Raw genomic sequence first — 57,671 nt, 5'->3', positions numbered from 1 at the left:
CGAATGGGCCGCGTTCATCGCGGGCGCCAACGCGCAGGAATTCGATCTGCGCGCCGCGTAGCGGCCCTCCCATAGCGGGGATCGGCCATCAATAGTCGCGGGTGATGGCGTACTCGACTTCGCCGTGCTCGGTTCCGGATATCGGATGCTTCCACCGGGGGTGGTAGACCCGGATATATTCCATGCCGACGCAGGCCAAAGTGGCGCGTGCCGCGGTGTTGACGGTCATCGTCTCCGAAAAGATCCGCTTCAGCCCGAGGTCTTCGAATCCGTGCCGGACGAGTTCACGGACACCCTCGGAGGCCAGGCCCTGCCCCCAGTAACGTGGAAGCAGCTGGAATCCGAGTTCCGCCTGACCGATGGAAGGACCTTGATCGGGTCTATCCGGCGCCCGCATCACCCACCGGCCGACACACTCGCCGGCGACGACGCCGACCCAGTAACCGATACCCGCCGTCCCGTCCGCAGCTGTAATGCGATGCTGGTGGCCAGCCTCGATTTCCGCTCGGGACAGCGGGTTTCCGTTACCCAGGTAGCGGCGGACGTCGGGGTCGGACTCCAGAAGCACCTCGAATTCAAGGTGGTCCCCGCCCAGCGGAACCAAGTCGATGCGGGGCGAGCACAGCCGGGCCTGGGTCATGGAATCAATCATTAGCCACCTCAGCGGTGAAGACAATATCCCGCTTGGTGCCCTTCGCCGTGTCTTCTCTCGCGCGAAATTCAGTGGTGCAGGGCAATCTTCGCGCGGCACGATCGTTCGATGGCCGAGTTCGAAGTCCCAGTGTCGCGGTTCGTGTGGAGCGGCATGCCGGTGGCGGTGCGCGCCGGGATCGAGGATCGCTTGGGTGCACGAGTGCGTTCGGCATCGACCCAACCGGGAGGCTTCAGCCGTGGAATGGCTTCCCGCCTGGAATTGGCAGACGGACGCACGGTGTTCGCCAAGGCCATCCCCACCGAGGAACAATTCGCCTACCGATATCGGATCGAAGCCGACACCGCAGCGTGCCTGTCACCGCAGGTTCCGGCTCCGGCATTGCAGTTCACTCTGGAGACCGATGGGTGGCTCGTCCTGGTCTTCGAGGACATCCAGGGCAGGCATCCCGAATTCGATCGCCCCACGGAACTGACCGCAGTCCTCGACGTGCTCGAGAACCTGGCACGGACACTGACTCCGAGCCCCCTGCCAGAGGTGCCGACCCTATCTGCCGAGTATGGCCCGAAACTCTCGAGCTGGCGCGCGCTCGCCACCGGCGGGCCGGCGGGCGATATGGATGGGTGGGTGCGCCGGAATCTGGACCGGCTGGCTGCCCTCGAATCACAATGGGAACCTGCTGCGGTCGGGGGCAGTTTGTTGCACACAGATCTGCGCGCGGACAATATGCTGCTGCGACCGGATGGCACGGTGATTGTGGTTGATTGGTCGTGGCCGTGTGTGGGCGCGTCCTGGGCGGATCTGGTGTTCCTGGCCCCCGCGCTGGCGCTGCAGGGGGTTGATCCCGAACCGATCCTGGCATCCCACCCCGTAACCCGAGACGTCGATCCTCACGCGATCACCGCCGTGGTGTGCGCGCTGGCCGGATACTGGACCCGAGAGAGCCGTAGGCCGGGCAATTCCCAATCGCCAGCCTTGCGCCGACACAGAGTCGAGTCCGGCCGCGCCACGATCGCGTGGTTACAACGGCGAGTCTGTTGGGAGTGATTGCTGGCCGCTAACACAGAATGCCAGGTCCGTCGTTGTTCTGGCCGAGTGAAGCTTCTGGGCGCCCAGGACCGGCGAACGATCTGGTCGATGTGGTTCTCAATGCGCTTGCGCCGGGAGCTCGGGGCCGTTATGGCAGGTCATTGGCGGCCGGTGTTTCGATGGGACGCATGCAGGAGACGAACGCTGACCGGCATTTCCTCGGGTGGTGAGAACCCGATCATGTAGAGGTCGGTCTAGGGTGGGTGGGATGGCTGGGAGCCTGGCGAGTGCAGGTCATACGCTGTTGGGCGTGAATGCTCGGGACTCTGCAGAGAAGATGCCGCTTCCGACCCAATTCGATCCTTCCGAGGTAGAAGGGCCGCTGTACGAGCGGTGGGTAGAACGCGGCTACTTCGACGCGGACACCTCCAGCGACCGGCCGCCGTTCGTGGTGGTCCTCCCTCCGCCGAACGTGACCGGCAGCCTGCACATCGGCCACGCCTTCGAGCACACCCTGATCGACGCGCTGACCCGCCGTAAGCGGATGCAGGGCTTTGAAGTGTTGTGGCAGCCGGGCCTGGATCACGCCGGCATCGCCACGCAGAACGTGGTCGAGCGCGAACTCGCCAAAGAAGGAAAGTCGCGCCATGACCTGGGCCGGGAAGCGTTTGTGCAGGCGGTGTGGGAGTGGAAGGCGCGGTCCGGGGGAGCGATCACCGGGCAGATGCGCCGTCTCGGTGATGGTGTGGCGTGGTCGCGGGAACGCTTCACCCTCGATGAGGGTTTGTCGCGGCGGTGCAGACCATATTCAAACGTTTGTTCGATGGTGGTCTGATTTATCGGGCTGAACGGATCATCAACTGGTGCCCGCGGTGTATGACCGCGATCTCCGATATCGAGGTCGACCACAAAGAGGTCGGCGGTGAGCTGGTGTCGATCCGGTACGGCGACGGCGACGATCAGATCGTGGTGGCCACGACCCGGGCAGAGACGATGCTCGGCGATACAGCAGTGGCTGTGCATCCCGGCGATGAGCGCTACGCCCACTTGGTCGGCCGCGAAATCGAGTTGCCGCTGACCGGCCGCCGTATCCCGGTGGTGGCCGACGAGCACGTCGACCCCGAGTTCGGGACCGGTGCGGTGAAGGTCACCCCTGCGCACGATCCTAACGACTTCGAGATCGGTCAGCGCCACGATCTCCCGGCGCTGACCATCATGGACGAGCGCGCCATCGTGACCGCGCACGGCCCATTCCAAGGGCTCGATCGGCTCGAGACACGGAGCGCGGTTGTGGCAGCGTTGCGCGCGGACGGCCGGATTGTCGCCGAGAAGCGGCCATATGCGCACGCGGTCGGGCATTGCTCCCGGTGCGGGACGGTGATCGAGCCGCGGCTGTCGATGCAGTGGTGGGTGAAGGTCGGCCCGCTGGCCAAGGCCGCTGGCGACGTGGTCCGTGATGGCCAGGTGGGAATCCACCCGCCGGAACTGGCGACGCGGTACTTCGACTGGGTCGACAACCTGCGGGACTGGAACATTTCGCGGCAGCTGTGGTGGGGACACCGGATCCCGATCTGGTACGGCCCGGACGGCGAAATGAAATGTGTCGGCCCGGACGAGTCCGCCCCGGAAGGCTGGGTCCAGGACTCCGATGTGCTCGATACGTGGTTCTCCTCGGCGTTGTGGCCGTTCTCCACGATGGGCTGGCCGGACAAGACCCCCGACCTGGCGAAGTTCTACCCGAACCAGGTGCTGTTCACCGGCTATGACCTGCTGTTCTTCTGGATCGCCCGGATGATGATGTTCGGCACCTACGCCATGGACGGCCAACCACCGTTCAAGACGATCGCGTTGCACGGCATGGTGCGGGACCAGCACGGCAAGAAAATGTCGAAGTCGTTCGGCAATGTGGTCGACCCGCTGGTGTGGATGGACAAGTACGGTTCGGACGCCGTGCGTGCGGCGTTGGCGGCGGGCGCGAACCCGGGCACCGACGTGCCGATCGGGGAAGACAACGTCACCGCCACCGGTCGCAACTTCATCACCAAGGTCTGGAACGCGACCCGGTTCGCGCTCATAAACGGCGCGACCACCGCGGGGCCGCTGCCTGCGGCGGATCGGCTCGGCTTGGCCGATCGGTGGGTGCTGTCGCGGCTGAACGCGACGGTCGCGGCGACCGACGCCTTGTTCGAGGACTATCAATTCGCCAAGCTCTCCGATGGGCTGTACCACTTCGCGTGGGACGAGGTATTCGACTGGTACATCGAGCTGTCGAAGGTGGCCTTCGCTGCCGGAGGCGAGCAGGCCGAGGTGTCGCAGCGGGTGCTGGGGGAGGTACTGGACGGATTGCTGCGGCTGCTGCACCCGATCGTGCCGTTCGTGACCGAGGTGTTGTGGACGGAGTTGACCGACGCCGCGTCGGTGGTCATCGCGCCGTGGCCGGTCGACAGCGGATTCCGCGACGAGAAGGCCGAGTCGGACTTCGCCGGCCTGCAGGCCACCATCACCGAGGTACGGCGGTTCCGGTCCGAACAAGGCGTGCAGCCGAACCAACGCGTCCCGGCGACGCTCGATTTCACCGCCGAGCCTGTACTCGCGGCGCATGAGCCGGTGATCCGCCACTTGCTGCGTCTGCAAGAACCCGGAGAAGGGTTCGCTGCGACGGCGTCGTTGGCAGTGAGTAAAGCAGTTGTAGCGGTAGATCTTTCGGGTACGCTCGATGTTTCCGCGGAGCGCAAGCGGCTGAACAAGGACCTTGCCGGCGCACTGAAGGAACTGGACAACGCAGCCCGCAAGCTGGGCAATGCCGAGTTCATGGCAAAGGCGCCAGCAAAGGTCATCGACGGCATCCGTGCCCGACAAGCCACCGCTGACGCAGACCGCGAGTGGCTGGAGAAACAACTGAACGCACTGCCGCCCGAGTAAGACGGGTTGCCCGGGGCCCAGGAGTGCACGACGCACAAGAGGGCCCCGCTGATGTCGCGTAACTGATTAAACGCACTGCTGTCTGAGCAATCGACCACAAAGAGTCGCCCGAACTGGTGGTTACCCAATGCTGAGGAGCACGAATGTGTCGTCCGATTGTCAGACCTGTAGACGGAGAAACTCATGGGAGTCTGCGTGGTCTCGGATTTCGCCTCGGTGCGGAGGGAATTGCATCGCAACGGAGGCGTGCGAGTGTCATCGTTCGTTCCCGAGTGGATGCGCCGTGCGGTCGCAGCAGAAGCCCTCGGCTTGGCGGACTCGTATACGGTTCGCAGGAACTTCACGATGGCAGCAACAGGGTTTACCCCCCGGCGGATGGGAAACGTCACGCGATCACTGATTGCGCAGAAGGGCTTCTGGATCCCGCAGATATACCAATCCGACGCGGTGCGCAGGATCGTGGAATTGGTGGCCGGTGAGCCGGTGAGTTGGTGTCCGTATCAGCCGGAGCAGTATGTGATCACACGGTTGGAACGCGGGGGTGATACCCATGGGTGGCATTGGGATGACTACCGATTCGCCCTGGTGTGGGTGGCCGAGTGCCCCGACCAGTGTGATGGGGGCTACGTCGAGTGTGTTCCCGCGACGTTCTGGAACAAGTGTGATCCTGGGGTGCATCGCATTCTGGCGAGCAGGGAAGTGCACCGTCTTGCTGTGGGAGCGGGGGAGGTGTATCTGATGCGGGCAGATTCCACCATGCACCGGGTGCATCCTATCCGGGCCGGCCGTCGAACGATCGTGAATATGGCCTTTGCCGGTCGTGATGAATTGTGCCGGACGACTTCTCACGAGACGATGGATGCCTTGTGGTCTATCCCCGAGATGTGACTGGACGGAGCTGTGTGGTGGAGAGCACGACCCTGACCGCGGCGGATGGTGTGGTTCTGGATGCGGCTGTGCACTTAGCGTCATCGGTGCCGTCTCGTGGGGTGGCGCTGCTGGTCCACGGGATCACAGTGGACAAGGACGAGGGCGGAAAGATGTTCGTCCGTTTGGCTGACCGCCTCGGGTCTGCGGGATTCGATGTCGTGCGGTTCTCCTTCCGCGGGCATGGCGCCAGCACCGGCTTGTCGCAGGGCATGACGATCGCTGGGGAGTGCCTGGACCTGCAGGCGGCAGTGAAATACACGCGAGACAGGTTCGCCGGGCCGCTGTCGGTAGTGGCAGCAAGTTTCGGTGCGGTGCCGACAGCTCTGCAGCTACCGTGGCTGGCTCAGGGCCTCGGTCGGTTGGTGCTGTGGAATCCCGTCCTCGACCTTCGGCGCACGTTTCTGGAGCCGGAGCTGGCCTGGGGTAAGGAGAACTTCGGTCCGGAACAGCAGCGCCGGCTTGACGAAACCGGAGTCCTCACCGTGGATGGCGAGTTCGAGCTCGGGCGGGTCCTGTTCAGCGAGTTCGAGCACTATCGGCCGCTCGACTGTTTTCTCGAGTCCGCCGTTCCGGCGCTGATTGTGCATGGTGATCGTGACACCGCCGTCTCATACGACATCGCCGTCGAGGCAGCAAGGGTGCGCCCTGGTACCGAACTGCGGACCATTGCAGGTTCGGATCACGGCTTCGATTCCCGGGAGCGCGAAGATGAAGCGATCGCTGTCACCGTCGACTGGCTTGAGCAGTCTGCACGGGCATCGTGAAGTTGAGTGATCTCTACGGCCCGGTCCGGTTGGGCGACTCGGTTGTTGTGGGTGAGCATTGCGTATTGGGCTATCCCAAGGAGGCTCGAATTCGAGAGGCGCAACGAGGCCAGATCACCGCTGGTGAGGCTGCGGTAATCGGCGATCAGTGCCTGCTGTTCAACCACATTGTTATCGGGGAGGGCACTGTACTCGGCGCCGAATGTTTGGTCGACGACCGCACGCGGATCGGGTACGGGTGCATGATCGGCGACCGAACCCGGTTGATCCATGGGGCATATGTCTGTGATCGGGTCAGCATTGGTGCGGATGCGTGCGTGGCGGGTTTTGTCTGTGACGCCACTGTCATCGGTGACCGGGCGACGGTGATGGGGAACCTGGTCCATGAGTACACCCGACCTGACCTGGGCTGGTGGGGTGCCGACGAGGCCCCTCCGGTGATCGAACCCGACACTGTGGTCGGGTTCGGTGCACATGTTGTGGGTGGCGTTCGAGTCGGTTCGCATAGTTACGTGGCCGCCGGTGCGATCGTTACTCGTGACGTGCCAGCGGAGCATGTCGTGACTGGTACCAATGTTCATACGCCGATCGAACGGTGGCCAGGTAAGCGACTAGCTGCCCTGATCGAGCACTGGACGACAAGCCGGCCCACGTGACGGACTAGCTCGAATTCCCACCTCTGGCGAAGGCGGAATCCTCCGTGTCGCTCCCCGCCTCTGTCTTTGGTCGCTGTGTGGCCAGGGGCGGGTCCAAGGCGAGAGCTGTGATTCTGGGAGGGAACTGGGCGCGCAGGTCTGGGCGTGGGTGGGGGGTGTAGAGCGCGGGCAGGAATTCATCGATCGGGACGATCGCTGACGGCAGGTTCGCGGACAGTGCTGCCTGGATGCCCTTTCGGGTGAGCACGTAGCCGTAGGTGCAGTGACTGTATCCGGGGCGGACTATGCCCGGCAGAGGGGTGGGAGTATCGGGGTTGAGGGGCTCGCGGCCGAGGTAGAGCAAGTCGAACGTCAATTCATGGTCGCGAATGCCGTTCAGGGCGGTGAGCAGTCCGCCGGAGAAGTCTGGTGTAAGAACTGCGTCGTCTTCGAGGATCAGGGTGTAGGGCGAATCGGTGTGCTGGGTGGCGTGCTGCCAGCAGGCGAGGTGTGCGAGCGAGCAGCCGATCTCACCGTGTTTCAAAGGTCTATTCCACCAGGGGTTGTCGGAGTCGATTTGCCAGTCGAATAGTCTGATTCCGAGCTCTTCTGACGTGTGTTGGGCGATCTCGCGGCCGTCGATTACTACATCGAGGTCGGAGGTGAACTGTACGGACAGGGCGGTCGGGAGGCGTGTGGTGATCCAGTCGCGTCGATCGCGCCGGCGGGGCAGGTTCACGACATAGGTCGAGAGGTAATCCAGGGAGATCATGACAGTGGTTCTCTGTGTAGGTGGCGGCGAGCGAAGCGTTTCGAGTTGTCTGCCACGACGTTCCAGTCTTCCCCTGCGGTGCGTGACATCAGCAGCAGTGGTTCGACGATTGTGAAGTCCGCGATATCGGTGATTCCACCGACACGGCGGGCTTCGGTGACCACAACAAAGTCGTCGCCGCCCACACGATCGTCGAGGTAAGCGGTGTTTCCGGGTCCGCGTCCAAGGTCGAGCAAGCAACGCGCTGCCCCGAGGACACCGAGGGTCAGGCATCCGCCGAGAAGGAGCACGGTCGTGGCCTGAACGGTGAGCCGGGTGAGAACGGCGACGTCCTCGACCAGCTCTCCCGTTGGTGTCCAGTGGGGTGAGAGTGTCAGGCCGTCGAGCGATGGTACGACCAGTGGATCGTCTTCGCCGAGCGGATGCGATTCGAAGTGGAAGGGTAGCTGAGGAAGGAACTCTCGATACTTGGCATTCCACGGCGGTCCGCCGATCACGACAAGTGCCTCGGAATGGGTGTCGAAGTACTCCGACGGTGCGAAATCGCGGACGGTTACGTCGGGGGCCAGTTGCGCCAGCCGGGTGCGCACGAAGAGGAGGGTGTCCAGGTCGGCGAACTTGGCGTACCGAAGGTAGTTCCGGTCGGACGGTGAGGCATAGTCCGGGCGCTCGTCGGGTGGGATCTCCGAGCACACGATATCGATACCGATGTCACGACGGAGTCCCCAGAACTGACGGACAATGTCAGTCGCGTCCGAAGCATCGGCATTTGTGTGCTGAGTTCGGCCGAGCACGCGTTCCGGTGGGCTGACTGGATTCGGTGGAGAGGTCACCAGGAGAAAGGCCAGGGTATCCAGGGCCTGATCGGACCGGCGGCGGACGGTCTTGACCGCACATTGCAGCTGTTGGGCCAACGACTCCTGGCGGTCGGTTAGAGTCGAAAAGCTGTGTTGCGGGGCGAGATTGAAATCGACCTCCACATAAATTCTTTCACCGGCGGTGAGTCGGTCGATCCGACGTCGAATAATCGCGACGAGCTGCTCGATCCGTGCCGCTGACCCGGGTTCGCTGTAGGTGCCGCGACACAGATATGCCTGTACCGGCTCGTCCAGTCCGGATAGTAGGACGGTCGGTCTGGCGAGGCCGGGCCCGCGCCGCAACCGCTTCAGGCTGTCCTTTACCTGGTCGACTGTGGGCTGCGCGAGCATCTGTCCACCTTATGTCCAGTGATCAGCATGCCGACATCGAGTTTCGGAGCCTTCCCCGCCATCGATGTCCAGAATATGTCCAGCTGGAGTGCTGGTGTCCATTAACAGGGACGGAATCTGGGCTGGTCCGAGACGCTTCCCGGGCCGACACTCGAGATGTGGCACGCGTTCGAAAATCTGTTCGGGGCAGTCTGTTTCGTAAGCCAATAGCAACGTCTCAGCGAGGTTCTCGGCGAAGCCGCAAAGAAACAACGCATCGCGGCCAATAGCCGGAGTGCGCAGGACATCGGGACGACGAAGAAAGGAACGATCGATGACATCGACATCCAGGAAGCCGAAGGCAACACAGGCGCGGGGTAGCTCCCGGTACACACCGCCGACCGTCCTGGCGGCCTTCAGTCGGCAGGAGCTCGCCGACCAGCTGCCCGAAAACATCGCGCCCCATATCCACTCCAGCCAGAGCAGCTGACCGGCACTTCTGAAATCGAGGACGTGATGCGTTACAACACCTTGGGCATTCATCTGACCAACGCCTGCAATCTCACCTGCGGCCACTGCATCACCGACTCGTCACCCCAGGCTCGGGGTGACCTGACGTGGCCGCAGATCGAGTCGGCTGTCCGCAGCGCCGCCGCGCACGTAGACGGCGTGTGCGTCACCGGTGGCGAAGCAATGCTGCGTCGCGACCTGGCGCTGCGGACAATCGGACTCACCCGGTCGCTGGGCCTGCGTTCCTCCATGGTGACCAACGGATTCTGGGCGCGATCACCACACGAGGCATCAGCAGTCATCGGTGACTTGGTCGCGGCCGGGCTGGACAAACTCGCGGTCAGCTTCGACCGCTATCACTTCACGCCCAAGCACCGCGCCATACGGGTCGAGATGCTCGACGCCTTGCTAGCCGCCGGTGCCCAAACCGCACTGGAGCTGGTCGTTCAGTATTGCGGGCCGGGCGACGATGATGCCTACGAGATCGCCGACTCGGCAGCCGCCCGCCACGGCGCCCGCTTCGAGACCGCCGCTGTGCTCCCGTTCGGCCGGGGGCGCAACCTCATTCTGCGTCGTAACGTGGACATCGCTGAGGTCCCGGATGGGGCATGCGGTGTAGTCGGCCGACCAATCCTCACTCCGGAAGGTGACTTCTATACCTGCTGCGGCCCGGCGCGCGGTGCGCCGCAACATTCACCACTGCGCCTTCGGATCGCGTCGGCTGGTGAGGTCGGTGATGCCTTGGCTGCTGCCGAAGTCGACCCGATCATCAACACCATCCACAACACGGGGCCGAAGTCGATGCTGGACGCGCTGTCCGAGCCGGTCCGAGCTCGGGTGACGCGCAACCTTCTCGACGGGTCGATGTGCTCACTGTGCCGGGCTATCACCGACGACGAAGAAGCAGTCGACGAAGTCCGCGCCCGGTTGCGCGGCGATGAGCTGCGCGTTGTAGCTGTGTCGGCGCTGCTGAAGTCCGTACAGATCGAGCAACAGGAGAGTGCTACATGTCGACGTTGACCGCGGCCCTGACATGGCCTGGTGGTGACGCGCACCGAGACGTAACCGACATGGCTACCGCAATGTCCGACCGAGCACCGGCCTGGGTGTCGGCCGACAGCGCCGCCCCGGCGGAAGCTGCGCTCGCTGTCGGTGCCGCCACAGCTCACGTAGCAAAGTCGAGTATCCGGCATCTGGAGAACGGGGTCCGGCTGGCGATCGCGGGCCCCGTGTGGGTATGCCGCCAGTTGGATGCTATCGGGCCGTTCCTCGAAACTGGCGCGGTCGACGCCGATGCCGTCGCGGAGGTGTTGGCCGGTGTGCACGGAGATGCACATGTCGCTGCACTGATCGGAACGCGATGCGCCGTGATCTACCGGTCGCCGGTGACGGCTCGGCCACTGTTCTACACGGTCAAAGGAGACGGGACCGTCCTCGTCGCCTCGCAGGTGAGGGGCGTTACAGCTGCCATGGTCGATGCGGGTGTCGATCTCGGTGGGCTGGCGCCGTTCCTCGTGCCGGCCATGTGCGATCCAGCGGGTAGTGCGTGGCAAGGAGTCCGGCGGCTGCCTCCAGGGCATGCTTTGATCATCGAATTCGGCCGGACCAGGGTCCGGAAAATGCAGGACTTGGCGCCTGTCGAACTGTCCGGTGGGACGCGGCAGGATTATGCGGCCGAGTTCCGCAGGCGCCTCTTGGTCGCTATCGAGCGTTGCAGCGGGCCTCCCGATGCGGTGCTTCTCAGCGGAGGAATCGATTCGGCAGCGCTGACCTGTGCCGCGACCGTCGCCGCGCTCACACCCGAAGCGTTTTCCCTGACCTACAGCACCGTCGAACTGGCCGCATGCGATGAACGCTCTTTCGTCGACGATATCGAGTACGCCACAAAGGTGCCTGTCGCTCGGATGCCAGCCGACCATCTATTGCCGCTGCTGGTCGAGTACCCGCTCTCGGACGAGCCCGAAGCTTGGACCTACTCGGCCCGCAACGCGGCAATGCTGCGCCACATCGCGGGCACTTCGCGGGCATCAACGGTTATTGCTGGCGAAGGTGGCGATGAGTTACTCCTCGGACAGGTCTTCACCGTCGCTGACCGCCGAGTCCAAGGCGACACCGACGGTGCGGCACGCGAGCTTCAGACCTTCCCTGACCCCGTCGCCGCCCAGCGAGTCGTCGACGCGCTGATCAACGGCGGCTACAACCACCGCGGCGCCAAGATTATGCGAGCCCTCGACGACATCCCTACCTGGCTCTCCGACCGCTACCTTGCCGATACCGGCTTGGCCGACCGGCTCGCCGACAGTTACCCACAACTCGACGCACCGGGCCGACTGGCCGTTGACTATTCACGGTCCCTGATCGCCGAAGCCGGCGCCGCGGGACGCGTGCATTGTGGCGGCTGGTGGGAAGACGCCGGACGAAAGAACGGACTCGCGATCACCTACCCATTCCTCGACCCCGATCTCGCCGCCTTCACCTGGGGCCTTCCACCGCACCTGCTGCGCAACAACGGAATCGAAAAAGTGATCCTGCGGGAATCGCTCGCCCCCGAACTCCCCGCCAGCATCATGCAACGCCTGGACAAGGCCGACGCCCGCGCGATGATGCACACCGGGCTACGCCGATCAGCCGACCAACTCCGTGCCGTCGCCACCAGCGGCCCTCTCGTCGACCACGATGTGATAGAGCCGGATCGCTTGCTCACCGCCATCGACGAGTACCTCGCCGGCCACGACCGCCACGGACCAGCTCTATGGGCTACCACCGCAGTAAACACCTGGATGCTCCATCAACAAGGAGGCATACACCCATGACCACATCAACCCGGCCGTCAGCTAATGCCGCTTTAGCTACTCGCAACGGCGACCTGTGGATACTCGTACCGCCAGGCGACGACGGTGAAGTCCTCGTCGTCAACACCACCGGATACGAGATCTTTCGGCAGTGCAACGGCTCACGCACGCCATCAGACATTGCCGTTGAACTCGCAGGGTGGTCCGGTGCGCCGACCGACGAAATAGCAGAGGATGTCGCTGCATTTCTGGCTCGCCTGCAGAGCGCTGGCATGCTGGCCAACTGAAAATAGTATTGGTGGTGACGCGGGTCACAAGAAGCTAATCTTACCCCAGGTAACCTGCGTCGATACCAATTGAGCCATCCATCATCGTCTGGTTGTGGGAAGTTGCCAGAGCCCGAATGAATCGCGGACTATCGCCAGGTGAGTCTCGAACTGATCCTCTTCGTGGCCTGCGCCCAGGGCCCGACGGTGCTTGCCTTGGCGGTCGCCGTGCTGCACCCGGACGCTGCCCGCCGGACAGACGCCCTCCGTGCACTGCGCACACTTCGCACCACAGGCTGGGGACGTCGGTGACGAACACCAGGCCGGGTGGTATGGCCGGGTACCTTCTGGAAAAGCGTCGACACCGCGAGATGCTCGAAATAGCCGCTACGGCTGGCTCGATCCCCGTCCGAGACCTCTTCCGGAGTATGGGACGCTACGCGGTCTGGCCTGAAACCAGCACTCGGCTGCAGCGTTGGCTCGACAGCCTCGTTCAGCGCGAGTTGATCTGGGTCCAACGCGAAGCGGAAGGCCGCCCCCTTCGAACCGCAGGGGCAACCTTACGTGGACGCCGCGCACTTGGTCGCGTGCGCACGTATGAGCGGTCAATGGATCAAATGCCATCTTCACCTGAGCAGAAGCTGGTCAGGCTATACGCGCCCCGAGTTCACTCCGTACCGCGCGGTGCCGTCAGCAAGCGCCGGGCCTGATCCTGGCCGATCGAGAGCAGCAAGGTCGGCAGGCGGGGCCCGGTCTCGCGGGAGCACAATAGGCAGTAGACCGCCTTGAAGAACGACCGCTGAGCCTTCTTCAACTCGGGTGTCGGCGCCGCGTCTTCATCCAGGCCCTCCATAAGCTTGGGCACCGCGTACACGCTCTTGGTCAACCCATCCAGGGTCCAGTCGTTGCCCATACGCGCTGCCAGCATTCCGACGCCTGCACGGGTCCGGTCATCGAGCTCTGGCCATGCCTCGGCGTTGAACTCGGTCCGGATGATCGTGCGATCCTCGGGTGGCAATGCGCGAGCGAAATTGACAGCGTTCGTCAACCGCGGCTGCAACTCATCCAACAACGCAGCATCGTCCGGAAGGCCAACGTCACTGTCGGACTCCAGATGCTGACGCACCAGGCGTTCGACCTGTTCCGGATTCGCCGCAGTGATATCGGCAGCCGAAGACAGCAAACGAAAAGACACAGGTCGGACGCTGCGCTCAACCACGCCAGCCGAGGTCTGAACACACGCCCGGTGCAGGTGCCGCTCGACCACAGACGCGCTGTCCCCCTTCGCTTTCGCAGCGAACCGATCCCACTCGTCATACAGGCGCAGGATCGCAGGAGGCGACATATCGATCGTGAACGACTGCGACGGCAGCCGTCGAGCATAGAGCCATCGCACCATCGGCGGCTCGAAGATCTCCAGAGCAGTATCAGGGGTGGCCGCGCCACCCGCAGACCCCGACATCTTCGACTTCCCCCCGGCCAAGCCGACGAACGAGTAAACGATCGAACTCGGTGCCGGCGCAGCAAAGATCTCCGGCGCAACCACCTTCCCGGACGCAAAGCTACTGGTAGGCGCGTGATGGTCCTCGCCCGCAGGCTCGAAATCGACCCCCTCGAACGCCCATCGCATCGGCCAGTCGACCTTCCACACCAGCTTGCCCGAAACTCTCGCATCGTCGGCGATGCTCATATTCCCGGTGTGCCCGCAACGGCAGCGGTACGCCACGTTCCGACCATCCCAGCCGGTTACCTCGGTCGAGTCCTTGCCACACACTTCACAGTATGGCTTGAACGGGTAATAGGCGGCCCGCCGCTCGGACACCGGCTTTTCGTGCCGTCCCTCGGTCTGGAAGCGTTCCAAGATGTCGAAGATGTCGTTACGTGAGTCCATCGACCGGCGGATCTGCGCGTTATAGGTTCCAGCCGGATACTGCTGTGACTGGCGAATCTCACGCATCTCCACACCGAGCCGTCGCAAAGCCGCCGTGAACTCGGCAATGAAGTGGGATGCGTACGAATCACGCTCCCCGTGCGGGTCCGGCACAGCAGCCAACGGCTTGCCGATGTGCTCGCCCCACGATTCCGGCAACCCGGCCGGCACTTTCCGGAAGCGGTCGTAATCGTCCCAGCTATGGACGTGTACCGCCTCGAACCCCCTGGCCTTTATTTCTTCGCAGACCAGGTGCGCGGTCATCACCTCGCGCAAATTCCCGAGGTGAATTGGCCCACTCGGGCTTATACCCGATGCGCACACAATCCGCTTGGACGACGACTTTCGCGCATGCTCGATTGCAGTGTCGGCAGCACGCTGAATCCAGCTTGCTTCCACACCAGCATCACGATCATCGTTCACCTGAGTCGTCGAGAGCACTCGGCTACGCTACCAGCGTCACCGCTAGCCCAACCGCGCAGGTCGAAGCTACAAAAGCCAGCGTTCTGCCCCACGAACACGGCGATCCGAATGACCGAGCCAACACCCTCCGATCTGAAGGACACAGGCCCAAGGGCCGTAGCTCGACCCCGTTTGCAGGCGCGACCAGCCTGGTATGGGTTCACGATTGTCTACGACGATGCAATGTTCGACGATGTGCCGGTCGAGCGCTTCCTCGCTGCGCTTCAGGCCGAAGGCTGCGGCGAGATCGACCGGCCCGGATGGACTTGCCCTCTCAACCTCCTGCCGCTCTTCCAAGAGCCAGGTCCTCTGTTTCCGGGCTTCACTGGCAAACTGGCTTACGCACCAGGCGACTATCCGAGGGCCGAATCTCTGCACCACGCCACGCTCAAACTCCCCGTGTGGCATCGAGACGAGGACCTTCCACTCATCGACCGCGACATCGAAGCGCTCCACAAAGTGGCCACCCACCACGCCGACCTGAAAGGGTAGGGCTCGATGATCGAGACACCACTGCTGGATACGTTGACACGGGAAGCCGACCAGGACGAGGTGCAACAACTCGTCGTCGGCGCCGTCGTCCAACACGACGGCAAAGTCCTTCTGTTGCAACGCCCCGCCGACGACTTCATGGGCGGAATCTGGGAGCTTCCCAGCGGGAAGGTCGACCCCGGCGAAGCCATCGACCAAGCCCTGATTCGCGAAGTCAAGGAAGAAACCAGCCTTGAGGTCAGCGCCATCACGAACTACCTCGGCAAGTTCGACTACCAGTCCGGCAGCGGAAAGAAAAGCCGACAATTCAACTTCACCGTCGAGGTCGGTCACACCGAGCCCGTGGAACTCACCGAACACGACGCCTACACCTGGACCAGTCTGGCCGAGGAACCACCGGTCACGGACGCTGTGAAGAAGATACTGGCGCGTGGTTAGGACGGTGAATTAGGACGTCGTCGATCGGTGAATCCTGACACCGGGTTGGCGACGCTGAAGCCTCTAGCGTCGGCGAAATCCGACGTCGCTGACGCGCGTGTCTCGCCAGCTGGGCGTGTCGACAGAGCATTACGGGCATGCCGGTTTCAGGGCATTACCCGGCCCGGGGATGATCGTGCTCATGACCGAGTGGCAACTGCACATATCCCTGACTGAGCTGCGTAGATCCATCGACCTGCTCATGGATCATGTCGCGGCGGCCGCTGATGGAGACACCCTTCATCTGGATAAGGACTATTTCTGGTCCATTGGAGAGGACGAGTTGTACGAGGTCTACAACACTCCGTCCGACCTGACGCTGGGCCAACTCTCGTGGTCGTGGGGACACCTCACGGATCTACTGTCCGATCCGGATGGAGCCATCGGGTACCACCTGGTGTGGCTTTCGGAGGTACTGCGCGCAATTGGCTACAAGTTCCCCTGACCCCCCAGTTCACGCGCCGTCAAGTTGTCACCGATACCGGATGTCAAGCACGCCGGCGGCATCAAATTTCGCCGATACAGCTTCCTGCTCGTTGAGACCGACGTCGGGATTCACCGATCGACGACGTCCAAATTCACCGCCCTAACCAGGCGCGCTACCGCGAGACCTGATCAGGTGCAGCTGCGGGTTCTGGGATGGCCTCCCGCCTCCTGATTTTCAAGGAGGGGCTCTGGATTCGGGGCTCCTCTCCGTGCCTTGGCCAGCAGAGAGGTATCAACTTGTCGAATCGGAGCCGGAGTTCGTGGTCTGCAGCCATGGACTTCCAGGCTGCAGTCGGGATCGCTCGGGAAACATCTGTCACTCTCCGGGATTGACCTCATAGCGGCTTGTGTCCCGGCCGTGGCCGCCAGCAGGGGTGGCTTGAGCGGGACTGCACACCGGTGACATCCGTCGCTTCCGATCCGCAGCCGTGTTCGGCACCTATGGTGGTGTCGCTCCGATCGAAGTGTCCTCCGGAGACGTCGCCGCCACCGGCTCTCCGCGTCGGCGACCGTCAGCTCTACTGAGTGCTCCATGTCATTGCGATCACCCAGATCCGTCGCGATACCGTCGGACGCGCTTACTGTCTAATCGGTTTCCGGGGCGCCGTGGAGGTCGTCTTCGCTGGCTAATTTCGGGTATTGGCTCTGGGTCTCGGGGGTGCTCAATGCGAGTGCGCCGTTTAGCCAGGCGCGGTCGCCGCGGACCGGGTTATCCGGGTCGAGGGGGCGTGCCAGAGGTCGGGCTGCAGTTCCGGTGGGGTCGCTGTCGTAAGGGTATTTGCCCCAGGTGGTGGCTTCCTGCCTGGTCGGGTGGCGCCAGAACGCGACCATGAGCTGGTGGATCAGTGGCCGGAGGTCGTCGGTGGGGACCTCGGTCAGCTCGTCGGCGACGGCGTAGAGGGTGGATCGGTAGGTGCGAAGTCCCCACGCTTGGGCCGCGGTGTTCGTTGGCGCCTGCAGTATGGGTTCGACACCGCCGGAAAAGCGCTGGTACCCCGTGACGATGCCGTGGTCGCCCATGCAGAAGGTTTCGACCACGAACGGTGCGTCGGGTACGCGCAAGTCCATTCCTTGGCCGGTGCCGGTGTTGTACATGTAGGCGGTGACGAGATCGGGGTCGATGCCGCCGGTCGGTCTGGGCTCGTGGCCCCAGAACAACACGTGTGGTCGGCTCGACTCGGTGGCATCGCAGGCGGTGAGCAACGCGGTGATCATTCGGCCGGTCCAGCCGGCATCGACGAGCCCGGTGCGGGAATCGGTCAGGTCGTGGTCGGCGGCATAGGCGATAAGTAGGTCGCGGGTGTGCGCGATCCGCGCGGCAGCGGCCTCGGTGACCTGGGGGAGGGTGAGGAACCGGCGCATCGCGTCGGCGTGGGCGGGGTGGTCGGCGCGTGCGTCAGGATCGAGGGAGACTCCCGCGGAGTGCAGCAGTGGGGTGTAGTCGTCGGCGGGCAGGCCCAAGCGTGCGCATAGGTCGCTGGCGTTGGACTTGACGAAACTGTTGAACAGCCAGGATTCCTGGTCGAGGTGTCGCGGGTTGGTGGCCGCGAGACTCCAGGTCATCCGGCTGCTGTAGACGTATTCCAAGTCGAGGTCGACGCTGGCGAGTGGGGCGAGCCGACGGGCGAGTTCGTAGAATATTTGGCCGTCGCGGGACAGGAATCGCAATCGTTCGAGCCCGCGGTGGTGGGCTTCGCGCAGCATCCAGAAGGTGGCGCCGATGAGGGCGGGGGCGGCGACTCCGGCGGCAACGTCGCGGATGGCCTGTTCGTGTTCGGTGTCGGCCGGTATCGCGGTGCGTGCGGTGCGGGCGGCGGCGTGCAGTAGTGCTGCGGCGTCATCGGGGTGGTGGGAGTGGTCGAGCATGATTTGCTCATAGCGGGTGCGGGTCGGCTCGGGCATCCTCACCATTCTCGCAACACGAGTCGCAGCCGGTGTCCGGTGATACCGAGCCCCTGACAGGTGGCATGCGCGGCGTGCATCTCGGGGGTCGGATCTGTGCCCTGTGCTTCGGCGAGGGTTGCCTGGCCGGCCTGAACGCGGGCGATCCACAGGTGGTCGTGGAGTTCGGCGAATATCTCGTGGGCGGAGGCCAGTGCGGTGGTTGCGGCGGTCAGTTCGCCGGCGTCGCGGTGTATGAGGGCGATCTGGCGTAGTGTGCGGGCTTCGCCGGGGCGGTCACCGATGGCGGTGAATGTGTCCAGGGCGGTCTTGGCGCCGTGGATGGCGTCGTCCCACCGTTGGTTCCGGCGGTCGAGGTCGGCGAGACTGAGGTGGGTTCGGGCGACCCATCGCTGGTCACCTAGAGATCGGAAAATAGCGTGAGCCTCTGCGAGGTCGGTGGAGGCTGCCAGGTAATCCTCAGCGAGGCGGTAGGCGTCTCCGCGATTACGTAGTGTCACGGCGATACCGCGTCGGTCGGAGAGCTTTGCGAACCGGGTGAGGCATTCGGCGAACAGGGGCAGAGCGCGGGCGATATTGTCTTCGTTACGGTGGATGACGGCAATGTGGCGCCGGGTGCGAGCTAGCCAACGCTGGTCGTCGAACTCGTGAAAGATGGGCAGGGCCGTTTCGAATGTCTGTAGCGCTTGATCGTTGTGCCAGCGGTCGCGATGCACGAGGCCGTAGCGGACGCGAGCGCGCGCTTCTTCGAGTCGGTCTGCGAGGCTGCGGTATATCGCCAGGGTCGTATCGAAATGCCGTCGGGCATCGCCCCATCGGGACAGTCCGCGGCTGGCGTCGGCGATTCCGTTGTGGATGCCGGCCGCGATTCGTGTGTCGCTGCCTGAGTCGGCGAGGTCGAGTGCGGTGGAGAAATGGGTGATGGCCTCGTGTAGTCGGCCTTGGTATCGGAATGTGTCGCCGAGGAGGCGCAGGGTAGCGGCCCACTCCGACCGTGCGTCGAGGTCCTGGAAAATGGCTGCGGCGCGGCCGAGCTTGTCGACGGCATCGTCGTAGCGGCCGAGTTCGCGGTACAAGGCCCCGAGACTGCGGAGGGTGGTGGCCTCGGCGCGGTGGTTGCCCGCCTTCTGCGCTGCGTGCAACGCCAGCTCGTGGGTACGGTCCCAGGTCTGCCAGTCGGCGCGCCAATCGAACATCGGAGGAAGGGCTGCCGTCAGTCGGAACGTGGAATCCCACAGCTCGAGTTCATGGGCGAGCTCAACGGCGGCGAGAAGATTCGACCGCTCGGCGGTGAACCAGCTTCGTGGGTCCACCTGGGCGAGGTGGGCGGGATTATGCCCGGAAAAAATGTCACGCGGCAGCTCGTTCGCGTCGGGGTGTAGTTCGGTCGCGGCGACGTGTGCGCACTGCAGGTACCGATCGACCAGGCGTGCCGCAGCTGCACGACGGTCGTCCGCGCTGCCCTGCGAGCTTGCCTGTTCCCGGGCGAAGTCGCGCATCAGGTCGTGCAGCCGGTACCGGACGGTGCCGTTCGCATCGGTGCCGGCAAGTTCTACGAGCTGCGCATCGACCAGCTGCTCCAGCCGTGTCTCGGCTTCAGCGAGATCGATATCGAGTAGGGCCGCGACATTCCAGGCAGGAAAGGTGGCGGCTGTCAGCGACAACAGTCCGAATGTCTGTCGCTCGGCCGCGTTCCGGCCGTGGTAGCTGAGGTCGAACGACGCACGAACCTCGAGATCGCCAGCTTTGAGTACATCCAGACGGCGACTCTTATCGGCCAGGCGGTCGGCAAACCATGCCACCGTCCATCCCGGACGTGACACCAGTCGCGCACCCGCGATACGAAGTGCAAGCGGCAGATAGCCACACAACCGGGCGATATCGGCAAGCGCGCGCGGCTCTGCTCTGGCGCGATGGGGACCGATCAGACGGGTGAGCAGAGCGATTGCTCGATCGTTGGGCAGGACACCGAGGTTCAGTGTGTGAGAGCCGGACAGCGCGGCCAGCGGCGAGCGGCTCGTAACCAGGACCGCGCACGTGGGTGAACCAGGAAGCAATGGGCGCAACTGGTTCTCGGCGGCAGCATTGTCCAGCACGACAAGTACCCGGCGGCCAGCCAGCTGGGCACGGAACAACCGCGCCCGCTCGTCCAGATCCTCCGGTATTTCGCTCCCGTTCAGACCGAGAGCACGCAGGAATCCGGACAGCACCTCTCCCGGGGAGAGTGGTTGCGATTCCACGCCGCGGAGATTCACGTAGAGCTGGCCATCGGCGAAGACGTCGGCCAGCGTGTGCGCGACGTGCGTGGCCAGCGCGGTCTTCCCGATTCCCCCGGGCCCCACGATCGTAGCGATCGGCACGGCCCGGCCCGGGGTTCCGGCCAGCTGCGATGCCAGAACCGATACTTGCTCGTCACGGCCAGTGAAATCGTGAGTGTCAGGGGGCAGCTGCATCAACTGAGGAACGCGTCGAGACGGGGACGTCGTAGGTGCGGGACCGACAGAAGGGGGAGAAGATTCTGGCAGTTCCCCATGTTGCTCGGCGACCGAACCCGCCGCTGCGGATAGTGAACGTTCGGTGCGCACCTGGCTGTCGGAGGCGAACAGCTCGGTGGCGGTGTATCCGGGCAGCATCCTTTCCAGGACTCGGCAGTGGTGGGGGTAGGGGAGTCCTTTCACATCGCCGGAGAGCCAGCGGTGGAACTGTGATCGCCGCGGGGCGGATCCGACGAGGTCGGGATCGATGCTGGCGGCGATCTTGTCGTATTCGCGGCAGAACGCCGTGTGTGTTTGTAGGTGCTGTTGCTGTAGCACGGTTTTGAGGCGTGTTGCCATCGCCGTTTCCCCTTATGCCCCTTCAGACCTTTCGGTTCCCTGCGTCTGCTGGCTCTGCTCATCGTAGAGGGATGTAGAGGGGACATCACGGGCACAAGAAGTTTCAGATGGGCATTACGTGGGTGTGGAGATGCGACACCGTGTCCCGGCAGGGTCGATTCCAGCCGACAAGCGGCCGGTAGTAGCGACGGTGAGCTGACCCAAGAGCTTCAAGCGAAGTGTCGCTGGACTGCGCCGGACCACCCGATCTTCCGGTCGTATGCGGCAATGCCGCCACGCGCACCGACCCCCGTTTGGAGTGTTGTGACCATGCCATTTGCCCGTCCATCGGGTGCCCCGCCAGCCGACCCTGCAGTTGTTCAGGGGTCACCGGTTGCACCGGACGACCGCGCTGTGCCGCTGTACACGGCTGAGTTCGCTGCGGATCCGGCCCGGTTTTTTCGGGAGTGGCGGGCGGAGTTCGGGTCGCTGGTGCCGGTGGAGCTGGCGCCTGGTGTACCGGCGATGTTGGTGATGGGTCATGGGGACGCCCTGCACGTTCTTCAGAGCCCGGAGAGGTTTCCGGCCACTCCTGCGGAGTGGCGGAAGAGGGTGCCCGTCGAGTGCCCGGTCCGGCCCCTGCTGGCGTCGGGTCAGACTCCCGCGCGGACCTCCGGTGTCGAACATTCCCGGTTACGGGGTGCGCATGTGGCGGCGTTGGGCCGGGTGGACCAGCACGCGGTGCAGGCGGAGGTGGAACGGGACGCGGTCTCGCTGATCAATGCGTTCTGGCATCGCGGTGAGGCGGAGCTGCGTGGGCAGTTCGCTGCTCCGTTGGTTCTGGCCGCGGTCAATCGGCTGGTCGGTCTGCCGGAGGAAATGGCGGACGAGGTGGCTCGAGTGGTCCCCGCCCTGGCCGAGGCAGGGGATGCGGTTGCGGCGGTGGCCGGGCGTCGAACGCTGGAATCGATGTTGGGCGAGGCCGTGCTGTGGAAGACCACTGTCCCGGGCGCGAATGTGATGTCGTGGCTGCTGGCCGACGACGACCCGGGATGGTTGGAGTCCGAGGTCGTCGCGCAGCTTGTGCTGATCTATGAGATGGCGGTCGAGCCCACCATTGGTCTGATCACGAACGCTGTCGCGACGGTGCTGACCGATGACCGGATGGAGGCGGCGCTGGGCGGCAGCCTGTCTACGCGGGATGTGTTGGATGCGGTGTTGTTCGACAATCCGCCGTTGACGCAATGGTGTGTGCGCTACCCGCAGGTCCCGCAGCTGATCGGCAACGTGTGGCTGCCCGCGCACCGACCGGTCGTGATCGGACTCGCAGCGTCTCAACGCGACCCGGCCATCGCCCGCGGTGACCGGCGAGGCAACCGGTCGCATATCGCATTCGGTGCCGGGACACATGCCTGCCCGGCCGACGATCTCGCACTGTTGATCGCCACCGTCGCGATCGACCAGCTCATGGACGCGGTGCCGGATATGGAGCTCGCCGGGGAGCTGGTGTGGCGACCGAGCCCGTTCCATCGGTCGCCGACTGCGGTGCCGGTGAGGTTCGAGCCTGCCCGGTCCCGGCCGTCCTGACCTGCTGCCCCGCTGCTTCGCCTTTCGTCTTGATGCGCATTCTGTGAGGACACCGAAAATCATGGTCACCCAGCAATCCCGAGCCGGCAGCCGTTCGATCGAAAGCCTCGGCCCGAAGACCAAGCTCTATGCCCCGGCCTTCGCTATCGCCCCCTACGCCGCCTATGAGCGGATGCGCCAAGGCGGACGAACCCTGGCCCCGGTAGAACTCGCCCCCAATGTTCCCGCCACCCTGGTTATCGGCTACCACACCGCGGTGCGGGTCCTCAATGATCCCGACCGGTTCCCGGCGGATCCACGGGTATGGGAGAAATCGCTTCCGGATGATCATCCGTTGCTGCCGATGCTGGGATGGCGGCCCAACGCGCTGCGGACCGCGGGCAAGGAACACGCTTTCCACCGGGATGCGCTGCAGACCGCGTTGTCGGTAGTCGATCTGCACGCGGTGCGGGAACGCACGATCCGGGTCGCCGCTTCACTGATCAACCAGTTCTGCCAGGCCGGCGAGGTCGAGCTGATCGAGCATTTCATCACTCCGCTGGTGTTCACGGTGCTCAACGAGACCGTCGGTTGCCCACCTGCGCTCGGTGAACGGCTGCGTGTGGCGATCGCGGCGATGTTCGAAGGCGTCGACACCGAGCATGTGAACGCCGAGGTCGCGAAGGCTTTGTTCGAGTTGATCGAACTCAAACGCCGCACCCCTGCCGCTGATATCGCGTCCTGGCTGGTGCACCGGTGCTCGAACCTCACCGATGAGCAGCGGATGCATCAGCTGGTCACGATCTATTCCGCGGGGATCGAGCCGGTGCGCAATCTGATCGCGAACGCGATACGGCGGATGCTGACCGCTGTCCGCTACCGCCACGACAATGCTCACTTCACGCCTCCGGTGCGTGATGCGGTCGAAGAAACCCTCGCCGACGATCCGCCGATGGCCAACCTCTGCAACAGCTACCCGCGCCAGCCGGTTCTCGTCGATCGAGTGTGGCTGCCAGCGGATCAGCCGGTGCTGGTGAGCATGGCCGCCTGCAACACCGACCCCGCGATCGTCGGTAACCGGGGCTGGACCGACAACCGCGCGCATCTGGCCTACGGCAGCGGGCCGCATGCCTGCCCGGATATGGCGCGGGAGATGTCGAAACAGATCGCGATCGAGGCTATCGGGCACTTCTTCGATGCCTTCCCCGAAGCCGAACTCGCCGTTGCAGCGGACGAGGTGCCGTGGCGAACCGGCCCGTTTCACCGTGCCCCCGCGGCCGTGCCCGTCGCGTTCCCACCGACAGCGCCGTTGATCGTCCCACCGGCACGGGCCCACCGATGACACCCGGGCGTTCGGTCGTCGGCCGCCGCGCCCGTTATCTCCGGATCCCGCACTACGGAAGCGAGTGACACCATGACCACCACCACTACCGACCTCGTCACCCCCATCGGATACCGCGGTGAGGACCCGACCGTCGCCGCGTTGCGCGCGGCGCTGTTCGGCGAGCATCTCGGCACCCACCGCGCCGTGATGGAGACCGTGCTGCGGCTCGGCGACGTTGCTCCCGACGGTGACGTCACCTACAGGGAAGAGACCCGGATCGGGCCGACACTGCTGCCGAGGTTGATCAAGGATCTCGGGCTCCCGGCGCGCAAGATCGCCCAGGACGTCCACCTGCGGGGCGCACTCTGCGATAGCGCGGCAATCGGCGCCACGCACCTGATGACCGTGCTGAACGGGCACTTCGCGCTGACCTGCCGGGCGATCCTGGAGCTGGGCAACAACAGTGACTATCTACAGCGATGCCTGGCCGACCTGGACAGCGGGCAGACACTGGGCGTGTTCGCTCACACCGAGCTCGGCGGAACGAACAGCGCCGCTGATCTGCAGATGATCGCGGTACGTGATGCTTCGGCAGGCGGATATCGCCTCTACAGCATCGACATCGAGGCAGTGAAAGCAATGGCCAACCTGGCCGATCGCGACGTGCCGGCCATCGCCGTATTCACGGCGCGCCTGATCGAAAACGGCGAGGACAAGGGCGTGCTGGCGTTCGTGTCACGGTTCCGGAACATCGACGGCAACCTGTCCGACGGCGCCGAAATCTACACTCTGTCACCGAAACACGGGTCGGCCATGCCGCACGCCCTGATCAAACTGAACGGGCTGCTGGTCCCCGAAGACGGGGTCCTGTGCGGGGACTGGGGCAGGTTCGACGACACCGAGGGCTTCGTGTCCGAAGTCCCAGTCCGCGGGCGGTTCCATCGAACGGTCGGGCCCTTGATCCACGGGCGCAACGATCTGGGGATCGCGATGAACCGCAGTGCCGGGGCCGGGGCCGCGGCCACCGTCGGCTTCACGAGTCAACGTCCCCACGGCGACAGTGACGCCCTGCAACGCGATATCGTCACCGCCCTCGCCGACACCTACGCCTGTGGCGTACTGGGCAGGATGGTGCGCGATATCGCGGCCGGACCCGATACCCAGCCGCCGCTGTCACTGTGGCTGATGGTCGTCAAACCACTGTTGACCACCCTGGCCCAGGACGCGCTGATCGTGTGCCGGGAACGGTTGGCCGCGCAAGGGATTCTGCGCTGCAACTATCTCCCGGATGCAATAGCCAACGTCTTCGGCGGAAAGACCGCTGAGGGCGACACCCGCGCCCTCCAAGTCACCGCAGGGCGGTATGCGAAAACCCTGTGCCTCCTCACCCTTCCCGGAACACCGGCTGAGAAGCCGTGGTGGCTCGAGATGATCACGGTTCGCGAGGATCACCTCGCCTCCGATCTCTACCTCGCGACCGGCATCGACCGCGACGAGTACGAGCCCGACGGGGATGCGCTGGGCCTGGACTCCGCGCGTGCCGATATTGCCCACACCACCGGGATACGCCTCGCGGTGACCGCCGCGCTCATCGCCGCCGACAACGCCACCGACCCCACCGCGGCCACCGTGGCGTACTCGGTGGCCGCGGTGGTCGCGCTGGGCTACCTCGCTCCGCTCGGGACATGGTTCCAGCGGCGGGGCTGGCAATCCGATCAGCGGGCCGCCGAGATCGAAACCGACCTGCTGCACCACCGCCGCGTCCTTGTCGACAACCTCACCATCCTGGCTGCCGCGTTCGATGTCCCGCAGCTGCCCGGGGCGCCGGTGTTCGCCCCGGACTACCAGCAGTCCTGGAGTGAACTCACCGGCTGGGGCCCCGACAGCTTCATCCGGCCGTGACGGGCGGGCGACTGCGGTGGCACTCGGGACTGGACCACGACCTTTGGACCCGCCGCCACGCCGACTGCGCCAGCAGCGACACCGAGTTCGCCTCGCTCGGGGAGGCAATGTTCGTCCGCACCGCACACAGCGGCCACGGCCCGCAATGTCTGCAATCCCTGAGCGCCGACGCCTATATCGGCGGTCGCGCAAACCGCGACGAGTACGAATAAGCACCCATTTCGAAGTGGAGGATCCTCTATGCGACACCCCGAGCACGGCACCCGCCGCGCCCGATTCCCCACCACGCGACGCCAGCGCCTGAACCGGTGCTCCGGCCCGCGTGGCGTGGTGGCCCTGCCCGCGCCCGGCGCCGGCGATCGGGCACAAGTGATGAGCGGTAAGAACCGGAAACGCACCAACACCCGGATTGGCCACCACTCCCGCCGCCGCACCAGTAGTAGCGCTGGTGGTGACCCTGAGCGGTCGGTGTCGCGGTATCCCGAGGACTCGCTGATCGAGGTGCTGCTGCTGTGCATGATCGCCCGCCGGGCCACGGTCGAAACCAGCGAGCACGCCGGGGCGGATGTCCACCAGGTCTGGGGGTTCGGCTGTGTCGATGAAGCGACAGCGCAGAACCAGACGTTGATGACGTTCACGGCAGCGGACCTCGCGGTCGGTGGTGCGGTACTGGAATACGCCTTCAGCCTGCACTCTGATATTCCGGGGATTTGGGGCTACGGGCTGGCCTTTGTCGGGACGGTCGGTTCCCTGACCTCGGGTGCTCCGATGACCAGCGATACGCGCCGGGCCTTCCGCGAGGGTCGCGTGAGCGCCGGCCGCGTCGAGGAGTTGGAGTTCTCGGCGGTCATCTACGACGCCCGCGGCCGGATGCACTCCGCGACACTTCCTTTTATCACCCCCACCGCACCCCCGAAATACACCCACACCGAGACTGCTTCGCGGACAGACGAGTTCGTGGATGCCTTCCATGCCGACGGCATCGATACCGACCTCTGGCTCGCCGCCCTCACCCTCGATATCTGGCGCCACGAACAACTTCTGCACCGCCTGCTGCCACAACTGTCGGCCAAAAAACCTGGCCGATTCCTCCGATGACAGTGGGCGAACAGCCGAACCGCCTCCGTCACCCCGCCTGCAGGGCGCTCGGGAATCTCAGGCGGCCGGTTCGGCGATGATCCTGGGATCGCTTGCCATGCACCAACTTCTCCACCACACCCGCCCGCACTGGCCCGAACTCTCCCCGGCCGTCGCCGGGCCCGCGATGCAGGCCCGCCACCACTCCACACCACCAGCCCTCGGGTGTCCATCAGCCACCGAGACATCTACCCCTGTCGAGGACCAACCGTGATTTCCCTGCACCACATCAGAGTTGCGCTGGCAACCGGCGCAGCCCTGACCGCGCTCGTCGCCCTGGCCTGCACCACCACCTCCCTACACCGACCCGCGACTGGCGAGACGTTGCGACTCACCCATCACGTCACCCCGCTCGCCACTCCAGGATGCCTGGAAGCCGGCACCTTGGAACGGATTTCGGGTGCCGGGCCAGAGGGAACCGCGGCCGGACCAGATGCGGTTGGATATCGCCATTATCTCCCGGCCGCCCCCTGGGGCGGAATCTCCTTTCCCGGAACCGCCGAGAGTGACCCGCAGCCGCGACGATGATGGTCGCGGACGCAAAAGAGGTTTGGAGCGAGACCGATCCCCCGCAACGTGGCCACAGGCTCTTTCGCGCCCGGCCGCCCAGCTTGGCCACTTGCCGGTCGATTGGTCAGGGTCGGGTGAATCCGATGCCGTGGTTGATGCACCACTGGAGAACTTCGGCTCCGAGTGTGTCGGGAGCGGTCAGCAACCCAGTGCGAAGATCTTCGGTGTTCACTGGTGGTGTGTGGTCTAGGTTGTCGAGGAACGCTTCGACGATGTCGGGCCATCTCGGCATTCCCCAGTCGGTATCGCGGACGCTGTCTACCGGTGCCATCGCGGCGTTCATGGCGATCATGTAGTCGTATCCGTGCTGGTCTTCGATCTGCGAGCAGGTGTCGAATACGGCGCCGACGGTGTGGGTCCAAGCTTCGTAGAGGGGGCCGAGATAGTCGGCGACCGTGCGGCCGGCGATGACCCGGTCGGGCCGGATGACCTCCATCTCCAGCGCAGGCCAGTCGCATCGGCCCCGGCGGATGCGGTCGTGCACCAGCCTGAACATCACCACATTGGCAGCGAACATCTCGCCGTCGCTGATTCGGTTGAGGCCATTTCCGCCATGGGCGAATTCGACCTCGGAGTTGCGCCATGCGCGTTTCGTGATCCCGGCCGCGGCGAACGCGACCGGATCAGCGTCCTCACCGGCCATGCTCCGGAAGCCGGCTTGCAGAACACCGATATCGACATACTCCATCACACGTCTCCCCGGTTGTGAACCGTCAGCTCCTGGCAGCCGCGGCCTTCGACAGGTACAACCTATGCGTCACGGGGTGAACTCGCGGGGCCACTGCCGGTGCTGCATCAGGGACGTCCTCGCTCTTCGCCCTGGTGGGCACTGGCTGATGATCCCGGGATTGCGGTGGCGAGCAGGATCTCTTGGGTTTGGGTGACTGGGGAGATGGCGAGGGTGAGTGAGTAGGTGTTGTGGGTGTCGGGGTTGTGGCATTGCAGGGGGTTGCTGGTGTCGCGGCCGTAGATGATGTCGATGGTGGTGTGCCAGACCTCGTTGAAGGTGGGGTTCTTGGCGAGGTCGGCCAGGAGGGCTCGGGCTCGGGGGGAGTCGCGGTAGCGGGCGAGTCCGGGCCGCAGCGAGGCGACGGTGTAGACGGCTTCGGCCGGCCAGTTGAGGACTGTGTCGTTACCGGTCGCGCTGAACATCCATTGGGGGACGCCTCCGATGTCGACCAGGCCGGGCAGCGCCGTTCGCCAGGCGTGGTTCGTCGCGAGAATCTGTTTGAGCGGGTCGATGAAGGCCGCCGGGACGCCGTGCTGTTCGAGTTTGTCGAGGTGCTGGATGAGCCGCGGTGTGCCGGCGATGAATCGGCGTAGCTGGGGGATCGAGGACAGCTTGCGGGCAGGGGCGCGGAGTTCGCGCAGGTATTGGGCTTGGGCGCAGGAGAGTTCGTAGCCGGCGGTGATCTGTTCGAGCAGGTCGAGGCTGGGTGTGCGTTTTCCGTCTTCGATCTGGCTGAGGTAGGAGCTGCTGACCCGATGGCGCTCATGGGCGTCGGCGCGGGTCAAGCCGATGTGCTCCCGGATGGCGAGCAGCATGCTGGGTAGGTCCGGAATCCGCGCCCTGGGCGCGGGCCCAGAGTCGGGTGCGAATCGGTGTGCGGTCGTGGCCATGCGGCACCCCCCGAAGGTGTGAGTCGACGAGGACGGCACAGTTCTGCCAGTGAATTCCCGCCCCCGAGTGGACATCAACGAATATCACACCCGAAACCGGGCGGGCAACAGAAAATTTCACCGCCAGCCTCAAATGCAGTGACGTACGACACTCTCGTCAGAACTGCTGGCGTGGCACGAACTCTTCGGTGTTGACACAATATTTGTTGATTCCGCACATTCGCGCAGCTCGCCGCCTGTTTCGAGTGTTGACACTATTGTGTTTACGCAAAATAGGTGCGCGCAAACTCTTCCGTTGCGGCTTGTTCGGGGGTTTGGATAAAGGCGTCAATCCAAATACCGGAAAGGAATTCGATGGACCCCTACATCATTTTGACCTGGGTGGACACCGGACTGTCCGCGCTCGCGAACGGGCTGTCGGCGGCTTCCCAGCTGGCCGGGATCGTGCTGGCTTTCCTCTGATCCATTCGCCTGCGACACCCGCTCTGCCGGAGCTTCCGATGCCCCGGTAGAGCGGGACCGGGCAGGGTGATCATTCTTTCCGACATTTCCCCTTACCCCTCGATGAAGGGTTGTTTCCGCATGCCTTTTTACCGATATTTGACTCCGTTCTTACCGCCTGCGCCGCTACGGAATAGTCGGGTGCGCGGCAGCGGTGAATCCCACTGTGAACGGTATAGGCCAATCATTTCCGGTGGCCGGATCGCATTCGCTGCGGCATTGCCGGTAGCGATGATGGTGGCGGCCCACCCAACGGCGTCTGCGGCGGCTCCGTTGTCGGCGGCGATCGCCGACCAGCCGGGGGTCACGGGCCCCGCCCAACCGGGGACGAGCACACCGCCTCCACCGCCCCCGCCTGCTCCCGGGCCGCCGGTGTACTACGCGCAGCCGCCGGAGGTGCGCAACGAGGCACTGTGGCGTCCGGCCCCGGCCATGGAGGAACCGGTGGAACCGGTACGGCTCGAGCACCTGCATCTGCCGGCTCCGGTTCCGGCAGTCGCGCCGATCGCGCCTCCGCCGGACACGATCCGGATCGGCCAGTGGCAGGCCCCGAGCCCGCCGTGGGTGCCGCCGGAGGTCCGCGACACCATCAATGGGGCCGCGGCTACTGCCGAGGCCCAGGTTGCGACCGCGCTGGACTCGGTCGGTATCCCGGCGGGTCGCTCCGATCGTGTCAGCGGGGCGACTCTGGCCGGTGCCGGGCTCGGTGGCGCGGCCGGAGCCGCCGCTGCGGGTGTTCCGGCAGCTGCCGCCGGTGCGGTGGTCGGTGGCCTGATCGGAGGCACCGTCGGTGGAATCGCCGGGGCCGCGTTGGGCACCGTTGTGCCGGTACCGGTGATCGGCACCGTTACCTCCGGAGTGGCCGGGACCGCGATAGGCGCCGCTGCCGGAGCCGCCGCAGGTGCAGCGATCGCGGGTATTCCGGTCGCGGTAGCGGGCGCGTTGGCCGGTGGCACCGTGGGCGCGGGGTTCGGCGCCGGTGTCGGGGTCGGTCAGCAGTGACCGCCGTGAACCGAACCCGCCACAGCATCGCTGCCGCGCTGGTAGCCGGAGTATGCCTGGCCTCCGTCGCGGTGGCGAGCATCCCGGCTTCGGCCGCCCCGGTCGGAGACGGGTGCGCGGGCTTGCACATCTTCGGTGTCCAAGGCACCGGCCAGTCCTCCCCGAGCGCGGATCCGAGCGCGGATTCCGGTGTCGTCGGTGCGCTGATCGCGCCCGTCCTGGCGGCGGCACCCGGGTTGGTGTCGCGCAGCTACATCCCCTACAGCGCCGGATTCGGTGGCGCGGTGCCCGGCGGGGGCGCGGCCCCGTACACGGTGTCGGTCACCGAAGCCCGGCACCGGCTGGATACGGACGTTACCCGGCTCGCGGACGCGTGCCCCGCGACGGCGATCGCGGCGGTCGGATATTCCCAAGGCGCGCAGGCGGTGTCGTGGCTGGCTCGCGATATCGGCGCAGGGGACGGGCCGGTTCCGCCCGAGAAGGTCGCGGGTATCGCGTTATACGCCAACCCCGACCGGGCCCATGGCTCACCGGTGTTTCCCGGTCGTCCGGGGCAATCGGTGCCGGATTCTGCTCCGGGCACCGTGGGCCGGTCGGTTGCGGGGGTACAGATGGGTGTCGCGGCTGCGCCGGGCTCCGGGATCGCTGGAGGCGGCCTCGGCTACGGGGCATTGGCGGGCCGGGTGGCCGATATCTGCGCTGTGGGTGACCTGGCGTGCTCGGCGCCGGACCGGGCAGCGCTGTTGCGGCTCGGCGCCGAGATCGCCGCGCGCGCCAATCTGCGTGACCCGGTTGCCGCAGTGAATTCGCTGGCCGCGCTGCTGTCGACTGCGTTGGGTGATGCGTGGACCACCGTGCTTCTCAATGACTTCCACCTCACCGATGGCCGTGCCGACTACCAGCCCACGGTGTCGTTGGCGCAGAGGCTGATCGATGCCGCCGACCCACGCCTTCCCGCACCGGGACCTGCCGAGCACGCCGCGGCGGCGGCCCGCTGGAACGCGATCACCGCCACCGTCGCGGCGAACCCACTGGTAGTCGTTCCTGCCCTGGCCGGGCAGCTCGATGCGGCGTGGGGGCAGTTGCTCGCCGATAACGCCGCACTGGCCGATCCCCCGGTCTGGGCGGGTTTCGCGGGAACTGTGGCCGCGCACACCGACTACGCCGCCGCGGGACTGCTCGCTTCCGGTACCGCCTGGATGACCGCGCTGGCCCACGACCTCGCCGGAGACCGATCGTGACCGACCCCACCGCGACCTCCGACGACGACTTCTACAGCGCGCCGTTCCTGAGCTTCGACTCCCCGCCCGGCACCCTGCTCCGACGTCGCCCGGTGATCCCGCCCGGCATCACGGACGTCGGTACTGCCTGGCAGGTCGTGTATGCCACCCGCTCCGGGTTCGGAGTCCCGATCCCCGGCTCGGGAACAGTACTGATCCCCGACCGCGTCACAGTTGCGGAGCGGCCTGGGATCTTGCTGTACTGCCCGACCTTTCACGGTCTCGGCGGCGAGTGCGCGCCGTCGCAGAAACTGGCCGCCGGCACCGAACCCGAAGCGCCGCAGATCCAGGCCGCGCTCGACCGCGGCTGGACCGTCGTGGTTCCCGACGGGATCGGGCTCGGAATAACCGGTATCGGCCCGCACCTGTGGCTTTCGGGCGCGGCGGCAGCACACGCCGGACTCGACCTGCTGCGGACGGTTCCCCAACTCCTGGACTCAGATGTGGCAACCACCGCGTCGGTGGTCTGGGGTTACGCCGACGGAGGCCGCGCCGCGCTATGGGCTGCTGAACTCGCCCCACGATATTGCCCCGACCTCGACCTGCGTGGCGTCATCGCCGGAGCCGCCGCCACCGATTTGGCCTTCCTGGCTGAAGCTCTCGACGGCACCCCCTGCGCCGGACTGGTCCTGGCCGCAATCGCCGGGTTGGGACGCGCCTATTCCCACCTGCCGATGGACCACCTGCTCACCCCGTCCGGGGCGCTCGCCTCACGACAAGCGCGAGAACTGGACGTGGCCGGGCTGCTCGCACAGCATCGAAACTCCTCACTGAGCCACTGGTGCGAACGTCCGGATCCGTGGAATGACCCCATGTGGAGCTATCTCCTGCGCACCGAACACCGCAGCGGACACCTCCCACAGGTCCCGGTGCACCTCTACCACGGCACCAACGACCCGGTGATTCCCATCGCGATGGGCCGACAACTCGCCGAGGACTACCGCGCCCACCACATCCAGGTCAGCTGGTGCGACTACCCCAGCGACCACACCACCACCCTCACCGCGGCCACCGAGGACGCCCTCGACCACGCCGCCGCATTCACCTACGAACCAGCCAGGGAGCCCCATCTGTGAACATCACCGACTTCTACCAGACACCGAACCTGCGCGAAGGACTACGACCCGGCGACCTCATGCGCACCCGCGCGGTATTCACCCCGCAAATCGAGGCCGCAGCGGATGCGTGGCAGATCGTCTACGTCTCCACCAATTCCCGTTCCCAGCTCATCGCGGCCTCTGCGATCGTGCTTATCCCCGACGCGGTCCCCGACCCAGGCACGGCCGCGATCGTGTTGTACTGCCCACCGTTTCGCGGGCTGGGCGGTGCGTGCGCGCCCTCGCAACTACTGGCCACCGGTGGCGAACCCGATGCCGCCGCCATTGAGGCCGCCCTGCAACGGGGATGGGTGGTGGCCATCCCCGACGGCGCTGGGCTCGGCGTCGGTACCGGGCCGCATGCTTTCCTCGCCGCGCGCGCCGGCGCCAAGCTCGTGCTCGATCTCGCCCGCGCCGTCTACCGGGGCGCGAACCTCGATCTGCCTGTGGCCCCGGTGGTGGTCTGGGGCTACGCCGACGGCGGGCGAGTCGCCGCAGCGGCCGGGGAACTGCACCCCTGGTACGCGCCCGAAGTCGATCTGCGTGGCACCGCGGCCGGTGCCGTCGCCTCCGACCTCGCCGCCCTGGCCCCGGTGATCAGCCAGGGCCCGGACCCGGGACTGGGGTTGGCCGCGCTGATCGGGCTGGCCCGCGCCTACGACCAGCTTCCCCTGCGCCATGTCCTCACCGACGACGGAGTCTCCGCCGCAGCCGAAGCCCAGCACCTCACCGGCCTTGAACTGCTGCAACGGTTCCCGCAGCCTCTGGCGCATTGGTGCCGGCGCCCCGATCCCTGGAACGACCCCTGGTGGCGGCGCGTGCTTGCGCTCGAGACCCTCGCTCACGTCACACTGGCGACGCCTTTGCACCTGTATCACGGTGAACTCGACCCGATCGTGCCCGTGCACGCCGGCCGACGCACTCTCATCGCCTACCGGCAGCGCGGCACCACGGTGAGCTGGCGCGAGTACGACGCTGACCACCGCTCCACCGCACGCCTGGCCATCAACGATGTCCTCGCCCGGCTCACCGACACCCTCACCAGCCGCCCGGCAACCACACCCGTTCAAGGCCACCGGGCGAGGGAGGAGGGCGTCGAGCACACGAGCCACCACTGACCCCTCCGGGGACCCTGCCCGCACCGCCGCTCTTCCCCCTGCCGGGTGCGGGCAGGCCCCGGAGCATCACATTCCGGCCCGCGATCAACCCCGTGACGAGGCGAGGTGAATGAGCTACCCCGACCCACCACCCGATGACGACGACGCCTGGGAATGGTTGGACGAGCCACGGTCCACCTCCCCGCGGCGCGCTGTGCCCGAGCCCGACCCGGACCCCGAACTGCCGGAAAGTCGTTGGCTGGTCGCGCTGCCGCGGACTCCGGACACCGGCGTCACGGGTGGCTACCGGTCACGGTGGTCCACAGTGCGGAATCGGCTACCTGCCGGGGGCTGGGCGGTGCTGGCCGCTGTCGTCGCGATCCTGATCGGTGTGGTGGCGTTATCGGTCGATTCCGGTGACACGGGCGAGGAAGCGGTTACCACGACGTCGCCGAGCGCGACGCCCGCGCCGGAAGGTGCGTGTACCGGGTTGTCGGGCACAGTGGTCACCGACCGTGCCGGGGATCCGGCCACGGTGCCCGGCGTGATCGCCACGTTCCAGGCCGCCTACTATCTGAGCCGCGATGCCGGGGCCGCGATGCGGCTGGTGGCTCCCGAGTCCGGGATCGCCTTCGACGGGCTTGCCGCGGGGATCGTGTCGATCCCGGTCGGTACCACGCATTGTGTGGCGATCACCCCGATCTCGGCGACCACCGCGAACGTGCACATCGTCGAACTGCGCGCCGACGGGCAGCGCATCGACTACCTCCAGGTCGTCAACACCCACGCTGGTGAGGGCGGTGCCTTGCTGATCAGCAACATCCAGAGGCAAGGATGACCCCGGCCACCGGCATGCCAGCATGAACGCCCCACCCGCGCGCACAGGCCCGCAGGCGCCACTGCTGATCGCGGTCGCGGGCCTGAGTCCACGCGCCGGGACCACCACAACCACCCTCGCTCTCGCCCACACCTGGCCCGGCCCAGAACCCGCTCTGATCGTGGAAGCCGACCCCGCAGGCGGACAACTCGCCGACATGGCCGGCATCGACCCATATCTCGGACTGGCGAGCCTGGCCCGCACCGTCACCACCGGTGCGCCGATCGCCCCGGACAACCTGGCCCGGCACGTGCAGTTCCTGCCCGGCGGGCAGGCACTGCTGGCCGCGCCACCCCACCGCGATCCCGGCCGCGCCGCTTTCACCGTCGAGCTATTGGCCGGTCCCTCCCCGAGCTGGCGCAACCTCGGGGCCACCGTGTTCGCCGATTGCGGCGCCCCCGAGCCGGATTCGGATATAGAGCCGGTTCTGGCTGCTGCCGATGCCTGCCTGGTCGTCGTGCGTGCCGATCACTGGGACTCCGACTCGGCCGCCCACCGCATCCGCGTACTCACCCGCCACAGCCGACGGCCGGGGATCGTGCTCATCGGTGCCGATGCCCGCGGCGAGTTCGCCACTGCCCTGGGGATCCCGCTACTGGGTGCCCTGCCCAACAGCCGCGCCCGCGCCGAAGCGCTGCTACACGGAACCCGCGCACCACGCCGCCGCGCGCCCCTGCTCCCGCCAGCCCGAGACATCGCTGCGGACTTGAACATCCTTCTGCGCACCCCCACCCACCGCGACCGGCCCGCACAACAGCCCACCAGGGCCGCCACACGCCGCAACGGCCGAACCCTTCCCCAGAACGCCCCTCCGACGATCTATCGCCTCGAACAGCCACCAGCGGCCACACCGGACCCCCCCACACCCGGGCCTGCGATCACAGAACACACTGCACCGCCGCTGGCCCGCAACCTAGTCCTCGGTCGCGAGCGCGAGGATGCCGGCCACCCCGGTGAGGACGAACTCGCCGCGGCACCCGAGCCCGGCCTCGATATCGAGCCCGCGGACTCCCCACCGGTTCCGGTACCACTGGAGGCTGCTCCTGCCCTGACATTGCGGGTCTTCGGGCCGACACGGATCTTCTGGCGTGCGCGGGGGACTGCGGAGACGGTGGAGGTCACCGCACAGTTGCAGCCCCGTATCCGTGAGCTGCTGACCGTGCTCGCCCTGCACCCGGAAGGGCTGTCACGGGCCCAGTTGATCGACATGCTGTGGGGCGAACGCCCACCCGAGCGGGGCACCAGCACGCTCACCAACACCCTGAGTCGGCTACGCACCTCCCTCAGCACCGCCACCGGCGGACAGATCACCGGGCTGCTCACCGACGACCGGACGCACTACCGCCTGTCCGACACGTCGGTCCGCGTCGACTACTGGGACTTCAACGCCGCTGTCGCCGAACGCCGTCGCGCCGACAGCGACTCCGACCAGGCCGCCGCTGCCCGCCGTATCGCGGAGCCGGCCACCAGCGAACTGGCCAGCGACCTCACCGATTCCTGGGTAGAAGCGCTACGCGAATCGGCACGACGCAGCGCCCTCAACGCATTGAGCTGGCTGGCCACCCGCAACACCGAAAACGACCCACGTGCCACCCTGGGCCTGCTCGAGACAACCGCCGAAAGCGACCCCTACAACGAAACCGTGTGGCAAGACATTCTCCGCCTGCACGCCCGCCTCGGCGAATACGCCGCCCTCGCACGCACCTACTCACTCCTCACCCGCACACTCGCCGAAATAGGCCAAACCCCGAGCCCTGAAACCCGGCAGCTACTCGAACAACTCCGCCGCACCAAGAAATAGAGGGCAGTCAACCCGGACCATCCCGAATTCAGTGAATATCGATTATTGTGTAGATTGAATTCGTAGGGTCGTGGAATATTCGAAATGGCATGCTGTGAATTCTGTGAAGTCGCAAATAAGATTAATGGAGAATTTTTTGCGGTGATGATTCGGCTGTAGGCTTGGGGTGGTGGGCCGATCGGGTGGGGTGGCTCGATGAAAAATAATCCGTGCACTGTTCGGCGGTGAGGTTCCGTGCCCTATTCGGTGAGGTGATCAAATCGACCCCCCGTACCCCGGCAAAAATGCAGGTAGGGGGCAGTATATCCGGTTGGGTGTCACCCGGGATTGTCTATACACAAAGCTGTATAGACATGCTCTGCGGTGCGTGTATCCGCCTCCTTCCGGCTGCCCTCGTGCTGACAGTCACCTGTCGTCCTCCCTCGTCCTCCCTCGTATCCTCATTCCTTTTCATTTCTCATTCTTCTGTTCGGCTTTCATCGGATTTGTCGTTTGAAGAACGGGCACAGCCGGCCCCGGCGCTGCGCGCATTTCTTTCCTGTCTTGCGCGGCCGAATTCGCGCGATAGAGGCGAAATTCCGTAATTATTTCTGCCTTTTCGGGTTGTGAGCCCGCTGTGGGTCGAGCTAGCGTCGAGCCGTTCCCGGAATTCACCGGGAAATTCCGCAAATCCTATTGGTGGCCTCGCCACACGTATGCCACGATCCGCGCTGTGGTGCATGAAATGGGATTGAACTTTCAGGAGATGAAATGGCGAACAACGCGACCCCGGCCCCCGTTTCCGGTGCTCGGTTGGGCAATGGTGAATTGCGGCGCATGGTGGCCGGTGCGCTGGCCAACAATCCGGGCGGTGAGCTGTCGCCGCGCGAGATCGCGAAAACCCTCGGGCGTTCGTCCGGGGCTGTCGGAAACGCACTCGAGGCCCTGACCGGCTCCGGACACGCCGACCGCACATCGGCCTCCCCACGCCGCTACCGCGCCAACGCACAGACCGCCGCCGCTGCCACCCCGGCCCCCGCTGCCTCCCCGACACCGGCCCCCGCCACCAGTAGCTCCGCCGCCCCGACCCCGGCCCGCCCCCGCCCGGCACGCAAACCCGCCACCACCCCGGCACCGGTCACACCAGCGCGTAGCGGTAACACAGTGGCGCGGCCGAACGGGCAGGACTACCACATGCGCCAGCTCGCCGGGCGCGCCGATGTGGACGTATTGCAGACCATGCGCACCGCCGAGGTCCCGGTCCTGCTGTACGGGCCGCCCGGAACCGGGAAAACGTCGTTGATCGAGGCCGCCTACGGGGATCTGTTGACCGTGCAGGGGGACGGGGACACCACGGTCGCCGATTTCGTGGGCGAGTACACCCAGAACCCGGACGGCACCTTTGTTTTCGTGCACGGGCCGCTGGTCCGGGCGATGCGTGAGGGCCGGGTGCTGTTCATCGACGACGCGACCCTCATTCCGCCGACGGTGCTGTCGGTGGTGTACCCGGCGATGGACGGCCGCCGCGAGATCGTGATCAAAGCCCACGGCGGCGAGGTCGTGAAAGCCGAGCCCGGTTTCTTCGTGGTGGCCGGACACAACCCCGGCGTGCACGGCGCGATCCTGTCCGATGCGCTGGCGAGCCGGTTCGCGTTTCAGGTGCAGGTCGGCTCCGACTACGACCTCGCCGGACAGCTCGGAGTCGACAAACGGGCCGTGAAGGTGGCGCGCAACCTGGCCGCCCGCCAGGAAAAAGGCGAGATCGGGTGGGCACCCCAGCTGCGCGAGCTGCTGGCCTTCCAGAAAATCGCTGCCGCCACCGACATCGACACCGCCGCCGCCAACTTGATCGGGGCCGCCCCCGAGGACGACCGACCCATCGTGGCCGACGTGGTGCGCTCCGTGTTCGGCACCCGCCTCACCCCGCTGGCGCTGGGCCCCCGCCTCTGACCGCCGCGCGGCCCCTCATCCCACACCGACCCACCCCACCTCTGGAAGGAACTCGCCGCAATGACCGGACATTTGATCGCCGACCCGACCACCACCCCTGCCCTCGCGCCCGCCACCGACGGCTGGGACACCCTCTCGGCCGCGCTCACCAGTGAGGCCCCGCCGATCGCCGACCGCGAGGACCTCGTGGTCACCATCGCCCCGGGCGCGGCGCACGGACACCCGGCGGTGTTCATGCCGCACCGGGCCGCGATCGAACTCGACGGCACCCTCCTCGGTATCGACCCGGCCACTGCCCGGCCGGACCGCAACAGTGACCGCGCCCGCTACGCCGCCACGTGGGGTGCGTTCGTGCACGAGTGCGCCCACGCCCAACATTCCCGCTGGGAGGCCCCGCCGGTGGCCGACCCGGCCGTGGTCGAGGCCGCCCTGCTGTTGGAGGAGTCCAGGATCGAGGCCGCCCAGATACGCCGCCGCCTTGATGACCGGCACTGGCTCCGCGCCAGCGCGACCGAGATCGTGATCGGTGACAACGGCGGCACCGATGCCGCCACCGCGATCCCACCGACCCCGTATTCGGCCGCCCACAATGCCGCCCTCATCCTCGGGCGGGTCGACGGCGGCATCCTCGAACCGGCCGAAACCGCACCCGCCGCCCAAGCGATCGAGTCCATCCTCGGCACCGACAACCTCGACAAACTGCGGGCCATCTGGCGCGAGGCCCACACCGTCGCTGACGACGACACCGACACGATGCTCGAACTCGGGCAGCGGTGGCTCGATATCGTCGGCCCGGACCCGCACGCCGACCCGGTACCGAACTCGGTGCTGTCCGCCGGTATCGGTGCCACGGTCGCCAACGTGGCGAGTGCGGTGGCGGCGCAGCCGGTTCCGGTCGACCCGGCCGAGGCCGCCGCCGACGCGCGCCGTGCCGCCACCCGTTCGGCCCAACGCGCCACCGCGCAAGCACAACGAGTGTTCGGTGACGGTACCGGTCACGGTGTCTCGACCAGCACCCACAACACCCGCACCCCTAGCCGGAACGAACACGGCGCCGCGCGGGTGCTGGCCCGCGCCCTCGACACCGCCGCCACCCGCGAGCGCGCTGCCGTGAGAACGACCTCGGTGTTGCCGCCGGGCCGGTTGCGGATGCGTGGCGCGCTGGCGCGTGAGGCCCAACGCGCCGCCGGGGCGATCCCGACCGCCGAGCCGTTCACCCGCACGACCCGCAAAACCGTTCCGCTGCCACCGTTGCGAGTCGGGATCGCCTGCGATGTTTCCGGTTCGATGGACAGATTCGCCGCGCCGGTGGCCTCGGCCGCGTGGATCATCGCCCGCGCGGCAGAACTGGCCACCATGCCCGCCGAAACCGCCACGGTCACCTTCGGGGCCTCGGTCAAACCGATCACCTACCCGGGCACCGCGCCCACACGGGTCACCGAGTTCGACTGCCCGGACTGGCACCACGTCATCGACACCGCCATCGACGCCCTCGACGGCGCACTCGGCCTGTCCCGGCCCGGGGCGACGCGGCTGCTGGTGATCATCTCCGACGGCGACTACGACGGCGCAAACCGCGACCGCGCCCAGAAACGCCTCGACGCACTACGCGCGGCCGGGTGCGCGGTGCTGTGGCTCTCCCCGGCCAACGGCGTATCGAACCCGCTGGACGGGGCGACCGTGCACCGGATCACCCGCCCAACCACCACAGCCGCCGCCATCGGCCGCGCCGCCACCGCCGCCGTACGCAACGCATAACCCCACACCGTCTCCCGGGGGCGCGGCGCGCCCACCGCGCCCCCGAGGAGGGCTACTCGCCGAACAGAATCCCCCAGCCAATGCATGGCACTCACCAGAACAGGCGCAACAGAATGACCAGCACCAACACCCCCGAAAACCCCGAAAACCTGGATGCCGATCGTGACGACGCCGTCGAGGTGCTGCACCAGCAGCAGTACGAGGCCGCCGACCGCGCCGATCTCGCCCGCCGGTTCGGGGCCATGGCCGCCGCCCTACGCGACGGCGACCTCCCCGACACCAGCGAACCGGTGGAGCTCGGCGCCCACCGTGTGGACGCCGCACTCGCCGATCTCACCGACCTGCGTGCCGATGCCGCTGCCGCCGGTCACATCCCCCCCCTTGAGGCCCGGCTCCTGCCGGTCACCCCGGCGGGGGAGGCCGCCGACACCATGGCCGCCCTCGACACCCACCTGTCCACCGGCGGGCGGCTGCCCGCCCTGTGGGGCGACGCCCACCCGTAACAACCACCCGCCCCCGGCATCGGCAACAGGCCCTGTCCGATGCCGGGGGCCACCGACAATCCGAAAGAGAGGCACAACAATGAACAACCCCGACCCCACACCAGCCAACATCCACACAACCCAGCCCGTAGGTGACGCCGCCGACGCGGCGCGGGCCCGGCTGGCCGCCGCGCTCGAGCTGCCCTTCGGACCGGTACGCGAACAGCTCATCACCGAGAGCGTCCTGGAGTTGATCGCCGCCGAGATCGGCCGCCGTAACCCTGCCATCGTCACCGTGTTTCTGGACTGGGAACCCTACGGAGGGCTCGGCGTCTCGGGGTTCCGCGACCGTCACGGCAACCCGGTCGACGATCCCGACCTCGGTCTCGATATCACCCGCTACGCCAGCGATATCCGCGCCACCGCCGACACCGCCCTCACTCCCGCGCGACCGCACGAACCCGGTCTCTTCCGCCTCGACCTCACCGCCACCGCGACATCGGCAACCGAGCCACCCGGCATCGTTGCGGCACACACGCTGCGGGCGGGGCAGCGACTCGACCACGGCAAACGGGTACACGCGGTGACCAGGCGCGAGGACCACCTCGATATCGCCTTCGACGACGGGACCTGGTGGTGCGATGTCCCCGCCCAGTATCCGATCACCCTGTGGGATGGCCACCCGAGCACCCGCTGCTACCCGTTCGCGTTCCTGGCCGCCGACGAATACGGGATCTACCGGCACGAATCAGACCACGACCGATAAACCGGTTTGGGTGTCTGTGGACGGCCACCGGTAGCCCCGTAACGCCTCCTCACAGCAGTGTGGGGCCGCCCTGACAGGGCGGCCCCACACTGCCGGTTGCCGCAAGTTCAGTCGTCGTCATCGTCGTCCTGGTTGCGGTCGGCGGCGGCCTCGGCGCGGTCGGCGAAGCCCGACGTGGCCGTCGGTGAGGACGGGTCCCGTTCGGCTGCGGCGCCGATCCGGTCGGCCGATTCTCGATCCATCCATTCCCTGCTACCCATGGCTCTACCTCCTTTCCTGTGTGAACAACACCACCCCACCCCGGGCACGGGCGCGGTATGACTCCAGTGCGGTTCACGAGCCGTTCAGTCCGGTAGCGGGTTCGTGGCGGTCGGCAAGCATCGACATCGAGCCGGTGCGAGGCCGCCGGTCGACGCCCGCCACCTTTTCAAGAAACATGCCCCGTGGACTGTGCCGCGCCGTGCACAAGGAGCCGGTAGCGGCGCCCGGCGCGAGGTGCTCGCCGCGCTGCCGTTGCCGATCTCCAGTATCACGCGGGTCGGCAACCTCCGGCAACGCCGCGACCTGTGGCAACTGGCGCGGTGAACGGCGGTGCGAGGGCTACGCCGGGTTGCGCCACTCGGATGGAACTCAACCTCGCGAGCGACGCTCTTCGAGCCGGCCTGCTCCAGGGCGACGCACGCCGGCGAACTCGCCCCCGAGTGAGGCTGCGGGCTCGTCGGAGAGCGCGGTCGAGGCACCGGATTCGTCTCGTGCCAGGGGTGTTCCGCAATCGGTCGAGAGGAATTCGGGTCGCGGATTTTCTTTCACGCCCCGCTTGACAGCAGCCCGGGTATCGAGCGTCCATAGGAGCGGGAACGGCACCGAACCCCCGGGGATTTCGCCCCCGGCCCGGTGCAGTTCCCGTCCCGGCCGGGACATGACCCACATCCACCCGAACCACATCGTTGGAGGGAATTGTCATGTCCACACGCAAGAAGAACACCACCGGGCGCCCAGCGCCGGGCGCCCCCGACCACACCCCTGACACCGCCGCTGCCGCCCCGGACGGGGGATCGGGGGCCGCCGGTGTGCCTATGCTGCGCAACGACAGCGACGCGGCGTTGTGGGCCGCGCTGGGCGCCTACCCCGGTTTCACCACTGCCGAATTGGCCGGGGCGGCGAGGATCGGCGTGTCTACCGCCCGGCGTGTGCTGTCGAATTGGGAAACAGCTGGGGTCGCCCGTGCCCACAGCGACCCCGAATCGCCCCGCGCGGCGAAAACGTGGACCACGGCCGAACCAGTCGCCGCGCCCGAACCGGCGGCCCCCGAACCGGCCGCCGCGCCCGAACTGCCCGCCGCGCAACAGATCGCGCCCGCCGAGGTGGACGCGATGAACACCGACCCCGGCGCGTCCTCTGACCCCGCCCCCACTGACCCCGGGCGGACGGCCACGGCTGTAGCGGCCCCCACGGGCGACGGTGACGCCGCCCCGGCCCCGGATATCCCGAATGGGGACGATGACGCGCCAGCGGCGCAGCCGGAGTCGGGTCAGCGGTTGCGTTCGGGTGCGTTGAGGGGACAGGTCGAGGACTTTCTGCGTGATCACCCGGATGCGGATTTCAGCCCGCACCAGATCGGCAAGGCCCTCAACCGTTCCAGTGGCGCGGTCCACAACGCGCTGGTCACCCTCACCAAGGGTGGCACCGCCCATCAGACCAGCGTGGCTCCCAAACGGTTCGCTCTCGCTACCACAGCGACAACCGACCCCTCCGGGAATCCAGGGCACCAACCCCACACACCGACGAAGTAACAACCCGAAATCTTTGGAGCATTTTCTGATGGATATCACTGTTCTTGTCGCGCGTCTGGATGAGTCCTACACCGTATTCGGTACCGGCGAATTCGTTCACCGGGCCAGGGAGGTCGCCTTCCGGGTGACATCAGCCGATGAGTGCGGCCACCGTGACGGCACGATCTGTACCGAGTGCGCGCCGTCGTGGCAGATGGACTACGAATTCGACGAGCCGTTCCCGTTCGAGCGTGCGCAGCGGGTCACCGTCGCGGATCTGATCGCAGCGGGACGGGTGCGGGTTGGCGATCGAATCGCGAACTCTGAATTCGACGTCACGGCGGTGATCACCGCCTGCGGTGGATTGATGCTGCCCGATGGCCGCGTATTCACCAACCCGTCCGCCGCCGCCCACGCCGCCGGAGCTTCCTCCTGACATGCGTGGCGGTGCCGGGTTCCCCGGAGCGCTTACCTCCGGGGAACCCGACACCGCATTCCAATCTATCTCGTCCGAAAGGGTTTTCCCCGATCATGTACAACATCTCTGTTCCGGCCGATGTCGCAGCGGCCCTGCACCGCGTGTTCGCCAGCTCCCCGCACGCCGCCGACAGTCTCGAGCTGTGGTTGGCGGTCACCGCCGAGGCCGCCCGCCACCTCACCGCGCCGCCCGAATCGGGTAGTCCGGCGCAGTGGTTGCCGGTGTTCATCGCCTACCGCCGGATTCGCACAGACGCCGAATACCACACCACGACCGCCGCCGTAAGGATCACCACGGGGCCGCTGGCCGGAATCACCTACACCGACCCCGACAGCGCCGCCCGCGCGGTCGCCACCGTTGCCCCGCGCATGGCTCCTGACAGCGCCGGAGACGGGGGCGGGGACGACGCGGTCGAGATGCTGAATCTGGTGCCGACGTGGCGGTTGCCGATGGCTGCCGACTCGGCAGCGGGGACACAGCCTGCGGTATCTCCGCTGATCTCCTAGCCCGCCTACATACCGAAACGGGCGTCGGGCCGAGCATCTGCTCGGCCCGACGCCCGTCTCGTCGTCTGGATGGCGGTCTGCGGGTCTAGGTTGTGGCATCGATCGTCTGTGTGAGCCAGTTCGCCAGCAGCGCGGCGGCAGCGGCGGTGTCGTGGCCGGTGGATACGGCCGCCGTGTCGCCGTCCTGGCGGGCAGGATCGCCCGTGCCCGTGCCCGTGCCCGTGCCCGTGCCCGTGCTGGTGGTGGTGGTGTAGGTCTGGGCGAGCGAGGGGAACTGTGTGCCGGTGAACGCTGAGGCGGTAGCGGCGAGTAGGTCGGCGGCGATTGGGGCCAGTCCCGACAGCGCCAGCACGGCGCCGATGGGGTCCCCGGCGATCAGTATCTCGGCGGCGGTCCAGGCGATCTCCTGGGCGCGGCCGATGGTGGTGGCGATGCGGGTGATGTCGAGGCCGGCGAGGACCTGGACGATCTCGGAGGCGATGGCGGCTATGCCGGTGGTGTCTATCGGTGCGGCAAGGGCCAGAGCGCGGGATATCAGCCGTAGGTCGATCCCGTCGGCCATCGCTACGAGGGGAGCGAACTGGTTGTTGAGGTCTCCGGCGACCCGGTGTAGCCCAGGAACATCGCCTCGGCTGAGTAGGGCCGGTAGTTCGGCGAGGTCGGCGACGATGGCGGGCACGTTCGCGGCGAAGGTGGACAGCCCGTTCACCACGGTGACCACCTGCGCGAGGACGCGAGAGACGCTCAGCTCTCCTGTCGAGGGCCAAGCCGTGACCGGTGCTGTCGTGGTGGATGCTTGCCCCGGGCTCGTGCGCGGGGTCGGGGTGTAGGTGAGGGCACGTACGACCGCGTCGAGGGCGGGTGATTCCTGTGAAGTGTTCGCGCAGTATGGGTCTCGGGCTGGGCAGATGATGCGGACCCGGTCGGTGAGGTCGGCGAAGCCTTGCGGGCGGGGACCCGCGGCGCCGTGGCTGGCGGCGGGGGTGCCCAGCTGGGGTGTGCTCGGGTCATGGTGAGGGTCGGAGAGGAGTCCGACCGCCACGACCTGTGAGGCGGGGATCGGGCCGCGGTTGTTGCCGATCGCTGTGGCGAGGTCTCCGACGGTCGCGGCGCCTTCGGCGTAGCCGGCCAGGACTACTCGCGTCCCCGAGCACAACGCCGACAGCGCCGCAGCGAGAGCTTGTTCGCCGGTGGGATTGGTGGTGTGGGGGAGGGTTTGGACGTCGATGTCGCTGCCGTAGCGGGTTGTCAACGTGTCGGCGACGGTGGTGAGTACCCCCGGCTGTGGTGCCGGATCGGTTGCCGGGGTTGTCTCGAACGTGCCCGGTGCCAGCAGCGCGGTCAAATGCGGGCAGTCTGCGGCGGTGGGAGCGGGTGCCGGGTCTGCGGTGGCGACACCGGCCCCGCAGACCGTGGCGGTGGCGATGGCGGCACACAGTGTGGCGTGGGTGATGCGTCGGTGGGTGTGGATGGTCCGGTGGTGGGTTCGGCGGGTGGGCATGGAGGATCTCCTTGTCTCGTGGATGCGCCGTGTGTCGTGGGATCGGTGATGGTCGAGTCGTGTCCAGCCGGGCGGGTTGGAGGCAGGTAGGGACCCGGGTAGCGCGTGCCGTCGTGCCGTCAACCTGCGGCGCGGGAATCGGCGTGGGCAGGTGAGCCGGTGGCCGGTCGGGTGGCGGTGTAGAAGTCGTCCTGGGCCCACCGGTAGGGCGAGGTCTGTACGGGCTCGTCGAAGGTGGGTGCGTGGATCATTTGCCCGCCGCCGAGGTAGATGCCGACGTGGTGGACGTCGGCGGCGGTGCCGTAGAAGACCAGGTCGCCGGGGGCGAGTCGGTCTTCGGGGATGGGTGTGCCGGTGTGGACTTGGTCGTAGGTGGTGCGGGGGAGGGCGATTCCGGCGGACCGGTAGGCGGCCTGGGTGAGTCCGGAGCAGTCCCAGCCGCCGTTGACGTCGGGTCCGTTACCGCCCCACACGTACGGCTGGCCGAGCTGGGCACAGGCGAAGGCGATAACTTGCGCGGCAGTGCGGTTTGTGGTGGCCGGGCTGTGGCAGCCGCCGCCGGGAGCGTCTGGGGTGCGGTAGCGTGCGGCTTGGTCGAGGACTTGGTCGACGTACCAGTCGGCCCGGTTGTAGGCGAAGATCGCCGCGCGCAGGTCGCTGGGGGCGCCCGAGTCGCACAGGTAGAACGCGGCAGTATGCACGGCATCGTGCGGGTTGTAGCGCGAGGGCGGGCTCGCGCCACCTGCGGGAAGAGAGTGCCGGGCGGTGACCGACTCGAAGGTCCCGACCAGGAACTGCATCGGACCGCCGGCACCGGAGGAGTTCTCGCCCGAGGTCACTCCGGGAAGGGGGGAGCGGCCGTGGTCGGTTTCGATCTTGCCGATCGCGGCGAGCATTGACCAGTCAAGCCCCGGACAATACTGGGCCGCAGCCTGATACAGCACCAGCATCTGCGCCGGTATGTCCTGCTCGGCTTCTGGGCTTGGGGTCGAGCCGGTGCCGGTCGAGGGCGGCGGGGCAGTGGTGGGCAGCGACTGGTCGAACACGACGACCGTGGTGACCACGGCCGCGATCACGACCACGAAGAACACCACCGTCGCGCAGCCCGCGCCGAGTGCCTTGACCAGCATCAGGGCCTCACCAGAACTCCAGCGGCGGTGTCGGTGGCGGCGGGGCGAGGACGACCAGCCCGCCCACCGGTGCCCAGGTCTGCCCGCCGTGGGCGTCGACGACGGCGGGTGGGGTGCGTGCGGGCCACGCGGTGGTGAGTTCGTGCAGGCGCAGGCGGTCGGTGTCGTGGTCCAGGGGTAGCCAGACCTGGTCGGCGGGGCTGGTCTCGGGCCTCGGGGAGAGGAGTTCGGCGGCGGCGGTGGCCACGGGCACGGCCTCGGGATCGGGGAGCCGTTCCCAGGTCCGGTGCAGGGCCTCACGAGCGTTCGCTTCTCGCAGTGCGGTCGGTACCCACAGCAGGACGGGGGTGATGACTCCGGTGGTGCGGGCCAGTTCGCTGTAGCCGTGCAGTTTGGCGGCGACTCGGGTCAAGGTGGTGGAGGCGAGGTCGTATTCGAGGAAGAAGTCGAGGGTCGCTTCGGGGTGGGTGTAGCGGCCGAAGGCGTCGGGTCGTGCGAGATCTCCCCACAGGCGCTGGCAGCGGGTCTGTGACCACCATGCCTGTACTTGGGCTTGCTGGCCGCGTTCGTCTCGGGGTGCGTGGGCGGTGAGTGCGGCGAACCAGTCGCTGACGCCGAGGGTGTGGGTGAGTTGCAGGCTGTGGGCGATGGCGAGGGTGCGCTGGTGGCTGTAGCCGAGCTCGCGCAGGCTGATGCCGGCTTCGGCGGCGAGCACGGCGGCGCCGGCCGGGGCCAGTACCCAGTGCACCGGTGCGCTGCCCCGAGTGCGTAAGGGCCGGAACCGTTCCAGGACACCGTAGCGGTGCAGGCGGGTCATGCGCCGCAAAGCGAGGGCGGGGCTGGGGAAGGCGAGGGTGGCAAGCTGGTTGGTGGTCAGGACACGGTGCTCGTGCAGCATCCGCAGGATCCAGCGGTCGCGCTCGGTCAGCCGTGCCACGAGCGCGGTGGTGTCGACCGGCCGGGCCCGCGCGGTGCGGGGCTCGGGCCGCGGTTTGCGGTGATCTGCTTGTCGGTCGGGTCGGGAGAGCATCGGTGCGGCAGCCTTTCTCGGTGAGGGCGGTTGCGTGGCTAGCGCCGGCGCGGGTCGTGCCGTGCGGGATCCGGCCGCTGGTCACGGTCGAGGACCGGCTCGCCGCCGGGCTCGGGCGGGTGGGCCGGTGTGGTGAGGTGGGCGCGGGCCGTGGCGGCGATCTCGCGGGCACGTCCCGGGATCGGCGGGTCCAGCGGGCGGGTGGTGAGGGTGAACGGGCGAGCGTTGCGGCCGTCGACCAGCAGCCGGGCGGCGGCATGGAACGCATCGAGGTGGGACAGGTCGTGTTCTGACAGCCACGGCTCGGTGTGGCGGGCCAGATCCCGGGCGTCGTCGGGACTGACGGCGAACACGATCTTGTTGCGGGCATTGGCCGAGATCCCGTCGCGCAGCTCCCGCGACAACTGACTCAAGTTCTGATGCGCCAACAGCAGCGACAGGCGTAGTCCGCGGGCTTCGGCGAGCATGTCCTCGATCGGGGTCGAGAGGTTGAGGAAGTTCTGTGCCTCGTCGAGCACCAATGCGGCATCGGGCCGGTCGGCCGACGGAATACGGGCGCGGGCGGTGACCGCCTGCCAGGTGCGGGCCACGAGCAAGGACCCGACCAGGCGGCTGGTCTCCTCCCCGAGCGAGCCCTTCGGTAACCGGGCCAGGCAGATCCCGCCCTGGTCGAGGATGTCGGCGAACTCGACCGTGGAGGGCCCGCCCGCGATGGCTGCGCGCACGAACGGCCGTAAGAGGAAGGCGCGCAGTTTGTTCAACAGCGGGCCGGTGAGTTGGGCGCGGCCGGTGTCGGAGAGTTGTTCGTAGCTGTCCCAGAATCCTCGGAGGACGGGGTCTTTGGTGGTGCGGGTGACGCGGGCGCGGAAGGCGGGTTCGATGAGTAGACGGGGGAGATCGGCCAGGGTGGCGGTGCCTGGTTGAGCGCACAGGGTGAGCAGGCTGGCGCGCATGATGTCGTCGCTGCGTGGCCCCCACCATTGGTGGAAGATCCGGTGGAACACGGTGACGAGGTTGTCGACCGCCAGATCCATTCCCGCCCGGCCGATCCGCCCGATATCGAGGGGGTTCACGCACGGTGGCGGGGCGGTGGAGTCGGCGTCGAAGAGCACCACCCGCTCGCCCAGGCGCGCCGGCAACCGGGACAGCACGTCGGTGACGAGGTCGCCTTTGGGGTCGACGACGATCACCCCGCGCCCGGCCTCGGCGTCATCGAGGATGGTGCGCGCCAGCAGAGTGGATTTGCCGACGCCGGTGGGGCCGAGGATGTGGAGGTGGTGGCGGGCGTCAGAGATCTTGACCGCGACCGGGCGGCGAGTGCCGGTATCGGCGAGGCCCAGGGGTTTCGTGTACTCACCGCAGACGGGGATTTCCGGGGCGGGGGACAGGGCACGGGCTCCGGCGCGTTGCAGGCCGGGCAGCCCGGTCTCGGTGGGCAGATGCGCGATCGTGGCCAATTCGGGGACCGACAACACATCCCCGCGCCCCAGTCGCCGCTGCCGGATCAATGTCGCGAACCGGAGGCGGCGACGCCGCCGGTAGTAGTTGTGATCGGTACACGCCCCGAACACCGTGGCCAGGGCATCGGCGCGACCCCGCGCCACCGACCGCGCCTGCGCTCTCGGATTCGTGTCGTCGGGGTCGTCGGAGACCGTGATCGAGGCGGCGTAGCGGACAACGGTTTCCCAGTGCGCACCACGGGCCTTGGCGGCTGCCGCGCGGGCGGCAGCGCTGTACTCCAGCACCGCCTGCCGGTCGCCGCCCCAACGCTCACCGAGACCCCCGGCCCGGGTCGAGCGTGCGGTGCCCGTCCCGGGCGTGAGCAGATTCAATGCCTCGCGCAGCAACCCGGCCACGATCCCTGTCGAGGCATGGGTGCTCGCCGCGGTGCGGAGGGCGCGGGCCACGCGGCGGCCGGTGACTGGGCGGGCCAGGATCTGCACGCAGGCAGCCTGGCCGGGGGCGAGATCGTCGGCAGCGGTGATCAGGTTACGTACCAGATCGCCAGCGTGGTCGGTGCTCAACGGGAGCCCCTCCCGCCGTCCCAGCCGTAGCTCGCCTCCGGCCACGATCCGCTCCACACCTTTCACCGGGACCGGTAGCGGGGGCCGGGCGGGTTCTGCGGTGTCGGTGTGCGCGCCGGGCCAGGCCGAGACGATCGCGCGTTCGATGAGCCCGGGTGGGATCGCGCCGGGCACCCAGAGCCGGATCGCGGCTCCTTCTTCGGGGGTGACGGTGTATTCGAACCCGAGGTGTGGTTGTCCCAGCAGCAGCCGCGCCCAGGCCGGGCGTAACTGTCCGATCAAGTGGGCCCAGAAGGTGAGCGCGCCTTTGGCGTCGACCTCGGGGGGAGTGAGCACGGTGATCTGGCGAGCACCCGCATTCAGCCGGCGCCGGCGCCACCGATCCAGAACTCCCACCGTGGCGAGCACGCCCAGCACGCTCAGTACTCCGAGGGTCCCGGCCGCCGATCCGAGCCCCTGTTCGACCACCTCGGCCAGATCACGTACTGCTGCGCCGGGCGCGAGAAGCGCCCGGCCCAGCCACCCCTGCTCAGGGTTCGCGAGAGGCGCGTTCATGCCGCCACCGACCCCGGTTTGTCGTTACCGCTCGTTCCCAGGGCCGGGGTAGTACCGTAGGGGAATCGTGGACGCGCCCTGCGGTGTTCGGTCGAGGCGGCACCGGCGTCCGGCTTGCGTAGAACAACGACATCCTCATGCGCTATGAGGTGGATCGGCAGTCCGGCGGCGCGTTGTTTGACGACGAAGTCGCGTTGGAAGAAGCTGCTGCGGGCGACGAGTTCACCCTCGGACAATCGGCCCAGCAGCGCGACGCACCGTTCGACGGGGACAAGCCCGGCCAGCTCGCCGCAGGTGAACAAATGGGTGGGTAGGTTCACCAGCTCGGCGTGTTGGCGCCATGGCCGGGCGGTGATCACGACATGCCCGCCCGGGGCTAGGTACTCGGCGGCGCCGGCGAGGATTTTTGTGAATCCGGAGAGCAGCCGGCCGATTCCGACGTTGGCGAGGTTGCCGCGGTCGAGCACCGGCCCGTAGCGGTGATTCGTTTTGACTACCGGGGCTTTGCCGTTGGCGCGGACGTGGCCGTGCAGGGAGTCGCCGTAGGGCGGGGAGGTGATCACCAGATCCACCTGCCCGTGCAACTCTTGGGGTACCAGGGTGGTGAGTTTGCGGGCGTCGCCGGTGTAGACGTCGGCAGCGAGGTCGATCCCGGTCTCGTGCGCCAGTCCGATATTGGTGCGTGCCAGCTCGGCCCACCGGGTTTCGTATTCCACGCCCACGGCGCGGCGGCCGAGGTGCAGGGATTCGACGAGGGTGGTGCCGATTCCGCACATGGGATCCAGGACGAGATCGCCGGGGCGGGTGTAGGTTTCGACGGCGTGTTGCACGATTGCGGGGAGCATCTTCGCCGGGTGCGCGGTGCTGTCGGGGTGATAGCGGCCCCGCCGCTGCGCGGCGGGCGCGTTTTGGGCGGTCGCCCACACCGACACCGGTAGATCGGCGGGGCCGGTGGGTGCGGCGATAGCGGAGTCGATGTTCGCGTTCGCGTTCGCGGTGGTGGGGTCCAGAGTCATCGAGTAGTCCTTCGCAAGATCTGTTGATCGGAACCGGGGGATGATGAGCCGGACGGGGGTCAGCCGTGTGCGGGCTGAAGGAACACGGCCACGTCGATATGGGCGACTGTGTGCCGTGGAACGCCGTTGGCGGTCGGATCGATGGGCCGGGCCGCGGTGACGGTGTGGCCGGTGACGGGGGCGGCGATGATGTGCTGGAGGTAGAGCAGATCGGCGGCCTGGGCGGCGGCCACGACTGAACCCACTGGATCGAGCAGGACTCCGCTGTTGCTGTGGCGGCAGCGGCTGAGCACGACCAGCAGCGCACCCATCGCCATCACCTCGGTCGCGCGCGCGGTGACATGCTCGGCGGCCCTCGCCGAATCGATATGGTCGGCCAGCAGGCTGGCGATTACGAGATCGACCGGCTCACCGAAGCCGGCAGTGTGGTCGGGGGCGTCGGCGCTGCGGCGGTCCAGGTTCCGGATCGCCGCGAGGGCTGTCGCCGTGTCCGGCTCAAGTATCCGCAGATTGCCTCGGGTGGTGGGCGCGGGCCAGCCGATCAACATCACCCTCGAACCAGGAGAAGAGAACTCACCGACTGCCCGGGACAGAACCGGACCGGGCCAGCGGTCATCGGGATCGAGCGGTTCTGCACCGAGCGCCCACAAGGTCGAGGGGACCTGGACCGTGCCGGTCGTGGGCACGGTGGCCGACCGGCGGCGGGGCTGGGAGGCATTGGCGGTCATCGAGTCTCCTGACGGTGAGAGAGAAGTGTGTACTTATCTACTGCCGTCAAAGAGCCCTTATCGGGACACCGCTCCACCAATTAAGACGAATTCTCTACGTGCGAAATCGTCGGCTGGTTCTCCCATTTCAGGAGGGGCTGAGAAAAATATTCAAAAGAATTTTCTACTGTTCGCCGGAGTGGTTCGGGGTGACATCCAAACCACACCCAAACCGCATCCGCTCATACAAATGTGCAGGTAGTGGCGGTGGATGCTGGTGTACTCCGGTGAGTGTCTCGGTGGATGCCTGAAGTTCGCTGATCGACGCCAGATGTGGTGTGGATGTGGTCCGGGTGTTGTTTGGGTGCGGTTTGGATGTGTTTTCGGTGCGGTTTGGATGTGGGTCTTCTGTGTCCTTGTGAGGTCGGAATTTATTTCCACCGAGCAGGAGTTGATTGTGACGAATTCAGGATCGGTCGAATACCCGGGATCGAGCGGGCCGGGACCGTCGCCGCTGGGGGTGGTGCGGTCGAGTTTCAACCGGATTGCCGCGCAGGTGTTGCCTGCCGATCCGCGCCCCGTGCCGACAGTGGGAGCCACCGGAGACCCGGTCGAGTCATGGGCGGGGCTGCGGGAGCGGTTGCGTGACCCGGCGGTGCCGATCGCCGAGATCGACGCGATCTGGGTGTGGCTGATCGAGCGCTCCCGCGCACACGGAGGCGATGCGATGCTGGTGTGCGCGTGCCTGGCCGAGCCGATGCTGGCCAAGACAGCGAGCGTGTTCGCGGCGCCGCACAGCTCCCGTCGCCATGACATCGAGTCCGAGACCCTGGCAGGGTTCTTCGCCTACCTGAGTCGGGTCGAGTTGGCGCGGCCGTGGGTGTTGCTTCGGTTGCGGTGGGCGGCCTACCGCGCCGCCGCGGCGGCAGACCATCAGGAGTTGGTCGTGCTGCCCGCCGCCGATCTCGGCCCGGTCGGTGAGCAGGCGCGGGTGATGGTGTCACAGCCCGGCCACCCCGAAACCGTCCTCGCCCAGGCCGTCGCCGCTGGCGTGATCAGCGAAGCCGCGGCGGGGTTGATCGCGGTCTCGCGGTGGGAACGCCGCTCACTGACCTCGCTGGCCGCCGAACGCGGACAGTCGGTGTGGGCACTGCGTAAACGACGCCGTCGCGCCGAACACGCCCTGCTGGCCTGGCTGACCGACCGCGCCCACGACGACTCGGGCGCCACCAGCATCGTGGAAACCCCTATGGCACCCGCTCGCTCGACCACCGGCCACGGGGAGGTGGCCGCATGTGCGTGAATCGACTCCCCGCCAGCGAGGCATCACCGGTGTGCCCCACACGACACCCACTCGTACGGCGGTGGCCGACAATCCTTGCGGTACTGGGCACGGTGCCGATCCTGCTGGTGCTCGTAGCCGGGTCGGCGTCGGCTGCGCCACCGGAGCCGTCGGTGCTGGCGATCGCGTCGTCGCTGGATCAGGTGCTCGACAACATCCGCACCTGGTTGATCGGCATCCTCGCCGCGCTGGCGACGGTGTGTTTGACCGTGGCCGGCGCCCGCTATCTGATCGGCGGGGGCGATCCGGCCGAGACAGAGAAGGCCAAGACCGCCTTCCGCGCCGCGTGCCTGGGCTATGCGCTGGCAATGCTGGCCCCGGTGATCGTCACGGTCCTCAAATCCATCGTCGGGGCCTGACAATGAACGCCTCATCCCAGAAACGACCTGCGCCGAGGCCATCACGAACCCTGGACGCCGCGGCGGCAACCGCAGCCGCAGCGTTGCTGGCGGTACTGATCACCCTCACCGGCACAGTCGATGCCGCCGCGCAGCCAGCGACACCGACCGTCCCGGTGACCCTCACTCCCAGCACGCCCGGACCTACCACTACCCCGCCGCGGACGAGGTGGGTGGAGCCACCCCCGTCCACGACCACCGTCCCGTCGAGCCCGGTCTCACCCGTGCCGGGCGATCCGGGCTCGCCGGGTTCGGAGCCCGACGCTGCCGAGTGCGGGGTCAGCAACATCTCTGGATGCGTGGACAACGCGATCGACGGGTTCTTCCAGCGGCTGGTCGAATCCGCGCTCAACCCGCTGCTGGATCTGCTGTCCCAGACTTTGCTGACGACTCCGGAACCGGGGGATCTGCCTCGGGTCGGTGAATTATGGGATTCGTCGTGGCAGGCGATGCTGGCGATCTATGGGCTGCTGGTGATGGCGGCCGGGATCTTGCTGATGGTCCGCGAAACCCTGCAAACCCGGTACGCGATACAGGATCTGGCGCCGCGGATCGTGGTCGGGTTCCTCGCCGGGGCAACGAGTCTGCTCATCGCGTCTCAGGCGATCCGATTCGCCAACGCCCTGGCGACCAGCCTTGCCGGCGATGGCCTCGACCCCGATTCCGCCGGTGCCGCGCTGCGGGAACTCGCCACCATCACCGCAGTTCGGGGTCTGGTGAGCCCGGCGGCGGGGCCCGGGATCTTCATGCTGCTCCTCGAACTCGCGCTCGTGGTCCTGCTGGTGCTGCTGCTGATCACCTACGTGGTGCGGGTGGCGATCACCATCATCCTGGTCGTTGCCGCCCCGCTGGCCTTGATGTGCCACGTCCTACCTGGATTGGATGCGGTGGCGCGGTGGTGGTGGCGCTCGTTCGCCGCGTGCCTGGCGATCCAGGTGGTGCAGTCCCTGGTGCTGATCACCTTGCTGCGGGTGTTCCTCACCCCTGGCGGCTGGGAGTTCTTCGGCCCCAACGCCGACGGTCTGGTGAGTTTGATCATCGGACTCGCGTTGATCGCCGTGCTGATCAAGGTCCCGTTCTGGCTCCTGTCGAGCATGCGTATCGGCCCCAGCAGCGGACGGAGCATGATCGGCTCGCTGGCCCGCGGCTTCATCGCCTACAAAACCTACGGCCTGCTCAAGGGCGGCTCGTCCGGGGGCGGGCGCGGCGCTGCGGCCACTCCGGCCCGGTTGTCCCAGCCCCGGTTGTCCCGGCAGGGTCGACTCGCTACTCCGTCGGCGCCCCCGGACCCGTATGCGCGGGTGCGCTCGACACGCGACGGGCAACTGATGCTTCCCCTCGACGGTGTGCGTCGAGTTCGGACGCAACCGAGCCCGACCCCAACCGCCTCCACCGCTGCGGCCCCGACCCGACCGGCGCGCTCGCCGCGTGGGCGGCAACTCGCATTCGACTTCACCGAGCCCGACCCGTATCGGGGAATCCGCCCCGGAAAAGGCGGCCAGTACCCGTTACCGATCCCGGTACGCCGAGTACGGCCCTCACCGCCGGCACCGCCGCAACCTCCAGCGGCGCGAACGGCTCCTCGGCGTCGACCCGACCAGCTCGCATTCGACTTCACCGAACCGCCACCAGCCGACCCCTATGCCCGCATCCGGCCCACCCGCAGCGGCCAATACCCGCTGCCGTTCCCGGCGACTCGCATCAAACCTGCACCGCCACCATCGAACCCACCACAACCACCTGCACCAGCGCGTCCGGCCGGGCGTCAGCTGCATTTGCCGATGCCAGATCTACCGGTGCGTCGGCGCGCGCCGCGCGCTCCCCGAGGAGGAACACGTCGATGAGCACGATCGTTCGCATACCCGCTGACGTCGACCGCAGCGACCGCATCATCGGACAATTCACCGCCCGCCAGATCGCTGTTCTCGCCACCACCGCACTGTTGCTGTACTCGGCGTGGATCGCCACGCGGGCCGTCCTCGCACCCGTGGTGTTCCTGGCCGCCGCCACTCCGATCGCGGTCGTGGTCACCGTCGCTATCTCGACCCGCCGCGATGGGCTGTCGGCCGACCTGTTGCTGGTCGCCGCGATCCGGCACCGCCTCTCATCCCGTCACCTAGTGACCGGCACCGAGGCAACTGCGCTCGCGGCGCCAAAGTGGATCACCGACCGCGCCACGCGATCCCGCCCCCGTCCGCCGCGCCTGGCAGGACTATCGACTCAAGGGCAGCGGCTACCGGAGTCGGTGACCCCCGGCAGTACTGGCGTCGGGGTAGTCGATCTCGGATCCGATGGGCTGGTTGTCGTTGCGGTCGCGGGCACCCTGAACTTGTCGTTGCGGACCCCGGCCGAGCAGGACAGCCTCGTCGGGCAGCTCGCGGGCTGGTTACACACCCTGCGCCAGCCCGTCCAGATCCTCATCCGCTCGGCCCGCCTGGACCTCACCGCCCACCTCACCGGCCTGCACGCCGGCGCCCGCGACATGTCGCCGGAGCTGGCCGCCGCCGCAGCCGACCACGCCGCGCACCTGAACGACCTCGCCGCGGGGGAGTACCTGGCCCGCCGCCAAGTGCTGCTCGTCTGGCGCGAACCACTCGACCACCCCGCCACCACCTCGCCGCGGGCCAGCCTGTTTAGGCGAAACCGGTCCCGGCGTGCCGTGTCGGCCGCCGTGCGTCGCGGTGCGGAGTCGCGGCTGCTGCGTCGGCTCAACGAGGCCGCCGATGTCCTGTCCGCGCTGGGCGTCACCGTCACCGCCCTCGATGACCTACAGGCCAGCGCGGTCCTGCGCAGCTGCTGCAATCCCGAGGGCCTCGTCTCCGCCGCCGCCGACGTCTCGCCTGGCACAGCCGTTGTCACCGCCGCCGGATTGGGCGGGGCCGGTGTGGCGGACCCGTTCGCCGTGCCGGTCGGGGCCGAGTTCACGCCCGAGTCGTTGACGATCGGTACCCGGCACCTGGAGATCGGCGGGGACTGGGCCGCGACCCTGGCGGTGACCGGGTATCCGAGGGAGGTCGCGGCCGGCTGGCTCGCGCCGCTGTTGACCCATCCCGGGCGCGTCGAGGTCGGCGTGCATATCGACCCCGTCGACCCGGTCACCGCCGCGACCCGGTTGCGTCGCCAGCTCGCGCGGTTGGAGTCCTCCCGCATGCACGACGCGGGCCGGGGCCGGCTGTCTGATCCGCAGGTCGATGTCGCGGTCGAAGACGCCGCCGAGCTGTCGGCGCGCGTGGCACGCGCTGAAGCACGGTTGTTCCGGGTGGGGATCTACCTCACCGTCCACGCCGACACCGAAGCCGAACTCGCCGATGAACTCGCCGCTGTCCGAGCATTGGCCGCGAGCCTGCTCGTGGACACCTGCACCCTGGCCTACCGCGCCGCCCAAGCTTGGGTCACCACCTTGCCCTTGGGCTTGGATCTGATTCGGGTGTGGCGCACCTTCGACACCGCCGCCCTCGCTGCGGCGTTCCCCTTCGACTCTC

At 66.9% G+C, this 57,671-nt stretch carries 51 protein-coding genes and 1 pseudogene (2 of these 52 cut by a window edge); 36 read left to right on the top strand and 16 right to left on the bottom strand.

What is annotated here, in order from left to right:
- On the top strand, positions 1–61 hold the 3' end of the coding sequence (locus OG804_RS15025) for a DUF397 domain-containing protein (protein ID WP_328397958.1). The gene continues 320 nt to the left of window position 1, outside the view; only the last 61 of its 381 coding nucleotides appear in the window; its start codon lies off the left edge, out of view; its stop codon occupies positions 59–61.
- Between the two features lie 27 nt (positions 62–88).
- On the opposite strand, the gene OG804_RS15020 is transcribed toward OG804_RS15025, so the two are convergent.
- A complete protein-coding gene (locus tag OG804_RS15020; RefSeq protein ID WP_328397956.1) occupies positions 89–640 on the bottom strand; it encodes a GNAT family N-acetyltransferase in 552 nt (183 codons plus the stop codon).
- A 165-nt stretch (positions 641–805) separates the two neighbouring features.
- Here OG804_RS15020 and OG804_RS15015 point away from each other — a divergent pair, with 165 nt between their 5' ends.
- The 5 genes and pseudogenes from OG804_RS15015 to OG804_RS14995 all read left to right on the top strand — a co-directional run bounded on the left by OG804_RS15015 (position 806) and on the right by OG804_RS14995 (position 6,953).
- A complete protein-coding gene (locus OG804_RS15015; protein ID WP_328397954.1) occupies positions 806–1,699 on the top strand; it encodes a phosphotransferase family protein in 894 nt (297 codons plus the stop codon).
- A 319-nt stretch (positions 1,700–2,018) separates the two neighbouring features.
- Positions 2,019–4,603: pseudogene (locus tag OG804_RS15010) on the top strand (valine--tRNA ligase).
- Positions 4,604–4,786: 183 nt separating this feature from the next.
- Positions 4,787–5,491, top strand: a complete 705-nt coding sequence (locus OG804_RS15005) for a HalD/BesD family halogenase (protein WP_442941836.1) — start codon at positions 4,787–4,789, stop codon at positions 5,489–5,491.
- A gap of 17 nt (positions 5,492–5,508) precedes the next feature.
- Complete coding sequence (locus OG804_RS15000) at positions 5,509–6,297, top strand: alpha/beta hydrolase (RefSeq protein WP_328397950.1); 789 nt, start codon at positions 5,509–5,511, stop codon at positions 6,295–6,297.
- Entirely contained in the window at positions 6,294–6,953 is a 660-nt protein-coding gene (locus tag OG804_RS14995) for a DapH/DapD/GlmU-related protein (protein ID WP_328397948.1), read from the top strand. Before OG804_RS15000 ends, OG804_RS14995 begins: the two co-directional genes overlap by 4 nt.
- A gap of 4 nt (positions 6,954–6,957) precedes the next feature.
- On the opposite strand, the gene OG804_RS14990 is transcribed toward OG804_RS14995, so the two are convergent.
- Genes OG804_RS14990 through OG804_RS14980 form a run of 3 tightly spaced genes read right to left on the bottom strand, consistent with a single transcriptional unit; the run spans position 6,958 to position 9,434 of the window.
- Positions 6,958–7,704, bottom strand: coding sequence for a glycosyltransferase family 25 protein (locus tag OG804_RS14990; protein ID WP_328397946.1), 747 nt, complete (start codon positions 7,702–7,704; stop codon positions 6,958–6,960).
- Complete coding sequence (locus OG804_RS14985) at positions 7,701–8,912, bottom strand: hypothetical protein (RefSeq protein ID WP_328397945.1); 1,212 nt, start codon at positions 8,910–8,912, stop codon at positions 7,701–7,703. Before OG804_RS14985 ends, OG804_RS14990 begins: the two co-directional genes overlap by 4 nt.
- Positions 8,913–8,921: 9 nt before the next feature.
- Positions 8,922–9,434 carry a hypothetical protein gene (locus OG804_RS14980; RefSeq protein ID WP_328397943.1) on the bottom strand — a complete coding sequence of 171 codons (513 nt, stop codon included), beginning with the start codon at positions 9,432–9,434 and terminating at the stop codon, positions 8,922–8,924.
- On the opposite strand from OG804_RS14980, the gene OG804_RS14975 reads away from it, so the two are divergent.
- The 4 genes from OG804_RS14975 (at position 9,408) to OG804_RS14960 (ending at position 12,771) form a co-directional block, all read left to right on the top strand.
- Positions 9,408–10,421: a radical SAM protein gene (locus tag OG804_RS14975; RefSeq protein WP_328397941.1), complete on the top strand. Its 1,014-nt coding sequence runs from the start codon at positions 9,408–9,410 to the stop codon at positions 10,419–10,421. The two genes, OG804_RS14980 and OG804_RS14975, sit on opposite strands and share 27 nt — an antisense overlap.
- Positions 10,409–12,214 carry an asparagine synthase-related protein gene (locus OG804_RS14970; protein ID WP_328397939.1) on the top strand — a complete coding sequence of 602 codons (1,806 nt, stop codon included), beginning with the start codon at positions 10,409–10,411 and terminating at the stop codon, positions 12,212–12,214. Before OG804_RS14975 ends, OG804_RS14970 begins: the two co-directional genes overlap by 13 nt.
- The gene (locus OG804_RS14965) at positions 12,211–12,480 is read left to right on the top strand and encodes a PqqD family protein (RefSeq protein ID WP_328397937.1); all 270 of its coding nucleotides are present in this window, start codon (positions 12,211–12,213) and stop codon (positions 12,478–12,480) included. Before OG804_RS14970 ends, OG804_RS14965 begins: the two co-directional genes overlap by 4 nt.
- A gap of 138 nt (positions 12,481–12,618) precedes the next feature.
- Positions 12,619–12,771 carry a hypothetical protein gene (locus OG804_RS14960; protein ID WP_328397935.1) on the top strand — a complete coding sequence of 51 codons (153 nt, stop codon included), beginning with the start codon at positions 12,619–12,621 and terminating at the stop codon, positions 12,769–12,771.
- Between the two features lie 355 nt (positions 12,772–13,126).
- Here the strand turns inward: OG804_RS14960 and lysS are convergent, their stop codons facing one another.
- Entirely contained in the window at positions 13,127–14,830 is a 1,704-nt protein-coding gene (gene lysS / locus OG804_RS14955; RefSeq protein ID WP_328397933.1) for a lysine--tRNA ligase, read from the bottom strand.
- A 204-nt stretch (positions 14,831–15,034) separates the two neighbouring features.
- Between lysS and OG804_RS14950 the strand changes: the two genes are divergently transcribed.
- The 3 genes from OG804_RS14950 to OG804_RS14940 all read left to right on the top strand — a co-directional run bounded on the left by OG804_RS14950 (position 15,035) and on the right by OG804_RS14940 (position 16,265).
- The gene (locus tag OG804_RS14950; protein ID WP_328397931.1) at positions 15,035–15,343 is read left to right on the top strand and encodes a hypothetical protein; all 309 of its coding nucleotides are present in this window, start codon (positions 15,035–15,037) and stop codon (positions 15,341–15,343) included.
- A gap of 6 nt (positions 15,344–15,349) precedes the next feature.
- Positions 15,350–15,781, top strand: coding sequence for an NUDIX hydrolase (locus OG804_RS14945; protein WP_328397929.1), 432 nt, complete (start codon positions 15,350–15,352; stop codon positions 15,779–15,781).
- Positions 15,782–15,962: 181 nt separating this feature from the next.
- Complete coding sequence (locus tag OG804_RS14940) at positions 15,963–16,265, top strand: hypothetical protein (protein ID WP_328397927.1); 303 nt, start codon at positions 15,963–15,965, stop codon at positions 16,263–16,265.
- A 626-nt stretch (positions 16,266–16,891) separates the two neighbouring features.
- Here OG804_RS14940 and OG804_RS14935 read toward each other — a convergent pair.
- Together OG804_RS14935 and OG804_RS14930 are read right to left on the bottom strand one after the other, a co-directional pair.
- On the bottom strand, positions 16,892–18,208 hold the full coding sequence (locus tag OG804_RS14935) for a hypothetical protein (protein ID WP_328397925.1): 1,317 nt from the start codon (positions 18,206–18,208) through the stop codon (positions 16,892–16,894).
- Between the two features lie 2 nt (positions 18,209–18,210).
- Positions 18,211–21,042, bottom strand: coding sequence for an ATP-binding protein (locus OG804_RS14930; RefSeq protein ID WP_328397923.1), 2,832 nt, complete (start codon positions 21,040–21,042; stop codon positions 18,211–18,213).
- A 591-nt stretch (positions 21,043–21,633) separates the two neighbouring features.
- Between OG804_RS14930 and OG804_RS14925 the strand changes: the two genes are divergently transcribed.
- From OG804_RS14925 to OG804_RS14905, 5 genes are all read left to right on the top strand, one after another.
- Positions 21,634–22,608 (top strand): cytochrome P450, encoded by a 975-nt coding sequence (locus OG804_RS14925; protein ID WP_328397921.1) that lies wholly within the window; start codon positions 21,634–21,636, stop codon positions 22,606–22,608.
- Positions 22,609–22,651: 43 nt separating this feature from the next.
- Positions 22,652–23,929 carry a cytochrome P450 gene (locus OG804_RS14920; protein WP_328397919.1) on the top strand — a complete coding sequence of 426 codons (1,278 nt, stop codon included), beginning with the start codon at positions 22,652–22,654 and terminating at the stop codon, positions 23,927–23,929.
- Positions 23,930–24,001: 72 nt separating this feature from the next.
- Positions 24,002–25,813 carry a hypothetical protein gene (locus tag OG804_RS14915; protein WP_328397917.1) on the top strand — a complete coding sequence of 604 codons (1,812 nt, stop codon included), beginning with the start codon at positions 24,002–24,004 and terminating at the stop codon, positions 25,811–25,813.
- On the top strand, positions 25,810–26,025 hold the full coding sequence (locus OG804_RS14910; protein ID WP_328397915.1) for a hypothetical protein: 216 nt from the start codon (positions 25,810–25,812) through the stop codon (positions 26,023–26,025). The genes OG804_RS14915 and OG804_RS14910 overlap by 4 nt, the downstream gene beginning before the upstream one ends.
- Positions 26,026–26,053: 28 nt before the next feature.
- On the top strand, positions 26,054–26,911 hold the full coding sequence (locus OG804_RS14905) for a hypothetical protein (protein ID WP_328397913.1): 858 nt from the start codon (positions 26,054–26,056) through the stop codon (positions 26,909–26,911).
- 673 nt (positions 26,912–27,584) lie between these two features.
- On the opposite strand, the gene OG804_RS14900 is transcribed toward OG804_RS14905, so the two are convergent.
- Both OG804_RS14900 and OG804_RS14895 read right to left on the bottom strand, forming a co-directional pair.
- On the bottom strand, positions 27,585–28,208 hold the full coding sequence (locus OG804_RS14900) for a hypothetical protein (protein WP_328397911.1): 624 nt from the start codon (positions 28,206–28,208) through the stop codon (positions 27,585–27,587).
- Between the two features lie 107 nt (positions 28,209–28,315).
- Positions 28,316–29,140 (bottom strand): helix-turn-helix domain-containing protein, encoded by an 825-nt coding sequence (locus OG804_RS14895; RefSeq protein ID WP_328397909.1) that lies wholly within the window; start codon positions 29,138–29,140, stop codon positions 28,316–28,318.
- A gap of 720 nt (positions 29,141–29,860) precedes the next feature.
- Between OG804_RS14895 and OG804_RS14890 the strand changes: the two genes are divergently transcribed.
- From OG804_RS14890 to OG804_RS14845, 10 genes are all read left to right on the top strand, one after another.
- The gene (locus OG804_RS14890) at positions 29,861–30,643 is read left to right on the top strand and encodes a hypothetical protein (protein ID WP_328397907.1); all 783 of its coding nucleotides are present in this window, start codon (positions 29,861–29,863) and stop codon (positions 30,641–30,643) included.
- Between the two features lie 5 nt (positions 30,644–30,648).
- The gene (locus OG804_RS14885) at positions 30,649–31,884 is read left to right on the top strand and encodes a cutinase family protein (RefSeq protein ID WP_328397905.1); all 1,236 of its coding nucleotides are present in this window, start codon (positions 30,649–30,651) and stop codon (positions 31,882–31,884) included.
- The gene (locus OG804_RS14880) at positions 31,881–32,999 is read left to right on the top strand and encodes a lipase family protein (protein WP_328397903.1); all 1,119 of its coding nucleotides are present in this window, start codon (positions 31,881–31,883) and stop codon (positions 32,997–32,999) included. Before OG804_RS14885 ends, OG804_RS14880 begins: the two co-directional genes overlap by 4 nt.
- The gene (locus tag OG804_RS14875) at positions 32,996–34,138 is read left to right on the top strand and encodes a lipase family protein (protein ID WP_328397901.1); all 1,143 of its coding nucleotides are present in this window, start codon (positions 32,996–32,998) and stop codon (positions 34,136–34,138) included. Before OG804_RS14880 ends, OG804_RS14875 begins: the two co-directional genes overlap by 4 nt.
- Before the next feature lie 109 nt (positions 34,139–34,247).
- Positions 34,248–34,955, top strand: coding sequence for a hypothetical protein (locus OG804_RS14870; protein WP_328397899.1), 708 nt, complete (start codon positions 34,248–34,250; stop codon positions 34,953–34,955).
- A 22-nt stretch (positions 34,956–34,977) separates the two neighbouring features.
- Entirely contained in the window at positions 34,978–36,795 is a 1,818-nt protein-coding gene (locus tag OG804_RS14865; protein WP_328397897.1) for a BTAD domain-containing putative transcriptional regulator, read from the top strand.
- A gap of 750 nt (positions 36,796–37,545) precedes the next feature.
- Positions 37,546–38,724: an AAA family ATPase gene (locus tag OG804_RS14860; RefSeq protein ID WP_328397895.1), complete on the top strand. Its 1,179-nt coding sequence runs from the start codon at positions 37,546–37,548 to the stop codon at positions 38,722–38,724.
- A 60-nt stretch (positions 38,725–38,784) separates the two neighbouring features.
- Positions 38,785–40,482: a VWA domain-containing protein gene (locus OG804_RS14855; RefSeq protein ID WP_328397893.1), complete on the top strand. Its 1,698-nt coding sequence runs from the start codon at positions 38,785–38,787 to the stop codon at positions 40,480–40,482.
- 113 nt (positions 40,483–40,595) lie between these two features.
- The gene (locus OG804_RS14850; protein WP_328397891.1) at positions 40,596–40,985 is read left to right on the top strand and encodes a hypothetical protein; all 390 of its coding nucleotides are present in this window, start codon (positions 40,596–40,598) and stop codon (positions 40,983–40,985) included.
- A 79-nt stretch (positions 40,986–41,064) separates the two neighbouring features.
- The gene (locus tag OG804_RS14845) at positions 41,065–41,730 is read left to right on the top strand and encodes a hypothetical protein (RefSeq protein ID WP_328397889.1); all 666 of its coding nucleotides are present in this window, start codon (positions 41,065–41,067) and stop codon (positions 41,728–41,730) included.
- Positions 41,731–41,837: 107 nt separating this feature from the next.
- On the opposite strand, the gene OG804_RS14840 is transcribed toward OG804_RS14845, so the two are convergent.
- Positions 41,838–41,990 (bottom strand): hypothetical protein, encoded by a 153-nt coding sequence (locus OG804_RS14840; RefSeq protein ID WP_328397887.1) that lies wholly within the window; start codon positions 41,988–41,990, stop codon positions 41,838–41,840.
- A 190-nt stretch (positions 41,991–42,180) separates the two neighbouring features.
- On the opposite strand from OG804_RS14840, the gene OG804_RS14835 reads away from it, so the two are divergent.
- From OG804_RS14835 to OG804_RS14820, 4 genes are all read left to right on the top strand, one after another.
- Positions 42,181–42,315, top strand: a complete 135-nt coding sequence (locus OG804_RS14835; protein ID WP_328397885.1) for a hypothetical protein — start codon at positions 42,181–42,183, stop codon at positions 42,313–42,315.
- Between the two features lie 377 nt (positions 42,316–42,692).
- Positions 42,693–43,523 carry a hypothetical protein gene (locus tag OG804_RS14830; RefSeq protein WP_328397883.1) on the top strand — a complete coding sequence of 277 codons (831 nt, stop codon included), beginning with the start codon at positions 42,693–42,695 and terminating at the stop codon, positions 43,521–43,523.
- Between the two features lie 13 nt (positions 43,524–43,536).
- On the top strand, positions 43,537–43,938 hold the full coding sequence (locus OG804_RS14825) for a hypothetical protein (RefSeq protein WP_328397881.1): 402 nt from the start codon (positions 43,537–43,539) through the stop codon (positions 43,936–43,938).
- Positions 43,939–44,033: 95 nt separating this feature from the next.
- Complete coding sequence (locus OG804_RS14820; RefSeq protein WP_328397879.1) at positions 44,034–44,486, top strand: hypothetical protein; 453 nt, start codon at positions 44,034–44,036, stop codon at positions 44,484–44,486.
- Between the two features lie 85 nt (positions 44,487–44,571).
- Here the strand turns inward: OG804_RS14820 and OG804_RS14815 are convergent, their stop codons facing one another.
- The 6 genes from OG804_RS14815 to OG804_RS14790 all read right to left on the bottom strand — a co-directional run bounded on the left by OG804_RS14815 (position 44,572) and on the right by OG804_RS14790 (position 52,470).
- Entirely contained in the window at positions 44,572–45,987 is a 1,416-nt protein-coding gene (locus OG804_RS14815) for a cutinase family protein (RefSeq protein WP_328397877.1), read from the bottom strand.
- 119 nt (positions 45,988–46,106) lie between these two features.
- Complete coding sequence (locus tag OG804_RS14810; RefSeq protein ID WP_328397875.1) at positions 46,107–47,117, bottom strand: C40 family peptidase; 1,011 nt, start codon at positions 47,115–47,117, stop codon at positions 46,107–46,109.
- A 7-nt stretch (positions 47,118–47,124) separates the two neighbouring features.
- On the bottom strand, positions 47,125–48,147 hold the full coding sequence (locus OG804_RS14805; RefSeq protein ID WP_328397873.1) for a replication-relaxation family protein: 1,023 nt from the start codon (positions 48,145–48,147) through the stop codon (positions 47,125–47,127).
- A 38-nt stretch (positions 48,148–48,185) separates the two neighbouring features.
- Positions 48,186–50,726, bottom strand: coding sequence for a type IV secretory system conjugative DNA transfer family protein (locus OG804_RS14800; RefSeq protein WP_328397871.1), 2,541 nt, complete (start codon positions 50,724–50,726; stop codon positions 48,186–48,188).
- Positions 50,723–51,742, bottom strand: a complete 1,020-nt coding sequence (locus OG804_RS14795) for a TRM11 family SAM-dependent methyltransferase (protein WP_328397869.1) — start codon at positions 51,740–51,742, stop codon at positions 50,723–50,725. Before OG804_RS14795 ends, OG804_RS14800 begins: the two co-directional genes overlap by 4 nt.
- Positions 51,743–51,801: 59 nt before the next feature.
- Positions 51,802–52,470 (bottom strand): hypothetical protein, encoded by a 669-nt coding sequence (locus OG804_RS14790; protein ID WP_328397867.1) that lies wholly within the window; start codon positions 52,468–52,470, stop codon positions 51,802–51,804.
- A 436-nt stretch (positions 52,471–52,906) separates the two neighbouring features.
- Here OG804_RS14790 and OG804_RS14785 point away from each other — a divergent pair, with 436 nt between their 5' ends.
- The 4 genes from OG804_RS14785 to OG804_RS14770 all read left to right on the top strand — a co-directional run.
- Positions 52,907–53,752 carry a hypothetical protein gene (locus tag OG804_RS14785; RefSeq protein WP_328397865.1) on the top strand — a complete coding sequence of 282 codons (846 nt, stop codon included), beginning with the start codon at positions 52,907–52,909 and terminating at the stop codon, positions 53,750–53,752.
- Positions 53,743–54,150 (top strand): pilin, encoded by a 408-nt coding sequence (locus tag OG804_RS14780; protein ID WP_442941835.1) that lies wholly within the window; start codon positions 53,743–53,745, stop codon positions 54,148–54,150. The genes OG804_RS14785 and OG804_RS14780 overlap by 10 nt, the downstream gene beginning before the upstream one ends.
- Positions 54,151–54,488: 338 nt before the next feature.
- Positions 54,489–56,033 (top strand): hypothetical protein, encoded by a 1,545-nt coding sequence (locus tag OG804_RS14775; protein ID WP_328397863.1) that lies wholly within the window; start codon positions 54,489–54,491, stop codon positions 56,031–56,033.
- Positions 56,030–57,671 carry the 5' portion of a TraG/VirB4 family ATPase gene (locus OG804_RS14770; RefSeq protein ID WP_328397861.1) on the top strand. It continues 1,322 nt past the right edge of the window, so the window shows 1,642 of its 2,964 coding nt (coding positions 1–1,642); its start codon is at positions 56,030–56,032; the stop codon falls past the right edge of the window. The genes OG804_RS14775 and OG804_RS14770 overlap by 4 nt, the downstream gene beginning before the upstream one ends.

This window comes from Nocardia sp. NBC_00416, assembly GCF_036032445.1.
Classification (GTDB): domain Bacteria; phylum Actinomycetota; class Actinomycetes; order Mycobacteriales; family Mycobacteriaceae; genus Nocardia.
Note: the sequence above shows the minus strand (reverse complement) of the source record. Positions and strands in the feature narration are given on the sequence as shown.

Bases quoted from the DNA above. Each gene is read 5' to 3' on its own strand.
- OG804_RS14980 (WP_328397943.1), bottom strand. From the start codon at position 9,434: ATGAATGCCCAAGGTGTTGTAACGCATCACGTCCTCGATTTCAGAAGT.
- OG804_RS14935 (WP_328397925.1), bottom strand. From the start codon at position 18,208: ATGCCCGAGCCGACCCGCACCCGCTATGAGCAAATCATGCTCGACCAC.
- OG804_RS14900 (WP_328397911.1), bottom strand. From the start codon at position 28,208: ATGGAGTATGTCGATATCGGTGTTCTGCAAGCCGGCTTCCGGAGCATG.
- OG804_RS14840 (WP_328397887.1), bottom strand. From the start codon at position 41,990: ATGGGTAGCAGGGAATGGATGGATCGAGAATCGGCCGACCGGATCGGC.
- OG804_RS14915 (WP_328397917.1), top strand. From the start codon at position 24,002: ATGACCACCACCACTACCGACCTCGTCACCCCCATCGGATACCGCGGT.
- OG804_RS14930 (WP_328397923.1), bottom strand. From the start codon at position 21,042: ATGGCAACACGCCTCAAAACCGTGCTACAGCAACAGCACCTACAAACA.
- OG804_RS14865 (WP_328397897.1), top strand. From the start codon at position 34,978: ATGAACGCCCCACCCGCGCGCACAGGCCCGCAGGCGCCACTGCTGATC.
- OG804_RS15005 (WP_442941836.1), top strand. From the start codon at position 4,787: ATGGGAGTCTGCGTGGTCTCGGATTTCGCCTCGGTGCGGAGGGAATTG.
- OG804_RS14790 (WP_328397867.1), bottom strand. From the start codon at position 52,470: ATGACCGCCAATGCCTCCCAGCCCCGCCGCCGGTCGGCCACCGTGCCC.
- OG804_RS14815 (WP_328397877.1), bottom strand. From the start codon at position 45,987: ATGCCCACCCGCCGAACCCACCACCGGACCATCCACACCCACCGACGC.
- OG804_RS15015 (WP_328397954.1), top strand. From the start codon at position 806: ATGCCGGTGGCGGTGCGCGCCGGGATCGAGGATCGCTTGGGTGCACGA.
- OG804_RS14970 (WP_328397939.1), top strand. From the start codon at position 10,409: ATGTCGACGTTGACCGCGGCCCTGACATGGCCTGGTGGTGACGCGCAC.
- OG804_RS14940 (WP_328397927.1), top strand. From the start codon at position 15,963: ATGACCGAGTGGCAACTGCACATATCCCTGACTGAGCTGCGTAGATCC.
- OG804_RS14780 (WP_442941835.1), top strand. From the start codon at position 53,743: ATGTGCGTGAATCGACTCCCCGCCAGCGAGGCATCACCGGTGTGCCCC.
- OG804_RS14810 (WP_328397875.1), bottom strand. From the start codon at position 47,117: ATGCTGGTCAAGGCACTCGGCGCGGGCTGCGCGACGGTGGTGTTCTTC.
- OG804_RS14820 (WP_328397879.1), top strand. From the start codon at position 44,034: ATGTACAACATCTCTGTTCCGGCCGATGTCGCAGCGGCCCTGCACCGC.
- OG804_RS14805 (WP_328397873.1), bottom strand. From the start codon at position 48,147: ATGCTCTCCCGACCCGACCGACAAGCAGATCACCGCAAACCGCGGCCC.
- OG804_RS15020 (WP_328397956.1), bottom strand. From the start codon at position 640: ATGACCCAGGCCCGGCTGTGCTCGCCCCGCATCGACTTGGTTCCGCTG.
- OG804_RS14845 (WP_328397889.1), top strand. From the start codon at position 41,065: ATGAACAACCCCGACCCCACACCAGCCAACATCCACACAACCCAGCCC.
- OG804_RS14830 (WP_328397883.1), top strand. From the start codon at position 42,693: ATGTCCACACGCAAGAAGAACACCACCGGGCGCCCAGCGCCGGGCGCC.
- OG804_RS14870 (WP_328397899.1), top strand. From the start codon at position 34,248: ATGAGCTACCCCGACCCACCACCCGATGACGACGACGCCTGGGAATGG.
- OG804_RS14895 (WP_328397909.1), bottom strand. From the start codon at position 29,140: ATGGCCACGACCGCACACCGATTCGCACCCGACTCTGGGCCCGCGCCC.
- OG804_RS14945 (WP_328397929.1), top strand. From the start codon at position 15,350: ATGATCGAGACACCACTGCTGGATACGTTGACACGGGAAGCCGACCAG.
- OG804_RS14860 (WP_328397895.1), top strand. From the start codon at position 37,546: ATGGCGAACAACGCGACCCCGGCCCCCGTTTCCGGTGCTCGGTTGGGC.
- OG804_RS14950 (WP_328397931.1), top strand. From the start codon at position 15,035: ATGTTCGACGATGTGCCGGTCGAGCGCTTCCTCGCTGCGCTTCAGGCC.
- OG804_RS14795 (WP_328397869.1), bottom strand. From the start codon at position 51,742: ATGACTCTGGACCCCACCACCGCGAACGCGAACGCGAACATCGACTCC.
- OG804_RS14990 (WP_328397946.1), bottom strand. From the start codon at position 7,704: ATGATCTCCCTGGATTACCTCTCGACCTATGTCGTGAACCTGCCCCGC.
- OG804_RS14965 (WP_328397937.1), top strand. From the start codon at position 12,211: ATGACCACATCAACCCGGCCGTCAGCTAATGCCGCTTTAGCTACTCGC.
- OG804_RS14905 (WP_328397913.1), top strand. From the start codon at position 26,054: ATGCGACACCCCGAGCACGGCACCCGCCGCGCCCGATTCCCCACCACG.
- OG804_RS14855 (WP_328397893.1), top strand. From the start codon at position 38,785: ATGACCGGACATTTGATCGCCGACCCGACCACCACCCCTGCCCTCGCG.
- OG804_RS14850 (WP_328397891.1), top strand. From the start codon at position 40,596: ATGACCAGCACCAACACCCCCGAAAACCCCGAAAACCTGGATGCCGAT.
- OG804_RS14975 (WP_328397941.1), top strand. From the start codon at position 9,408: ATGCGTTACAACACCTTGGGCATTCATCTGACCAACGCCTGCAATCTC.
- OG804_RS14800 (WP_328397871.1), bottom strand. From the start codon at position 50,726: ATGAACGCGCCTCTCGCGAACCCTGAGCAGGGGTGGCTGGGCCGGGCG.
- OG804_RS14985 (WP_328397945.1), bottom strand. From the start codon at position 8,912: ATGCTCGCGCAGCCCACAGTCGACCAGGTAAAGGACAGCCTGAAGCGG.